Origin of the sequence: Gluconobacter sp. P5E10, assembly GCF_018812145.1 — a bacterium.
GTDB classification, from domain to species: domain Bacteria; phylum Pseudomonadota; class Alphaproteobacteria; order Acetobacterales; family Acetobacteraceae; genus Gluconobacter; species Gluconobacter cerinus.
Map to the genome: position 1 here is coordinate 1 of NZ_JACRVZ010000011.1, position 45,510 is coordinate 45,510.

36 protein-coding genes, 1 pseudogene and 1 other annotated feature are annotated in these 45,510 nt (G+C 56.0%); of the genes and pseudogenes, 18 read left to right on the top strand and 19 right to left on the bottom strand.

Annotation, left to right across the window (positions count from 1 at the left end):
• The 4 genes from KP707_RS15345 to KP707_RS15360 form a co-directional block, all read left to right on the top strand.
• The coding region (locus tag KP707_RS15345) for a hypothetical protein (protein WP_215769429.1) at window positions 1-280 on the top strand (280 nt) is incomplete at its 5' end.
• Window positions 281-745: 465 nt separating this feature from the next.
• The gene (locus KP707_RS15350; protein WP_215769430.1) at window positions 746-1,072 is read left to right on the top strand and encodes a hypothetical protein; all 327 of its coding nucleotides are present in this window, start codon (window positions 746-748) and stop codon (window positions 1,070-1,072) included.
• Between the two features lie 222 nt (window positions 1,073-1,294).
• Entirely contained in the window at window positions 1,295-3,952 is a 2,658-nt protein-coding gene (locus KP707_RS15355; RefSeq protein WP_215751787.1) for a type I restriction enzyme HsdR N-terminal domain-containing protein, read from the top strand.
• A gap of 321 nt (window positions 3,953-4,273) precedes the next feature.
• Window positions 4,274-4,831, top strand: a complete 558-nt coding sequence (locus tag KP707_RS15360; protein ID WP_215751786.1) for a GNAT family N-acetyltransferase — start codon at window positions 4,274-4,276, stop codon at window positions 4,829-4,831.
• A gap of 144 nt (window positions 4,832-4,975) precedes the next feature.
• Here KP707_RS15360 and KP707_RS15365 read toward each other — a convergent pair whose 3' ends face one another.
• On the bottom strand, window positions 4,976-5,473 hold the full coding sequence (locus KP707_RS15365) for a MarR family winged helix-turn-helix transcriptional regulator (protein ID WP_215751785.1): 498 nt from the start codon (window positions 5,471-5,473) through the stop codon (window positions 4,976-4,978).
• A gap of 94 nt (window positions 5,474-5,567) precedes the next feature.
• On the opposite strand from KP707_RS15365, the gene KP707_RS15370 reads away from it, so the two are divergent.
• On the top strand, window positions 5,568-6,734 hold the full coding sequence (locus tag KP707_RS15370) for an MFS transporter (protein ID WP_215751784.1): 1,167 nt from the start codon (window positions 5,568-5,570) through the stop codon (window positions 6,732-6,734).
• Window positions 6,735-6,749: 15 nt separating this feature from the next.
• Entirely contained in the window at window positions 6,750-7,550 is an 801-nt protein-coding gene (locus tag KP707_RS15375; protein ID WP_215751783.1) for an alpha/beta fold hydrolase, read from the top strand.
• 176 nt (window positions 7,551-7,726) lie between these two features.
• On the opposite strand, the gene KP707_RS15380 is transcribed toward KP707_RS15375, so the two are convergent.
• Window positions 7,727-8,104, bottom strand: coding sequence for a nuclear transport factor 2 family protein (locus KP707_RS15380; protein ID WP_215751782.1), 378 nt, complete (start codon window positions 8,102-8,104; stop codon window positions 7,727-7,729).
• Between the two features lie 337 nt (window positions 8,105-8,441).
• Here KP707_RS15380 and KP707_RS15385 point away from each other — a divergent pair, with 337 nt between their 5' ends.
• Window positions 8,442-9,545 (top strand): zinc ribbon domain-containing protein, encoded by a 1,104-nt coding sequence (locus KP707_RS15385; protein WP_215751781.1) that lies wholly within the window; start codon window positions 8,442-8,444, stop codon window positions 9,543-9,545.
• Between the two features lie 278 nt (window positions 9,546-9,823).
• Here the strand turns inward: KP707_RS15385 and KP707_RS15390 are convergent, their stop codons facing one another.
• Entirely contained in the window at window positions 9,824-11,335 is a 1,512-nt protein-coding gene (locus KP707_RS15390; RefSeq protein WP_215751780.1) for a hypothetical protein, read from the bottom strand.
• Window positions 11,336-11,683: 348 nt separating this feature from the next.
• Between KP707_RS15390 and KP707_RS16895 the strand changes: the two genes are divergently transcribed.
• Window positions 11,684-11,890, top strand: coding sequence for a hypothetical protein (locus KP707_RS16895; RefSeq protein ID WP_252348903.1), 207 nt, complete (start codon window positions 11,684-11,686; stop codon window positions 11,888-11,890).
• Window positions 11,891-11,896: 6 nt separating this feature from the next.
• Here the strand turns inward: KP707_RS16895 and KP707_RS16900 are convergent, their stop codons facing one another.
• Window positions 11,897-12,175, bottom strand: a complete 279-nt coding sequence (locus tag KP707_RS16900; protein ID WP_252348904.1) for a hypothetical protein — start codon at window positions 12,173-12,175, stop codon at window positions 11,897-11,899.
• 418 nt (window positions 12,176-12,593) lie between these two features.
• Between KP707_RS16900 and KP707_RS15400 the strand changes: the two genes are divergently transcribed.
• Window positions 12,594-13,595 carry a LysR family transcriptional regulator gene (locus tag KP707_RS15400; RefSeq protein WP_215751779.1) on the top strand — a complete coding sequence of 334 codons (1,002 nt, stop codon included), beginning with the start codon at window positions 12,594-12,596 and terminating at the stop codon, window positions 13,593-13,595.
• A gap of 34 nt (window positions 13,596-13,629) precedes the next feature.
• Here KP707_RS15400 and KP707_RS15405 read toward each other — a convergent pair whose 3' ends face one another.
• Window positions 13,630-14,052: a RidA family protein gene (locus tag KP707_RS15405; RefSeq protein ID WP_215751778.1), complete on the bottom strand. Its 423-nt coding sequence runs from the start codon at window positions 14,050-14,052 to the stop codon at window positions 13,630-13,632.
• A 156-nt stretch (window positions 14,053-14,208) separates the two neighbouring features.
• On the opposite strand from KP707_RS15405, the gene KP707_RS15410 reads away from it, so the two are divergent.
• Entirely contained in the window at window positions 14,209-15,027 is an 819-nt protein-coding gene (locus KP707_RS15410) for an aldo/keto reductase (protein ID WP_215751777.1), read from the top strand.
• 65 nt (window positions 15,028-15,092) lie between these two features.
• On the opposite strand, the gene KP707_RS15415 is transcribed toward KP707_RS15410, so the two are convergent.
• Complete coding sequence (locus KP707_RS15415) at window positions 15,093-17,153, bottom strand: hydantoinase/oxoprolinase family protein (protein ID WP_215751776.1); 2,061 nt, start codon at window positions 17,151-17,153, stop codon at window positions 15,093-15,095.
• Between the two features lie 173 nt (window positions 17,154-17,326).
• On the opposite strand from KP707_RS15415, the gene KP707_RS15420 reads away from it, so the two are divergent.
• Genes KP707_RS15420 through KP707_RS15430 form a run of 3 tightly spaced genes read left to right on the top strand, consistent with a single transcriptional unit; the run spans window position 17,327 to window position 20,963 of the window.
• Complete coding sequence (locus tag KP707_RS15420; protein WP_215751775.1) at window positions 17,327-18,622, top strand: FAD-binding oxidoreductase; 1,296 nt, start codon at window positions 17,327-17,329, stop codon at window positions 18,620-18,622.
• A 51-nt stretch (window positions 18,623-18,673) separates the two neighbouring features.
• Window positions 18,674-20,227, top strand: a complete 1,554-nt coding sequence (locus tag KP707_RS15425) for a hydantoinase B/oxoprolinase family protein (protein WP_215751774.1) — start codon at window positions 18,674-18,676, stop codon at window positions 20,225-20,227.
• Window positions 20,228-20,249: 22 nt separating this feature from the next.
• Complete coding sequence (locus KP707_RS15430; RefSeq protein ID WP_215751773.1) at window positions 20,250-20,963, top strand: SDR family NAD(P)-dependent oxidoreductase; 714 nt, start codon at window positions 20,250-20,252, stop codon at window positions 20,961-20,963.
• 32 nt (window positions 20,964-20,995) lie between these two features.
• On the opposite strand, the gene KP707_RS15435 is transcribed toward KP707_RS15430, so the two are convergent.
• Both KP707_RS15435 and KP707_RS15440 read right to left on the bottom strand, forming a co-directional pair.
• A complete protein-coding gene (locus tag KP707_RS15435; protein ID WP_215769431.1) occupies window positions 20,996-21,817 on the bottom strand; it encodes an IclR family transcriptional regulator C-terminal domain-containing protein in 822 nt (273 codons plus the stop codon).
• Between the two features lies 1 nt (window position 21,818).
• On the bottom strand, window positions 21,819-23,096 hold the full coding sequence (locus KP707_RS15440) for an MFS transporter (RefSeq protein ID WP_215751771.1): 1,278 nt from the start codon (window positions 23,094-23,096) through the stop codon (window positions 21,819-21,821).
• Between the two features lie 260 nt (window positions 23,097-23,356).
• Between KP707_RS15440 and KP707_RS15445 the strand changes: the two genes are divergently transcribed.
• Complete coding sequence (locus KP707_RS15445) at window positions 23,357-25,783, top strand: TonB-dependent receptor (protein WP_252348905.1); 2,427 nt, start codon at window positions 23,357-23,359, stop codon at window positions 25,781-25,783.
• A 227-nt stretch (window positions 25,784-26,010) separates the two neighbouring features.
• On the opposite strand, the gene KP707_RS15450 is transcribed toward KP707_RS15445, so the two are convergent.
• The 8 genes from KP707_RS15450 to KP707_RS15485 form a co-directional block, all read right to left on the bottom strand.
• Window positions 26,011-27,282 (bottom strand): MFS transporter, encoded by a 1,272-nt coding sequence (locus KP707_RS15450; RefSeq protein ID WP_215751770.1) that lies wholly within the window; start codon window positions 27,280-27,282, stop codon window positions 26,011-26,013.
• A gap of 40 nt (window positions 27,283-27,322) precedes the next feature.
• Window positions 27,323-29,785, bottom strand: coding sequence for a TonB-dependent receptor (locus tag KP707_RS15455; RefSeq protein WP_215751769.1), 2,463 nt, complete (start codon window positions 29,783-29,785; stop codon window positions 27,323-27,325).
• A gap of 74 nt (window positions 29,786-29,859) precedes the next feature.
• Complete coding sequence (locus tag KP707_RS15460) at window positions 29,860-31,572, bottom strand: hydantoinase B/oxoprolinase family protein (RefSeq protein ID WP_215751768.1); 1,713 nt, start codon at window positions 31,570-31,572, stop codon at window positions 29,860-29,862.
• 26 nt (window positions 31,573-31,598) lie between these two features.
• Window positions 31,599-33,641 (bottom strand): hydantoinase/oxoprolinase family protein, encoded by a 2,043-nt coding sequence (locus KP707_RS15465; RefSeq protein ID WP_215769432.1) that lies wholly within the window; start codon window positions 33,639-33,641, stop codon window positions 31,599-31,601.
• Between the two features lie 61 nt (window positions 33,642-33,702).
• Window positions 33,703-34,818 carry an FAD-binding oxidoreductase gene (locus KP707_RS15470; RefSeq protein WP_215751766.1) on the bottom strand — a complete coding sequence of 372 codons (1,116 nt, stop codon included), beginning with the start codon at window positions 34,816-34,818 and terminating at the stop codon, window positions 33,703-33,705.
• A complete protein-coding gene (locus tag KP707_RS15475) occupies window positions 34,815-36,209 on the bottom strand; it encodes an NAD(P)/FAD-dependent oxidoreductase (protein WP_215769433.1) in 1,395 nt (464 codons plus the stop codon). The genes KP707_RS15470 and KP707_RS15475 overlap by 4 nt, the downstream gene beginning before the upstream one ends.
• Window positions 36,203-36,514 carry a (2Fe-2S)-binding protein gene (locus tag KP707_RS15480; RefSeq protein WP_215751764.1) on the bottom strand — a complete coding sequence of 104 codons (312 nt, stop codon included), beginning with the start codon at window positions 36,512-36,514 and terminating at the stop codon, window positions 36,203-36,205. The genes KP707_RS15475 and KP707_RS15480 overlap by 7 nt, the downstream gene beginning before the upstream one ends.
• Window positions 36,498-37,604 (bottom strand): FAD-binding oxidoreductase, encoded by a 1,107-nt coding sequence (locus tag KP707_RS15485; RefSeq protein WP_215751763.1) that lies wholly within the window; start codon window positions 37,602-37,604, stop codon window positions 36,498-36,500. The genes KP707_RS15480 and KP707_RS15485 overlap by 17 nt, the downstream gene beginning before the upstream one ends.
• Window positions 37,605-37,701: 97 nt before the next feature.
• On the opposite strand from KP707_RS15485, the gene KP707_RS15490 reads away from it, so the two are divergent.
• Together KP707_RS15490 and KP707_RS16905 are read left to right on the top strand one after the other, a co-directional pair.
• Window positions 37,702-38,583, top strand: coding sequence for a LysR family transcriptional regulator (locus KP707_RS15490; RefSeq protein ID WP_215751762.1), 882 nt, complete (start codon window positions 37,702-37,704; stop codon window positions 38,581-38,583).
• A 66-nt stretch (window positions 38,584-38,649) separates the two neighbouring features.
• Window positions 38,650-39,583: pseudogene (locus tag KP707_RS16905) on the top strand (IS3 family transposase); the annotation flags it as partial.
• Window positions 38,841-38,957: a sequence feature (AL1L pseudoknot), on the top strand. Its footprint overlaps the pseudogene before it by 117 nt.
• 13 nt (window positions 39,584-39,596) lie before the next feature.
• Here the strand turns inward: KP707_RS16905 and KP707_RS15510 are convergent.
• Together KP707_RS15510 and KP707_RS15515 are read right to left on the bottom strand one after the other, a co-directional pair.
• Window positions 39,597-40,543 (bottom strand): IS630 family transposase gene (locus KP707_RS15510; protein WP_252348906.1). Its coding sequence is split into 2 segments (ribosomal slippage): window positions 39,597-40,198 and window positions 40,198-40,543, totalling 948 coding nucleotides; the frame shifts between segments, so codons are not numbered across the junction.
• A gap of 28 nt (window positions 40,544-40,571) precedes the next feature.
• Entirely contained in the window at window positions 40,572-41,507 is a 936-nt protein-coding gene (locus tag KP707_RS15515) for a TM0106 family RecB-like putative nuclease (RefSeq protein ID WP_215751758.1), read from the bottom strand.
• A gap of 366 nt (window positions 41,508-41,873) precedes the next feature.
• Here KP707_RS15515 and KP707_RS16910 point away from each other — a divergent pair, with 366 nt between their 5' ends.
• Window positions 41,874-42,224: a hypothetical protein gene (locus KP707_RS16910; protein WP_252348908.1), complete on the top strand. Its 351-nt coding sequence runs from the start codon at window positions 41,874-41,876 to the stop codon at window positions 42,222-42,224.
• 18 nt (window positions 42,225-42,242) lie between these two features.
• Window positions 42,243-42,854: a hypothetical protein gene (locus tag KP707_RS15525; RefSeq protein ID WP_215751757.1), complete on the top strand. Its 612-nt coding sequence runs from the start codon at window positions 42,243-42,245 to the stop codon at window positions 42,852-42,854.
• Between the two features lie 162 nt (window positions 42,855-43,016).
• Here KP707_RS15525 and KP707_RS15530 read toward each other — a convergent pair whose 3' ends face one another.
• Window positions 43,017-43,949 carry an IS5 family transposase gene (locus KP707_RS15530; RefSeq protein ID WP_070324350.1) on the bottom strand — a complete coding sequence of 311 codons (933 nt, stop codon included), beginning with the start codon at window positions 43,947-43,949 and terminating at the stop codon, window positions 43,017-43,019.
• Between the last annotated feature and the right edge of the window lie 1,561 nt (window positions 43,950-45,510).

Below are 45,510 nucleotides of genomic sequence, written 5' to 3' on the forward strand. Positions count from 1 at the left end.
CGGGAGCATGTCCGATGTCAAAGGGCGGCCAATCAAACTCGATGACCGCACCGTGTTCTACTGCTTTATTGTTGCCGATATCATCGGTAAACTCGATGAATGGACCTATAGCTGGCAAAGGACCGCGGATGGCCGGGGGCGTGTCTACCAGCCCCGGGATGGCTTTCGCGGTTCGATTGAATTGGTCGGCTGGGATGCTCTCCTAGCGGATGCGCGTGGTCGCAACCAAGCCTTCTTCGATAGAGCCGGGATCAGCGGAGAGAGTTACTTCAGCGCCTGAATTCACATACCTTCTCAACTACAGGCACATGCCGCCCCGTCTACGATAATTAATTACCATAAAGATCAATCATATAACGGGCATTTTTTCGGATTGGCTGCAAACGTCCGAGCCTGATCGTGTTGTCGACCGGGTGTCCTCTACATGCAGTCTTCCTTGCCTCGGAGCGATTTGGTTATCAATGGTTTAAGTTCATCTAGAATAGGTTCGGTGACGGCTCGGGTATGGAGGTGATTGTCGTAGTGACCGAACTCGTGACATCCGTTTATTTTAATATCAACACAGGAAATAACAGCAATGCAGAAATTTCTTGTTACTTTTGACATTCACGGCGGCGATCAAGGCTCTAANGGTTTAAGTTCATCTAGAATAGGTTCGGTGACGGCTCGGGTATGGAGGTGATTGTCGTAGTGACCGAACTCGTGACATCCGTTTATTTTAATATCAACACAGGAAATAACAGCAATGCAGAAATTTCTTGTTACTTTTGACATTCACGGCGGCGATCAAGGCTCTAATATATATGCAGAAATCTACAAGGATATTAGGCAAAAATATGGAAAAGAAGGATTTTGTAAGGACTTTGGACAGTTTTGCATTATCAAAACCACTCATGATGTAACTACGATCCGAAACTTCGTTCGAGATGCGGTCAAATCAAAGTCAAATAGATACCCTTATGACTCCGCTGATATAGTTGTATTTACTGTCGGAGATAAAATTGCCATTACACGCGGCATAGAAAATGGCAAATTAAATGATTTTGCACGTTTTTTTAGAAATGCCGATTGAGGCGCATTGCTATGCCAATTACCCATGCTTCCGCATCGGACCCAACCTACCCGACGGACTGCAGCCGCCTCATCTCGGTTGTTAGGAGAGCACCTCTAGTTTTCGGAAAGCGGACTGTCTGCAAGAAATTCTTATTCCTCCTGTAGACTCTGGGATCGCGCTCCGTTGTGCTGAGGAATAAGCCTGCTACAACTGCAAAACGAGACGAAAGGTTGGTCCTAGATGCAGTTTGCCAAGCCGGCGCTATCAGCGCTCAAAACGGAAAGCGACGTCGAACAGAAGTTTGTTTTCCCGTTGCTCGTATCGGATCTGCCGAGCGGCTTAGGTTACCAGCCTTCCGACATTCATACGAAAGCGAATGTGAAGGGGCTCGCTATCGACAAGGGCGAACGCCGCAAGATCTACTACCCAGACTACATTGTCACAGTAAGTGGTCTCCCTATGCTGATCATAGAAGCGAAAGTACCGGGGAGTGATCTTTCGGAGGCATTTCGGGAGGCGAGGCTGTATGCGGCGGAGTTGAACTCTTCCTACCCTACAAAGCTAAACCCTTGTTCACTCATCATTGCTGTGGATGGTAGGCGCCTCACGGCAGGGCATGCAGATCAAGCAAAGCCTACCCTTGAGATGGGTTACGATGACGTAGAGCCCACGAGCGAGTTAATGGGGCAGCTTTTGCAGGGCTATAGCGAGAGTGCTGTCAAGAACATGTACCACGCCATTGTTCCCCGATTTCGGCCACAACGTCTGTGGAAGCCAAGAAAACTGGTCGGTGGCTCAGCCATTCAGCGGGAAGAAGTCCCGATAAATAACTTTGGTGCGACGATATCTGCTGATTTCTCGCACATATTTAATCCAATAAACCACGAGGACCGTGTTGCTATAGCGAAGCACGGATACATTCCTTCAAAACGGAGGGAGCGATACATTGAGCCGATCGATAGGATCATTCGCGCCGCTACCCCGCCGTCGGTGTCTCAGTCCAAGACGCTGGAGAACACTGGAAAACCCTCGGAAATCGTCAAGACTTTCCGGTCAGGCAGGAAACTAGAGCAACAGATCCTCCTGCTGATAGGCAGCGCGGGGGCCGGCAAGACTACTTTCGTGGATTATCTGCAGGAAGTTGCGCTTCCTGCAGACGTGAAAGCGAAGACGGTCTGGATCCGCATAAACATGAATCCAGCACCGATCTCTCGAACGGAAATATACGATTGGCTGCGGCGCGAAATCATCGAAGGGCTGAAGATAGCTCATCCGAAAATTGATTTTGATGACATTAGTGTTCTGAAATCGGTGCACGCTCCTAGCGTCAATGCCTTCAGAAAGGGCGTTGGCCGACTCTTGGAGAAGGACAATACGGCCTGGAATGCGAAGCTCGCCGATATTCTGTCTTCCTTGTCGAATGACCTTCACAAGTCGGCGTTGGCGTTAGCTCGATATTTGACCACGGAATCTGGCAAGCTGTTTGTCATCGTGCTCGACAATTGCGACAAGAGGCTAAGAGACGAGCAACTCCTGATGTTTGAGACGGCGCAATGGTTACAGCGCGAATTTACTGGGCTCGTCGTGCTGCCTCTTCGCGAGGAGACTTATGACAACCATAGAAATGAACCCCCCCTCGACACGGCGCTGAAAGACATGGTGTTCCGAATCGAACCGCCGCTGTTCCAGGCTATTCTTCAAAGCCGCATCCAGATGGCGCTGAATTCAATTGCTGCCGAAGGTAATCGCACCCTTCGCTATGCTTTGCCTAACGGAATGCATGTGGACTATCCGGCATCCGAGCAGGCTTACTATCTATCATCGATCATGAGGTCGATTTTCGAACATGGCCTCCACGTCCGTCGACTAATCGTCGGCCTTTCGGGTCGAAACATGCGGAGAGCTCTTGAGATATTCCTTGAATTCTGCACTAGCGGCCATATCGGTGAAGAGGAATTTTTTAAAATAAGGCAATCAAAGGGGCAGTATGTACTTCCGCTTCGTTTAGTAACAACAGTTCTTCTTAGGTTAAATCAACGCTACTATAACAGCACTCACGCATATTTAAAAAATATGCTTAGCATTGATGAGCACGACGCTCGCACAAATTACTTTACTCGCCTAATGATTATTCGCTTTCTTCTCAAAAAGATGGATCAGTTCGGCCCGAAACGCCTCAAAGGCTATGAGCAGATCGGATCGATTAGAGAAAAGCTTTCTGGCTTCGGAGTTGAAGACAGCGTGTTCGACCGCGAGCTCGAAGCTCTCGTTCGTGGCCTCTGCGTGGTGACAGAAGATTTCCGAGTTGAAAATTTGTCAGACGAAGACCTTGTCGCTCTAGCTCCGGCCGGTCTGGTGCACAACCAGATGATGGGGGATGTAAATTATCTGGCTGCCATCGCGGAGGACAGTTGGTATTTCAACAAGGAGATTGCCGAAAAGATCGCATTAAGGATTCGCGACGAGGACACGCACTATTCCAACTTGACGACATTGCACAACGCGAGGGATTTTTTGGAAGTCATCACTGCTTCGAAAGATAGGGAGAGAGCCGCTGTATGTGCGTTTCGTTCACCCGAGCTTTTCGATGAGATGACCGACCTAACAAAGAGTTGGAACAGCATCGAAAGCTTTGAGCGGGCGACGGTGCCGCCCGTATGGCAAGACGTCTACAAGCAGTTTCCGGTTGGTAGCACGCATTCGGCAACTGCGAAGGCCGTGAAGGCCTTCGGCGTATTCGTTCAGATGGAGCCAGGTCTTGATGCGCTCATGCCCGCCAGCAAATTACCTTCCGATTACCAGCATGATCCGGCCTTCAACGAAGGAAAAGCTGTGACTGTAAAAGTAATTAGCGTTGATCCTTATCTACAAAGGATGGCGGTCATTCCTATTTCTTGATGATAGTATTTTCCTAGATGCCGGCTCGATAGTATGAATGGCCGCTTTTCTATTAACACCACATTAAAGCCGACATTCCGCTTCCCCCCCCCCCCCTGATCTGCCTGTCTGCTCAGGAGGGAAAGCAGAAGGTCCGGTTTTAGTCTGCAAATCGTAAGGGCAGACATCGTTTGCGGCGAAAACTTGCCGTCGAAACGAGCAGTTTCCACAACCTTAAACTATATGAAACTCAAGCGGTAATTTGGCACGAACAATGCAAAGACTTGTTGTCCAATATGATCGGTCTATATGCGTAAACATGCTCATGCAGGGTGTTAGACTATGAATTCACGTGCCGAGAAGCAATCCTTTCAGATCCGCGACGCCCGCCTGACGGAGGCAGAGCAGTTGCCTGCCATTGAGATTTCTGCAGCACAATCTTTCAGGTCTTTGCCGGCGCTGACGTGGATTGCGACCTCAGATGCAATGTCCGCGGACGCGCATCGAAGATCTGTACGGACAGGGACATGCTGGGTCGCTGTTGATGCAATGGATACGCCTGTCGGTTTTTTGACAGCTTCCGTAGAACACGATGATGTTCATATCCTCGAGATGTCAGTTGCGTTGCCCTGGCAGGGATATGGGATCGGAAAAGCTTTACTTCGGCATCTTGAGCAATGGGCTCTGCGCAAAAAACTGACGGGTATAACCTTAACCACTTTCCAAGAAGTTCCGTGGAATGCGCCATTCTACTCCAAAATGGGTTTTGTGATCCTCCCCAATAAAACTTTGGATCAGCGTCTGGCATCCGTCCTCGATAGTGAGCATAGCCATGGATTTCCAAAGGATTCTCGGTGTGCCATGCGGTTCGATCTGAGGCGCATCGCACACCAAAAATAGTGATCAAGTGGCCACTATTCGAGTAACGAGGGTTGGTCAACTGTGTCCGACATGTATGAGATAAATGACTATCTGATCCTGTATTGCTAAGTAAACAGACAGATTACAAATGTTTTCATAAGAAGAGTTCGAGGTTTAATGTTCTCAATCTATCGTTGTTTTTTGCGAAATAATCAATTTCCCTAAAAGCTGTGAGAGCTGGCTCTGTTCTTCTTCGTTCAGACCATTCACCGCACCATGCTGTGTTTTGACATGTACTTCAACAGCCTGATCGATCGTGGCAAGTCCTTTGGCCGTCAAACCCACGAGTGTGCCTCGTCCATCAATGGGGTTAGGGCGTCTTTCCACCAGTCCTGATTTTTCCAGTCGGTCAATCCGGTTTGTCATGCTGCCGGACGAAATCATCGCAGCTTCATAAAGAGCGGTTGGTGTCAGTGCGTAGGGTGCACCACTGCGCCTGAGTGTTGCCAGCACGTCAAACTCTCCAGGCTGGAGCCCGAAATTTGCAAAAACCGGATTGAGACGATCGCGGGTGATGATCAGCGCGGCTTCTCCCAGACGCCCCAGTAGAACCATGGGACCTGTTTCCAGATCAGGCAGTTCCTGAGCCCATTGTTCAGCAGCCTTCGTCGCGCGATCCATATTCACCCTATCTTGACGTCAAGATATATTATCTCTACGTCAAGATTTATTCCTTTTCCCATCATCCAGCAAGTGGCAGAGTAACGAGGGCACCATGACGCGATATTGGAACCAAGGATTTTTCCCGGCCGTGATCGTACTGGTTGCCATCAATCTTCGACCTGTTCTGGCGTCTCTCAGCCCTCTGCTGGATGTCATCCAGCATGACACAGGGTTGAGTGATACCGACGCGGGATTGCTGACAACACTTCCAGTGGCCTTGATGGGGTTGTGCCTTCTGTGTGGTTCCCGGCTTCGATCTCTGATTGGGGAACGCAATGGGATTACGGCGGGTCTTGGGCTGATCGGACTTGCTGGGCTGGGACGATGGGTGTGGCCACACGCCGCCGTCATGATGGCGACAGCCATTCTGGGGGGTGTCGGGATCGCGATTGTTCAGGCGTTCATGCCTTCGGTCATCAGACGCCAAGCCGGGGCCAGAACCGCAAATCTGATGGGGCTTTATTCCACTGGGATCATGGGAGGAGCGCTGATCTCCAGTGTAACCAGCCCCTGGATTGCCCAAGCGTTTGGTTGGCCGACAGCATTGGGTCTGTGGAGCTTCTTAGCCGTATTGGGCCTTGCTGCATGGGGTAAATGGCCCGTTTCAGTAAATGCGAGACGAGTTCCGCTCAGGGAACAAAGCCTTTATCGCGTGCCTCGGGCATGGCTTCTTTTGAGCTTCTTCGGTCTGGGAACGGGCGCTTATACCCTCGTCCTTGCATGGTTGCCGCCTTTCTATACTCATCTCGGCTGGTCGGCGCAGGCTGCCGGGATGTTACTCGGCGGTGTCACTTGTGCCGAAGTTTTTGCGGGCATCGTCGTTGCATTTTGGATCCATCATTGCCCCGATCGCCGCATAGCCCTGTTCGGGGCTATTGGCGCACTGCTGGCAGGTCTGCTGTGTTTGTGTCTCACCCCTCTGACGCTTGTCTGGCCAGCGGCGGTTTTGGCAGGGCTCGGGATCGGAGCTCTCTTCCCGCTTTCCCTGATTATCGCCATGGATCACGGCGAGCAGGCGGCGGATGCCGGAGCAATTGCGGAGTTCGTGCAGGGCGGCGGCTATGTCATCGCGGCCCTGCTGCCGCTGATGGCAGGAATTCTGCGGCAGACCCTCACCGATCTCACGCCAGCCTGGTGGCTGATGGCTGGCCTCTGTCTGGTCATGATGCTGATGGCTGTCCGTTTCCAGCCACAAGACTGGATCTCATTCCCCTCCTGAGAGAAGGAAATTCCCATGCCGTTTTATACCGTACAAGGTCGCAGTAATTATTACATGGAATTCGGAAAGGGGCGCCCGGTCCTTCTGTTGCATGGGATCAGTAATTCCGGTCGCGCCTGGGGACCGCAGATTCCAGCTCTGGTCGAAAAAGGCTTTCGGGTCATTGTGCCGGATCATGCGGGGCACGGTGCATCAGGATTTCTGAACGCGCCGTTCAGTGTGGACGATTTCGCCAATGATCTTGAGGCTTTGCTCACCCATCTTGGTGTCGGTAATCTGGACGTCGTCGGTCTCTCACTGGGCGGCATGATCGCGCTGGAACTGGCCTTGCGGTATCCGAACAGAGTCGAACGTCTGGTCGTGGCCAACAGCTTCGACAAGACAGCGACAGCCGCATTTCAGGATATGGCAGAAGGATGGGCCCAGGTCTTCGAACAACCGTATGGTCCTATTATTCGTCTGGAGCAGAACTGGCCTTCTCTTGTGTCCCCGGCTTTCCAGAAAAGCGCAGAGGGATTACGGACTTACCAGATCTGGCATGGGATCGCCGCTACGGTCGATGGCCCTTCTCTCGCGCATGTGGCGCGTGGGATCGGGACATTCGATGTTTCAAAGCGCCTTGGGAAGTTGACGATGCCAACCCTCTTTATTGCTGGTGGTCTCGACAGAATGTCCGTGCCTGAGACCAGTCGTTGCATGGCCAGCAGTGTTCCGAACGCGGATTTTGTATTGATTGAAGATGCCGCTCATATCTCCAATGTCGATACAGCCGAAGTGTTCACCACTCAGATGCTGGAATTTCTGCAGAAAGTGTAACCACGAATATGACTTTCACGCCAAGACGGCCCTTTCGAGAGGTGTGCTTTGACACGTCCCAAGATTAATTGGACCCATATCGGCCGATAACGAGGACTGTTGCAGACCGTCCGCTTTTCGGAAGCTTGAACGGCTCCGCTTATGACCGACATGAGGCGACTGCTGCCAACGTACCTTCAACCTGTTAACACAGGCGTGCCCTGCTTAAACCAAGCGCGTTTTATTTTGTTGCTTTCGAGCTCGTATATGCCAATGACATCCAGCGTACCGCGTCCTTCGGGGAAGTTCCGGGTCACGACTTCACGATCTATGACTAATCCGCCCACACCCACTCGACTGATCAATTTGGCAAACAGATCTGGCTCTTTAAAGCGTTCAACGTGTCGCGTTCTGATGGCCTCCGCGCCTGAAGCAAGCAAAGTATCTGGCCAAGCATAAACCTCTGCATCTGGTGCCCAGCATGCCATAAAGGCTTTGATGTCACGTGCATTATAGGCATCCAACTGCCGACGGATAATTTCAGCTTCGTCGCATGACTGCGTATCGATTTCCAATGTTATCAGCCCCCTACTTGCACAGATCGATTACCTTCATCGAAGTCTGCTTCCGGGATGAAGTTAACAGACTTGGAATGACCGTAAAGAGGGCGAGTGCCGCCTGTCTGCTTCATATTCCTTGAGCGGACAGGCAGTCCAGTGGGGGAACGGTAGGTCTGTTTTATAGAAAAAATTAAGAAAGCAGACGTCTCTTTTTATGAAAGACCATAAAGGGCCTATTGGCCTTGGAGATAAGATCATTGCTTCTCTGTATCAGGTCGGGCAAAATCTGACAGCTAGGGTTCCAATAAATTTACATCTAGCCACTATAATACAATTAATATTTGAGGCTTGAATGATCTGTCCCTCTTGCGCAGAAGAACTCCCTCAGGATGCTACATTTTGTCCGAACTGCGGGACCAAGGTCGCATCACTCACAACAAGTGCGGACATCGATGTTTATGTAAGAGGACGTGTCAGTCAGGAACTTGAGAAAAAGCTATCGGATCAAGAGGTCATTGTCAGCACCGTTGCCGACAAAGCAGAAGATTTATTTTGGAAACGGGTCAAGCGGGCGGTTATCGTCGCATTTCCGCTTGTTGTTACAATCATAGCTTTGCTCAGTTATCTTGGATTCAAGACTTATGGTGATACGGTAGGGAAAATAAAAACCATTTCCAATAAAGCCATCATACAAGTGCAAGATGCAAGCAAACTTGTGCAAGCGGAAAGAGATACGATCTCAAAAACGGCAGCTGCAGCTGATGCACTCAAGAAACGCACGGATAAGCTATCTAAAGACTTACAGTCGCAAGCAGATAGAATAACTTCACGAGGGGGAGAAATTTCTGCAAAAATCGTACAGTTTGATAAAAGTGAAGACGATGTACAAAAAAAGCTTCAAGCTGAACTCACAAGAGCTTCCGACTTATCTCGACGACTGGACGCAATAGAGAAATCCCTAACGGCATCTGCCGTTGAAGTGTCCCATCGGGCTGATGCTGTTGGTATTGAACAAGCATTTCCTGGACTTGGTGCGGCGCGTTATGTGACGTTCGGCGGAAATCGCTGGAGTACAGTAAATGCGAAAAAATCAAACGAAAAATGGATTTATTTTTCTATTCATCCTTGGGTAATTCCCAAGCTGACAAAAAATCAAGTCACCAATGCTGTAGAAGATATGAAAAAATTGGGAATAACTCCAATTTATAAATCATTCGGAACCGCAGGCCCTATGTATACGGCTCTTTTTTTTAGTAAGATTAAACAGGAAGATACTATCTATTATTTTCATCGGCAAGATACTGCGTTGGCCAATAATCTCTCTGTTTTACTGTCTAAATCACTAGGCCGGCCGATAAATGCGGAATTTTTTGATCCGACAACAGACAAAGATGATGCCCAAAAAATGATTCTTGAAACGACCGATTTGGACTTTTTTTATTCAATGGACCCATGAAAACATAATGCTAATGCTAGAATTTGATGTCTGCTTCCAGCTCTCCGGAAGGCATATTTTTACGACCGAAATGTAGGCGTAAGCAGACCAACTGCTTTCGGAAGAGAGAGCATTGTTAGAATTACAAAATTTCGCCTGACACGAATTTTTATGAGCCTCTCTGCTCTCACGGCCGAACAACGAAGTGCTGCTCGATCGCGATGATGATCGAGCAGCATTGCCAAGCCTCAGCTTTAGAAAACAGTAATACGCTGGAGGGTTTGAAAACCTTTTTTTGCTCAAATTGATCGAGTAGAACCTACCGGTGGACACCAAAAGCGTGCAGCGGCCGTTCGGCGCTGGACCCATCCAAGATCCTTAAGACGTCTCGCCAGATGCGCCTGTTCGGCAGGCTTAAGCGCTGCCTCATAATCCAGCACTTCAGCGGCGATCTTCGCCATGGTCACACCCCCTTGCATGTCGGCGCCCAGTTGTTCGCGCAGCACAGGACCCGTCAGTTCCTGAATGCGCGTCATCAAAGGTACTGTCTCTGACGTTGTGTCGAGAGATAGACCGGTTTCAACACCCCCGAAGAGCAGATCGGAGGCGACCTCCTCCACTGTCATCGTCGCCTTGCCCCCATACGGAAACGGCAGATTATAGAGGCTCTGTGTACCCATAGTTAGCAGACGCCGCATCTGACCATCATCCCGCCCAACTGTCAGAGCCTGCGGCAAATACGCTTTCCACGCCCCGCCAGCGGTGCGACACCATTTACCTTCCATGACGGAGTATATTTCAGCCCGAAGAGGACCTTCGGCATCGCAATATCGGCAATTCTGCCAAGCCCAAAGGATCACATCGTCATCTGTATAGTGTCGTATCGGCGGATATCTCCCTTCGTATGAAGGAGCCAGATCAGCAGCGTCCACGATCTCTTCCCAGAGATGGTCGTCGGAGACGCTCCCCTTCACCTGACTGGGACAGAGACCAGTGAGGGCCTCGCGCGTCACTACGGCCCATGCGTCGTGCAGAACATGCCAAATTTCCAGACAGTCTGTTTCCAAGTTGCGTCTCGTATAGTCACGCAGCCATGTCCGACGCTGGACATCGCTGTAAAATGAACCTGCCGTTCTCTGCTGAAGGGCACGCTTAACCACCGGATCCTCATCGCTGTGGGGTACGAGCGATTCAAGAACCTGAATGAACTCAAGCCCCACCCGCCTGTCAGACACATCCCCTCTCACATAGACAGGATAAACGTTCGTCAGTTCAGCGTCGCTTAACGGGAGCCAGAGGATCTGCTTGGCGTCCCACATCTCAATGACACTATGATCGGGTCTGCGTCTGATATTGCTCTTGAGCCACTCAAGGCGCTGAGCCTCTGTGTAATAGTTAGCTGGATCAATGAGTTGAACGATCTCCGCATTGATCTGATCGAAAGTGACCTTTCCTCTTATCACATCCGGGCACGGAGCTCTGTGGACAGAATCAAGGTCGACCCAAGCCTCCTTTTTGAGGTCCCATATCTCGACTTCGGATGTCAGCGAACGGCGTCGGACAAAATCTCGCAACCAAGCAAGCCGTCTTTTCTCAAGGTCAGCCGTACCCATGTCCCTTGCCTCGCGGGTTTTCGGGCCTGAGCGAGAGCGTTCATAGTACCTTAACCAGGCATCTAACTTGGCATCTAACTTGGCATCAGCTTCAAAATCGCGAGCGACTGCCGTTAATGCTGCTGCGTTTATCGGCGCTGCGGCCAGCTTGAGATACATCGCCGTCAGGCAGTCGATGCGCTCTATTTTATCGGCCATATTGGCCTCCTCTAGATGAAGTTTCGAAAAACGGGAAAGACTTCAGGTCTGGGAGGCGGCCCTGTGGGCCACGGCGTCATGAAGACACGCGCAATCGCCCGGCCCTCTTTCGAGGATCGGGACACAAATAAACGACTGATATGACGCGAGGACATCTGCGTCAGCAGTCGATTGTGATTGAGTTATGATGGAAGTGGTTGCGGGGGCCTGCAACCAAAGAAAGCCGCTGCTTGTCAGCGGGTTAGTTAACCGTCTAGAAGCATAGCTAGATGACTGAAAAACTGTAAGTTTTTTCTTCACCTTCGTTTGATTCTTCATCGCTCTTACTCCGAAAAAGCCGAAGGCCCCATGCCCTACGGCCACTCTCTTACTGTGACAGAGACGCTAGATCGCCTTTCCCGCGATCCGGAGGACACCAAAGCATTGGGGGCAAATCTCGGTTCACGCTTCAGAGAAAACCCGCCTGTAGCTGGTGCTTCTTCCTCCCACAGCTTCCCGAACCACAACATTGCGCGACACGAGATCACTGATATCACGCAGGGCCATGTCCGGTGATATCTTTCAAGCTTCGCCCATTTGGATTGAGGTCAGCTTGCCCCAGAACCGATCCAGCAAACGCTTCAGCAGGACGCGCTGCCGTTCATTGATCGATTGTCTGGCCAGATTGTCCCAGAATCGGGCCTTCTGGATGGCCTTTCCCAGAACCAGTTCAGCGCCATCAAAGGCGCGATCCAGCCCTAGAAACCAAAGCAGCCAAGGCGTAATGTCCATATCCCTCTTCTGCGTGGCCTCAAGGATGGCGTAGTAGTCCTTCCGTTCCTGACGGATCTGGCCTGACAAGCTATAGAATACTGGTCTCTCTCTCCCCTCGCCATCATGAAATCACCGATGCATCGCACCATACGCCTACTCCTGTCCCAAAACGGCCGGGAGGTTACAGGCAACAGATAGACGACGGCAGCTTTCAACATTAGATCCGACACTTGGCCGGCAGTTACAACACCAGTCCAGAAAGACCCGCCACCTTCCTCTACAGCCCATATTTTATGGCAAATAATAGAACTGGTTAGGCACTTAAAATTGCTATAATTGGAATATCTTTTTTTTCTGTTGTGGAAAACAGAATATGGTTTGACATTGATATCATATATTTGCCTCAATGTCGGTGCGGGGCTTCGGGCTCACCGCTTCCGATTGCGGTCGGTTCAGCATTTCCAAGTCGTCATCCGGCGTAAGGCCGTACGAGAAAGGTTGAGCGATGAATGTCAGGGATCTGGAATATTTCATTTCTGTAGCGGAATGTGGTTCATTCTCCCGCGCCTCTGTCCAGCTGGGTCGCCCTCAACCCGTGCTCAGCCGCCATATCCGTGAACTTGAGACAGAACTGCGGGTTCCGCTCCTTTATCGAAATGGCCGCGGCGTTGTCATGACACAGGCAGGTGAACGCCTGAAGCAGCTTGGTGCTACGATCATCCGCCAGATCCAGGAAGCACAGAACCAGATTCGCCTCCTTTCCCCGGACCATCTGGACTCTGCGGCCATCGGAATGCCTGCCAGCGTCAGCGCCATTCTGCTGCCACCGCTCGCCCGTGCCCTGCGCGACGCCCATGCAAATGCCGAACTCCGTTTCCTTGATGGCTGCAACGGCGATCTGCTGAACAGCCTGAATGCCGGTTCGCTGAATGTTGCACTGCTTTATGATGCACCCGGTATTGCTCATCCCAATCTGGAAGCCGTATTCTCGCAGCCCCTCTATCTCATCGAAGCCTGTATGGACGGCCTGGAAACACCAGAGACCGATGCGACAATCGAAGCCGCAGAACTTACCAGCATCCCGCTGGTTCTTCCAGGGAAACGCCATGGCCTGCGGCAGATCGTCGCCACATGGGCCAACCGGAACGCGCTTGATCTGACGGTGCAGTGCGAATGTGATTCCTATTCTTCCATGCTTCAGGTGGTCTCTTCCGGCATGGCAGCGACCCTTCTGCCGGCAGCATCCCTGAAACGCGAAATTCTCTCCGGCTATTTCCGCTGCCGATTGATCACGAAACCCGCACTCTACCGCACTATCGCACTCGCAGCGTCCCAAAGCCGCCCGGTTAACACCGGACTTGTCACCCAGATCAAGAAAATGATTGAAACTGTTCAGGATGATTTTCTCTGGCCTCAGATCCCTAGAAGCCCGAAGACAAACCTACGTGCACTCCCGGCGTCCCCGCTTAACGGCACTTTACAGGCAGCGGAAGAGATCGTTCTCTGAGGCCATTCAGGACGAATGGCCTACCTCACTGCTTTCAGACTGAAATCCTGAGGTATTCCTGCGGCTTCTGTGAAACACCGCGGATTGCAGTCACTTCGAACTCTACCTTCAGGTCATCGCGTGCCAGAGGCGTGCAGGCCATTGTCGCGGCCGGATCAATCCCCTTGAAAACCTCTCCCAGAACCAGAGCCACGGGAGCCATGTTCGCGCGATCCGGAACATGCGTGATGATTCGCACCACATCGGCGAGAGACGATCCCACCGCATTGAGCGCCCCCTCGATCGTCTGAAGCGCGCGCCGGGCCTGGACCGCGACGTCAGGCGAGATTTCCCGCGTTCTGTAATCAACACCTGCCGTATTGGCGACGAAAAGCATGTCACCGACTGCCACCAGTCGCGAATAGCTGTTGCGCTCTTCGTACATGCTTCCTGATTTGACCTTGATGATATCCGGCATCTGTCTTTCTCCGAAAAAGGAAGAGGTCTCATCAAAAAGTATTGCTCACCGCAGCATTTTTTTCCTTCCATAACAGCTATACATAAAACCGCCTTGGTCCCCTTCCAGCGTCATGGAACAACACGGACTGGACCTTTCAGCACAGGAATTCGCATCATGACTGAACAACCCATTATTTCCCTGGGCCGGGACGTCGCTATGCCTCAGTTGGGGCTGGGTGTCTGGCAGACTCCCGTCGATCAGACGGCGGATGTCGTGAAATGCGCGCTTGCTGCCGGTTATCGCGCCGTCGATACCGCCGCGATCTATGGCAACGAAGAAGGTGTCGGAACAGGCCTGGAAGGACACCCCGAAATTTTCCTCACAACCAAGCTCTGGAATACGGATCAGGGCTTCGACAAAACCCTCCGCGCCTTCGACGTAAGCAGCCGCAAGCTGGGCCGGGCGTCAGTCGATCTCTACCTCATACACTGGCCGGCACCGCGCCTCGATCTCTATGTCGAAAGCTGGAAGGCCATGATCCGCCTGCGGGACGAAGGCCGTGTTCGCGCGATTGGTGTCTCGAATTTCACGCAAACCCATCTTGAACGGATTATCGGGGAAACGGGTGTCACCCCGGCACTCAACCAGATTGAGCTCCATCCCGAATTCCAGCAGCACAGCCTGCGGGACTTTCACACCTCAAAAGGCATCCATACCCAGTCGTGGAGCCCGCTTGGACAGGGGCGCACACTGAACAGTCCGATCATCGGAAAAATTGCGGAGAAGCACGGCAAATCTCCGGCGCAGGTCATCATCCGCTGGCATCTCCAGAGCGGCCTGATCGTGATTCCGAAATCGGTCACGCCCTCCAGAATTGCTGAGAACATCGCCGTTTTCGATTTCACACTCGACGCGGATGATATGGCCCAGATCGCGACGATGGACCGTCCCGACGGCCGCATCGGTCCTGACCCTCTGACAGCAGATTTCTGAAGCCTTCAGGTCCTCTCCGGGAGCAAGCCCGGAGAGGACCTCTCAACCACGTGTTGAAGCAGGACTTAACGCCCCGTTTCAACAATGAGATTGAGATGTGGCTCGACGATGGCGCGCGTTCCCGGCGGCAATACTGTCGTCGCATCCATCTGTTCGATGATCGCTGGCCCGACGACCTCATTCCCACTCCTGAGCAGGCTGCGTTCATAGATCGGGCAGGACACAAAGCCTTCCGTCTCAGGAAACCACACGTCGCGCGCGCCCGTAATGGCGGACTGTGCATCAGGTCCGGCATCAGGATGTGTCGTGAATGCGGCTTTTTCCACCTTGCCGATCGCCTCGATACGGAAGGTCACGAACTGAACCGGATCAGTCTGTGAGGCAAAGCCGTATTGCGCTTCATGCGTCGCGATGAAGCTGCGGACCATATCGGTCACACTCTCATCACTCATGGAATCGATCGAAACCGGCATGTCCACCGCCAGCTCGTAATTCTGCCCGACATAGCGCATATCCGCGCTCATCCTGAGCCCGCGATCTTCCTCACGGACATTTTCCTGAGCAAACCAATGGTTGGCCTGTTTCAGCAGGTCCCGGAAGATCGACACGATATCGGTGTACATGCGCGGATGCGCGACCATGATCTGCGTGCTTGAAAAATCCGCCCGCAGGTCTGTCAGCAGCAGGCCAAGTGCGCACATCACCCCTGGTGTCAGGGGGATAATGACACGCTTCATGTCCAGTTCCTGTGCCAGACGTACGGCATGCAACGGCCCTGCTCCACCCAGCGCCATCAGGGCATAGTCACGGGGATCATGACCCTTCTGCACGCTGATGACACGCACGGCGCGTGCCATGTTGGCGGTCACGACCGAGATGATGCCCTGCGCCGTCGCCATCACGTCCATGCCAAGCTCCCCGGCCAGAAGACCAATGCGCTCCATGGTCAGATCCCGCCGGATCGCCATACGGCCGCCCAGCAGGAATTCCGGATTGAGAGTCTGCAATGCGACGTTGGCGTCGGTTGTGGAGGGTGTGAGGTTGCCCTGATCGTAGCAGACGGGTCCGGGGAAAGCGCCGCAGCTCTGGGGGCCAACCTTCAGCAGGCCGCCATTGTCGCGATAGGCCAGCGAGCCGCCCCCTGCACCGACCGTATGGATATCCAGCATGGGCGCCTTGACCGGATAACCATGCACTTCCGCTTCACCGGTCAGACGACAGGTGCCATCCTTCAGTAGCGCAACGTCCGTGCTGGTTCCCCCCATGTCAAAGGTGATGATGTTGGGGATGCCGATGACGCGTCCGATGGCCTGCGCCGCGACAACACCAGTGGACGGCCCCGAAAGAACCGTTCGCACCGGCAGGGCGCGCGCCAGATCGAAACTGATGACACCACCATTGGACTGCGTAATCCGGGGCGCAACCGAGAGACCCAGTTCCAGAAGACGCGCACCCAGGCGGGCAATATAGACTTCCATGACCGGGCCGAGATAAGCGTTCACCGCCGTCGTCGAAAAGCGCTCATATTCACGGAACTCAGGTGCGACCTGATAACTTGCGCAGGTAAAGGCCTCGGGAAACTCCTCCCGGACGATCTCATAGGCACGGCGCTCATGCTCCGGCTTTATGAATGCATACAGAAAGCCGATCGCCACCGCCTTGACGCCTGCTTTTTTCAGGGCCCGTGCCGCATCGCGCACGCTTTCCTCATCAAGCGCGACTTCCACCGTGCCATCATGCCGCACCCGTTCCGGCACCTCGAACCGCAGGGCCTGAGCCACCAGGGTTTCCGGCTTGTCTTCCTGCGTATCATAGAGGCTCGGACGCTGCTGGCGGCCAATCTCCAGAAGATCACGAAAGCCATCCGTGGTGATAAACCCTGTCAGCGCGCCCTTGTGCTGGATGAGCGCATTCGTGCCGACAGTCGTCCCATGGCCCAGAAAACTGATCTCCGAAGTTTCGGCCGAAACCGTTTTCAGTCCTTCGGTGATGCCGGTCAGAATTCCGCGTGACGGATCATCCGGCGTCGAAGAGACTTTCCAGATCGCAAACCTTTTCGATTCCGTATCATAAAGACAGATGTCACAGAACGTTCCACCAGAATCGACACCAAGTCTCCACGCCATTTTCCGCTCCGCTCATTGATTGCGTCGTGATCTGTTGAGGATACCCACCTCTTTCGGCGCGGAATAAGACCCGTTTTGAAATAACAGCTATGCCAAGACACGCCGCAAAGAGTCATGGCACGTCTTGTCATCGATAAAAAACGACCCTGTTTTCAGTTCGAGGACGAAAAAAGATGGCGCCGAAGGTCATTCCCGTAAAATCGGATGAAAACCTGCCCGAAGCGGTCGATGTCGTCGTAATCGGCGGCGGCATTATCGGCGTGACGACCGCCTTTTTCCTGGCGCGCGCAGGCGTTTCCGTTGCGCTCTGCGAAAAAGGCGTTATCGGGGGCGAACAGTCGAGCCGCAACTGGGGCTGGACCCGCGTCATGGGGCGCGACGAGCGTGAACTCCCTCTGGGAATGAGCAGTCTCAATCTCTGGCGTGAGATGAACAGACTGACCGGACGCGAAACCGGCTTCCGTCAGTGTGGCATCCTCTATGCCTGCGATAATGAAAAGCAGCTCGACGAATTCCGGAACTGGAAAGATATCGCCGACCGGTACCAAATCCAGACAACACTCATGGATGGTGCCCGGACGGCCGAGATGGCAGCGGGATCACAGCGCGCCTTCCAGGGGGGTCTCTTCTGCGCAACGGACGGCCGGGCTGAGCCGACAATGGCTGCATCGGCTGTCGCCGAAGCCGCGCGGGAACACGGCGCGGCCATTCTGACGCATTGCGCCGTCCGTGCCCTGGATCGGCAGGGCGGCCGGATCTCGGGCGTCGTGACCGAACGCGGACGCATCAGATGCAGCACCGTCGTTCTCGCCGGGGGGGCGTGGTCGCGGCTTCTCGGGGGGAATGAAGGCATCAATCTTCCCTCGCTCAATGTCCTCGGCAGCGTCATGCGCGTGGACAATGTGGAAGGCGCTCCAGAAGAAACAGTAGGCGGCAGCGACTTTGCCTTCCGGCGCAACATTCAGGGCGGCTACAATATCAGCCGCCGGAACGCGAGTGTTTCGGAAATCACCCCCGATTCCTTCCGTCAGCTGCGCCAGTTTGCCGGCTCCTATCTGAAGAACCACAAGGAACTGCGCCTGCGTCTGAGCCGCGCGTTCCTGGACGAATGGAGAATGGAGCGTCGCTGGACACCCGACAGTGTCACGCCTTTCGAAAAGATCCGCACACTGGACCCCGAGCCGTCGCACGGCCTGCTGGAAGAAGCCGCACGGATCATCAAACGCGATTTTCCGCCCTTCCGCACCATGCGTGAAGTGGAACGATGGGGTGGGATGATCGACGTCACGCCCGATGCCGTACCCATCATCGACCGTGCCGAAAAAATTCCGGGGCTGGTTCTGGGAGTTGGTTTCTCCGGTCATGGCTTCGGTATCGGACCAGGTGCCGGAAAGCTGTTGTCCGAGATTGTCCGGAACGTGACGACCTCTGTTGATCCGGCCCCCTTCAGTTTCACACGTTTTGGCTAACCTTTCCTGTCTTCTCTCACTATCCTGACGACGCATCGGAGATCCTGCATCATGACCTCTTTCCAGCGCATCGCCCTCGACCCTGTCACCGTCGAAATCATCGGAAGCGCGCTCGCTTCCGTTGTGGAAGAGATGGGCGAGGCTCTCGTCCGCACCAGTTATTCAACGAACATCAAGGAACGCCGCGACTGCTCCACCGCCCTGTTCGACCAGTTCGGTTACACGCTGTGTCAGGCCGAACACATCCCGATGCATCTGGGATCGTTCATCGAATTCATCCCCCTCGTCATGGACCGCTATCCCGCAGACCAGATCGAGCCGGGCGACGTGTTCATCGGCAATGATGCCTTCGTGGGCGGCGGTACGCATCTGCCCGACATCGTGCTGGCCGAACCGATTTTCATGGCCGGGGCGCTCGTGGCCTGGGCCATCAACACGGCACATCATTCGGATTTCGCTGATCGGGGTGATGCCCACATCTTCCAGGAAGGCATTCGCATCCCGCCGATCAAGCTCTACAAACAGGGTGTTCTGCAACAGGACGTGCAGGACCTGATCCTCCTGAACTGTCAGGTGCCGGACGAGCGCATCTCCGACCTTCGCGCCCAGATGGCTGCAAACCGGCTCGGTGTCAGCCGTTTCAAGAGCCTCTGCACGAAATACGGCGTTGACGTCATGATCAGCGCAGGTCTGACCCTTCAGGATTATGCCGAACGCAAGATGCGCGCGGGCATCGCAGCCATTCCGGATGGCACCTACACGGCCTCCGATCTGTTCGAGACCATCGACCATCCCGAGATCATGGAAATCGGCTGCCGGATCACGATTACGGGCGATGAAATGACCCTCGCCTTTCAGAGCCCGCCGCAGGTCCGCGCCAATCTCAACATGACGCGTTCGGCTCTGCTGGCCACCGTGTATTACGCCATAAAATCGATCGTCGATCCGACGATCCCGCCCAATGCCGGTCTGGCCCGCCCGCTGCATGTCGAGGCTGAATCCGGAACCCTGCTCTGCTGCGCCCTTCCCGCCGCCGTCATGGGACGGATTTCGACGTGCCAGCGTGTTGTTGATGTCATCATGGCAGCACTGGCCCCTGTCTGCCCCGAAAGCATCACCGCAGCGACCAATGGCTGCGTCGGCTCTGCAACCTTCAGCGGAACACGCAAGGGCAGCAACAAGTTCTGGATCTATCTCGAGACCATCGGCGGCGGGTCCGGTGCGCGCTACAACAAGGATGGTCTGGACGGCGTTCAGGCGCATCTGACCAACACCTCAAACCTGCCCATCGAAGCGCTGGAGACGGAATACCCGCTGACCCTGCTGCGATACGAACTGGTCGAAGGCTCAGGCGGAAACGGCAAATTTACCGGCGGCCGGGGCCTTCGTCGCGTTTACCGGGCAGAAGAGGAATGTTACGTTTCCACCAGCATGTCCCGCCTCTCGACGGCACCCTGGGGACTGAATGGCGGCGGTCCGGGCGGTATGGCACAGGTGAAATGCACGGCGCCGATGGTCCGTGGCAATGCCACACTCGCTCCCTCGGATATCGTGGAAATTGTAACCCCCGGCGCGGGCGGCTACGGAACACCGGACGCTCTCTGACCCCAAACGAGGAGATCACATTATGTCGGAACAGTGCTCTCCCCTTCCCTCCGGGCGCGTTGCCCTGATCTCGGGCGCGTCCCGAGGGATCGGCCGCGCCATTGCGGAACGTCTTGCAGATCAGGGCTGGCGCATCAGCGCCGGCATGCGGGACGTAGATGCAAGCTGGCTTCCAGCACCCCATCTGACCTGTCCGTATGATGCTGCGGATCCAGCTTCAGAAGAGGCCTGGGTGGCAGAAACGATACGTGTGTTCGGCCGGATCGATGCCGTGATCCTCTCAGCAGGCATCATGATCCCCGGGTCGATCCTTGAAACCGACGACACCGATCTGGAGCGTATGTTCCAGGTCAACGTCCGCTCTCCCACACGGCTGGTCCGAGCAGCATGGAGCGCCCTTGCGGCTGGCGGCCGGGGGCGCGTCGTGCTGCTGTCCTCCATGTCGGGAAAGCGCGTCAAATCCGCGCGATCGAGCACTTATGCCATCACGAAATTCGCCACGTCCGGCCTTGCCGCCGCAATCCGGCGCACGGGCTGGGACAGCGGAATCCGTTCCATCGTGGTCTGCCCCAGCTTCGTCGCCACAGATATGACGCGGGACATCGCAGGCTGGACACCGCAGGACATGACACAGCCTGCCGATATCGCTGTCATGGTCACAACAGCGCTCGACCTGCCCAACACGGCCAGCGTTTCCGAACTCTGCTTCACCTGTCAGGATGAAGACATGGCCTGATCGCAGGTCAGGGGACGATCAGAGCCCCGCCGTCAGGACAGGAACTCGATATAACTTCTAATTTTCTCGACGATCTGTCCGGTCTCGTGGTCAGACAGTTCATCCGTCGGTTTGGCAACGGTCACCGCCGCCCGGCATGTCCCGTCTCCTTCGAGGATGGGCAGGGAAATACCGGATATGCCCTGGATCACTGCGTTACGTCGGGAATCGTAGCCCGCCTCACGAACGTGATCCAGAAGATCCTGCAAGGCCTCAAGATCAACATTCAGTTCCTGATAGCGCGATGCGTTCGCCTGCAGGATCGCCAGCTGGTTGTCCGGGTCCTGATTCGCCAGAATGACCGTGCTTCCCATGCCATAACCCAGCGGCAGACGCCCCCCCAGCCCGTCATGACCCAGAACGGGCAGACGGCTGTCGGTGATGTACATGTCGGTAATGATCGCATCCAGACCCGTACGTTCAAGCAGAAACGCCGAGGCCCTGAACTCCCGCCCCAGCAAGGCGAGATAGGGCTTCCACTGCCGGATACGCTCCACGGGATTTGTCCTGAACCGTCCCAGCGCCAGAGCTGCCGGGCCGAGACGATAGCGGCCCCGCTGGGCCGCCTGCACAACCAGACCATGTCTTCGCAAGGCCTGCAGGGACCGGTGGACGGCCGATTTTTCTGCTGAAACAAGCTCGGCCAGTCGGCCCAGCGCCAGTCCCTGCGGCCCGTGTTCGTTCAGAATCATGAGAAGCTGCGCGGCGCGATCGGAGTTCTGGGAATACTGGACCTGTTTCGCAGCGGGGGCATCCTGTACCCGCGTCTTTCGCGTCGATGCTCTCTCCTGGACGAACGACACCGATGTCACCACGCTATGTTCCTTCAATGGGGCGTTCCGGATGCGTGCCCGAACAGCAGACCGCACCGATCATCCCCGCAATGAATGGCAGAAGAAGAGCCATGGACCAGCTTCCTGTCATCCTGACGATATACACCATGACGATTGGCGCAACACCACTGGCCGCATTTCCCCAGAACGTCGTCCATCCGGCCACGATCCCCGCCTGCCCGGACGTCAGGTCCTGAACGGAGGTCCAGATGGAAATCTGGCTGAGCCCGGAACAGCCCAGGGCAAGTCCGAAAATCACGATCATGCCCGTCACATTCTGTACATGATCGCCAACCAGAACCAGCGTACCGCAACAGAACGTCCCGATCATGCCCATAGGCGTCCGGGCCTTCCACACGGACCGCGTCCGCCTGAGCACAGCATCCGCAATCATGCCGCTCAGGAAAACGGACACGTAAAGGAAGGCCCATGGCAGGGAATACAGCCATCCCATCGACGTAAACTGAAGATGCCGGTGATCCATGAGATAGAACGGCATCAGCGTCAGGAAAAAGGACTGGATGGTCAGCAGACACATGTAATGAAGGCCGATGAACCAGAACTGCCGTGAGCGCAGAAACCGTTTCATGGGCACACGGTCTGCCGCCGGCTTCACGTCTTCGACCGTCGGCTCCTCCGTGGCCGGCCGATCACGCATGAAGATGCTCCACAGGCAGCTCCAGATCACGCCCCCCACGCCAAAGACGTAAAACCCCAGCTTCCAGGAGTAATGCGCCGTCATCTGCGTCAGCATCGGACCACCGATCACCGATCCCAGATAGAGAAAACCCAGAAGAACCGCGTTCGCCCGCGCCCGCCGCCGGGGCTGGAACCAGTTGTTGATGGTCACGATGCTCGAAGACCAGTCAGGAGACTGTCCGACCCCCATCGCAAGACGGATCAGCAGGAAGCTGGCAAACGAACTGCCCATGGGCGTCAGGATCGTTGCGACCGACCATGCGAGACAGCCGACAAACAGACATTTTCTGGGGCCGTAACGGTTCACCAGGGCGCCGGCCGGAATCTGAAGCAGCGCGTAGGTCCACAATACGCTGGCAATGATGATGGAAATCTGGACGAGGGAGAAACCGAATTCCGCCTGTATCCGGGGCGCTGAAAGCGTCATGGCCTGGCGGTCCAGCGACATGAGCAGATTGATCGGCGCCACCAGGGCAAAAAGGATGACCCAGCCACCGCCCCAGGACGTCCGGACAGGACGCATCCCGAATTCGTCGACAAGACCCGCGTCAATTTCGCTCAAACTGCCCTGCCTCCCCGGTCGTTCCCCTATCATGTTGGTTCCCTTCCGAAACGTTAAGGACAACAGTATGCAATTTCCTGATGTGCGACCAGTATATCAGTTATACACCCGCCCCGGCCGTCAGAACGATTTACCTGCAGTTTTTGAATAACAGCTATGTGTTGGATTCCGGCGCCCTTCAGAAGATGCTTTCAAAATCGTAACGACAGCAACCCCGCTCCACCGATCGCAAACCGCTGCGAGCCCTGAAACCGGAGATCATGTCAGTGGCATCTTTCACATTCTCCAGACGCCTGTCGGCAACCACACTCCTGTTTGCAGCCAGTGCGATGTCCCCCATCGGCGCCCAGGGGGCCACATCCTCCGCGAAGAGCATCCGGCCTCACAGCGGACATAGCGCTCCCCCTGCATCCCATCCGGCGCCTCACAGAGCGGCAGGTGTGGTCAAGGTGCAGTCCGATCCTGAACAGATCCATGTCTCCGCCGGACGGCGCATGGCGGGCGGATTCATGAAACGTCAGGTCGCCCCGGAGTCCACAAGCTCCATCACGGCGGCTGCCATTGCACGCAAATCCGCCATCGCCTCGCCGTTGCAGCTCGTCTCCACCCTGCCGGGCGTCAATTACGGCACGCAGGATGCGTTCGGCCTGAGTATCCGCAACACGATCAGCGTCCGCGGCTTCCAGCAGACACAGCTGGGTTATACAATCGAAGGTATTCCGGGCGTCGATCAGGCCTATTACAATCCCTATACCGAGAGCTATGCCGACAATGAGAATCTGTCTGACATCACGCTGATTCCCAGCACGTCCCGGATCAACGATCCCGTTCAGTCCTCCTCGGGCGGTGAACTGATCGAAACCGTGCGGGATCCTTCAGAAAAAGCCGGCGGAATGGTCTCCTACGCAGCGGGGTCTTACCGCTCACAACGCGTCTTTGGACGGCTCGACAGCGGCTATATCGGTCATTCCGGTATCCGTCTGTTCGGTTCCGCGTCCTATACCGCCGCGGACATCTTCGCGGGTTCCGGGCGCAGCAACAAAACACATGTCGACTTCAAGGCGCTCAAGGAGTGGGGCTCCATCGGGCGCAGCAGTCTGTTCGTTTCTTACGACGCCTGGAAGAATGCACGCAGCAACCCCTATACGCTCGCAGCCTACGAAACCGCTGCGAAGACGAACAATAATTTCTCCGTAGGAAACTATGCTTCCACTTATACCCCTGGAGTGACGACCAACTACTGGAAGAACTACCTTTATCACCGTAACAGCATTCTGATTTCATTCCAGAACGAATTCTCGCTCGCACATCACCTGAACCTGCATGTCACGCCCTATTTCCACTGGAATTTCTCCAACAGCCCCGGCCAGACTTCGCTCAACCCCGCCTCCCTTTACTCGGGAGACCAGCGCGTCACTCTGGATACGTCCAGCCTGACGCTCGTCAACGGACGCGTCAACGGTCTGGCGAACACGGCGCAGCGCGAATACGAGACAGGCGTCAACACCTATATCCAGTATGATCCGATCCACAGCAATCACCTGATTTTCGGCTACTGGTTCGATCACTGGAACATGGATGCAACATCCGGTGTGACGCCTCTGGATATTAACGGAAACGCACCCAGCTATATGGGCAAGGACCTGCTTTACGGAACGAATGGCAGTCTCATTGCGGGCGCAAAATATCAGATGTCCACGATGATCAACAACTTCTACGTTTCGGACACGCAAAGCTTCTTTGATGACAAGCTGAAGATTACTGCCGGCGTGAAGGAGATGATGTTTTACGTCTCCGGGACCAACCAACTTGCCGGGCCACAATACCATTTCTCTCAGGCCATCACGCAACCCATGCCGCGTGTCTCGGTTTCGTATAATATCAACAAGGAAATGCAGGTCTATATCAACGGAACAACCAACGCACGGCCTCCTGTTCCGCTGTCGACCTATCCCAACATCTACAGCACCGCAACGGGAGCCATCTCCCAGAGCGGCTCGAACAATGCCCGTATGGAATACACGATCAGCGAGGAACTGGGCTTCCGTTACTACGGCGCTTTCAATTTCGACGCGGCATTTTTCAACGCCAACCTGACGAACCACCAGGTCACGACCCAGGCCTTCATCAACGGGGCCTCAACCAACACCGCCATCGCGGCAGGCGGCCAGACCGTACGCGGCGTGACGGCAGAAGCATCCCTTCATCCGTTCTACGGCTTCGCGCCTTATGTGAACGGGCAATATCTCCATTCCACGATGGACAACAACTTCAACACGGCCTCGGGAACCCTGCGCACTGCCGGAAAAATCGCGGTTTTCAGCCCGAAATTCATGGCCAATGTCGGCGTGATGTACACAAAGGGACCGTTCTTCGCCAACGTAACGTTCAAATATGTTGATTCCCAGTACTCGACCTTCATGGACGATCAGTCGATGCCTGCCTACAAGACAGTCGATCTGGGGCTGGGTTACCATTTCCCGAAATGGTTTGTCCTGCATGAGCCAGTCCTTCGTCTGAACTTCATGAACCTGACGAACAAGGCCTATCTTGGCGGCATCAGTACTGTCACCACCAATGCACGCCCAACACGCGCCACGAACGGTCAGATCGTCGCAGGCTCGACACCCGCTTACTTCCTCGCAGCCCCCATGACCTTTGTCATCAACATCTCGTCTTCCTTCTGAGCGAAACCGGAACGCTTCACCCCGGGATCAGAACAATATTTTACGCCGCCCTGCGAGGAACCCTCGCAGGGCGGCATTTTATTTGCTTCCGCTGACAGATAACCGCGTCCCAAATCGCCGGACGCACCGCTTTACCAATCAATCAGGACCGAACCGTGAGGGCCTTTTGGCAATTACATGGCATCACGCCTGCAAGGAGACGTGATGCCATAACGATCCTTTCGCCTTCAGACCGTGTCTATACCTTTCTGGATGCTCATGCTGTCCAGCCGGCTGACCGCACCATCCTTCCGATGCGCCAACTGCCAGACGATGACGCCCATTCCGCCCAGAACACAGACAACAAGCGAAACAGTGCCCCATCCGCCAGAACGGGCGAATATCATCTCATATCCAACCGGGGCAGCCGAAGAGGCAAGATTTCCTGCCAGAGCTACAGCCCCGGCCGCAATGGCTGCTCCCCATTCAAAACGCTGCACCTGCGTCCAGGTCAAAACCTGACAAAGTCCGATGGACAGCATGCACACGGCAAACAGCCCCAGACACATCACGATATTGCTGCACAGGATACCGCCTCCTAGCCCGAGCGCGGCAATAACGATTGCGATGCATCCCATATATGTCTGCTGTCGCAGTCCGAATGACGGGTAAGCCTTCTTCAGACTTCTGATACCCGCGCCCCACCCGATCGCAGCCACATACAGAACCAGCCAGGGCAGCGAAAAGACATGACCTGCCGTCGTCGCACTCAGCGCGAAACGGTTCATGACGAAATGGGAAAAGGTCACGTGAAAGAAGCTCTGCATACAGCAGACGATGCCGTAAAACAGGGCAACGGGCATGACGCCCAGTAACCTGCGAATGTCAGGCCGTTTTCCGGAATTCACGTCTTCCCTGACCTGCCGGGGCGGCTCCAGCGATGCCCCCCCATACAGCACAAACACGAGGACACTCACGGCCATTCCCACCAGTCCGAAGATCTGGAAACTGCCTCGCCAGCCCGCAAACCCCATAAGCCAGGCAGTCAGCCATCCGCTGGCGGAATAACCAATGTACAGAGATCCAAGCAGAACCGAATTTGCGGCTTCACGGTCCTTTTCTGAAAAAAGAAGCTTCAGGGCGAGGATCGACGCCACCCAGTCCGGCGCCTGACCAATCCCAAGGGCAATCCGGGCGGCCGCGAACTGCCAGAGGGAATGTGGAAGCCCGGTTGCGAGCGTCGCGATTGACCACAGCAGACAGGCCCCGAAAAGCGCCCAGCGGACCCCGATCTTTTGAACAAACCAACCCGCTGGCAGCTGCAGAAAAGCATAGATGGCCGTTGCGGTCGTAATCAGCGCCGCCATCGCAACGGCACCAATCTGCAGATCCGCACGAACAAGAGGAGAGCATACGGTCAGGGCATTTCTGTCGACACCCAGCAGAAAGTTGAGTGGCGCAATAATCAGCAGGAGAATGGCCCATCGGTTCGCGAGAAGTCCTGACCGTAGCAAACTCATGAAGTCCCTCCAGAAAAATGGTCTGTTACATGCTCTGTTTTCAGAAATCCGTGGACAGGTTCATCATGACGCCAAGAGGAGCGGCCATGTAATACGCAGGCGTACCGGCTGCGATGGTCGTACCGTAAACGCCCCGCATGGATTTCGCTGTACCAACGACTGTTGCGACGGAGCTGAGATACCGGACATTGGTCAGATTGGTGAAGTTCAGACTCAGCGTCGCATTATGCAGTGGCCCGTAAGACGGGAAATGATAACCAAACCCCAGATCCACCGTCTTGTAAGCCGGCATGCTCTGGTTATTCATAAAGGTCGAATACTGGGAATCAACCCACTTGAAAGACAGATTGGCGTAATAGGGGCCATTCTGGTAATTCAAGCCGATATTTGCCATGAACTTGGGAGATTGCACCGCAATCTTGCCAGCCGTGGGCAGTGCATCATTTCCGACCTTGAAGTTATTGTCCATCGTGGCATGCAGGAACTGTCCGTTCACATAAGGAGCCAGCCCCCAGTATCTATGGCCGGCAATTTCAGCCGTTACACCCCGCGCCGTCTCACCACCCATGGAAATGGCCTGACTGACCTGCGCCCCATTGATGGAGACAAGCGTCGAAACCTGATGGTTCGTAATATTCATATTGAACAGGGCTAGTGAGAAATTGAGTACGCCATGATAGCGAAAACCCAGTTCCTCGCTGATCGCGTATTCAGGCTGCTGGGACTCATTCCCCACCTGGGACAGCTTACCCGTCGAGACCGAATACAGGTTAGGGTAAGTATTCGCCGGCATCGGCACACGCGTATTGGTCGTCGCATTCAGGTAAACCTGCATTTCCCGATTGGGCGCATAGGACACACTCAGCCGCGGCATCGGACGACTGAAACTGGCGGCATAATGATACTGTGACCCCGGCGCCTGATTGGTGCCCGAAAGGTTGAAAAGCATTTCCTTGAAACCACCAGCCACCTTCAGCTTGTGATTCAGAAAATCCTGTGAATCAGTCACATACAGGGAATGAAGGTTGTAGGATTCCTGATAGTGCGACCCGGCGACGACGTCGCCATCAGTCGTCTTCAGAACATATTTTCCAAAGTCGTTTTCTGTCTCGCCATACTGGTTCATGGGCGCCAGTCCACCAAGCGTCGAGATATTCCAGTGTTCATACCAGTACCCGACAGTCAGACGGTTCGTATTCGAAACGTCATAATCACCGTACAGATTCATACCCGTCGTGTAAATATTCTGAAGCGTATTGGTCATGGCCGAAAACCGGGTTTTCCCGGCATCGGTAAAATAAACTCCGTCCGTATTGACCGAAACCTTCTGGTTCCCATTGTAGATGCTGCTCGTTGACAGGGTTGTCTGCCCCGCAGCATCGCTCTTTTCCCATCGCATGTATGGCGTCAGGTGCAGACGGAGCCGGTCCGTAACCTGCCACCAGTTCTGAAAGGATGCCATGACATCCTGATATTTGTAGATATTCGGCTTCCAGTAATCCGTCGTCTGCCCGGGAGTATAGGTTCCCGAATAATTCAGCGCAGAAAAACCGTCGGCACGGTCATTGGCACTTTCCCATCCCGACAGGGTTACAGGCTTGGAGCGTGCGATGTACCAGTCATCAAAAGAGAAAAACAGTGAACTGCGCGCCTTGTCTTTCCACTCCTTGACAGCCTTGTAATCAATATGGGTGCGATGACTGCGGCCACTTCCCGAAAAATTGTCAGAGCCGACATAGGAATAGGAACCGAACATCTTCAGTCCCGTATTGCCAATATAGCCGGAATCCGCACGGACAAAGACCCGCTGCGCCCGATAGGAACCGGCCGCATAACCGATATGACCGCCCATCTTGTCGGATGGGTCGCGGATGGTTTCGATCAGTTCACCACCTGTCGCCGTGGCAACCGGATCGTACAGGCGCGACGTTCCCTGAAGCACCGTCAGATCGGATACGTTCTCATTATCGGCCCAGGTCTCGATATAGGGCTGGTAGTAAACCATATCGATGCCGGGCATGCCTTCGACAACCCAGCCGATTTCCGTCTGGTTCAGACCGCGGATATTGAAGTTCTGCCGGTTCGACAGCCCGAAAGTATCGGACGTACCATAATTGACGCCCGGAAGATTCTGGATGATCTGTAACGGGCTGGCCGCTGCGGCCTGCTGCGCAATATAGGCGGCCCCCACTGAACTGCGGGATTCCGGCGCAACCTGTTTTTTGAACCGCCCACCGGCAAACCGCGCCACAGCATGGACCTCGACAGCCTCGGCATCTCCCGAGGCGTTGATGCCAGCAGAAGACGAAGGTTTTTTCTCCGGCTTCTGTGCCGCAGGTTGCGACGCCGCCTGCCCGGATCTGGACTGGCTGCTTTTCCCGGGCGCTTTCTGCGTCTCCCCTTCGGCAGCCAGAACATCTGACAGCGGACTGAGTATCGAGCAGCCAAGCAACGCAAATGACAGACAAAGACGAGAACGAGACACTTCATTTGGTCGAAACATCGGTCTTTACTCCTGGATCATTTGATTTTGTTGTTATTTCGTAACATTTAAGCCGCAATAAACCGCCGCTCCACTCAGAACTCAGCGCGTTCTGCAGCCTGCAGGATATCTCCATAATCCCGGAGAGCCTGCTCGCGCGTCAGCACTCCGTTTTTCAGGTCCCGCACAAGCGCCGAAACAGGCCGCATTTTTGCAGAGCCGAAGCCACCCCCGCCGGGCGTCGTGAAACGCACGGTGGTCCCGGCATCCAGCACCAGTCCATCGACCTTGGACGACATTTCCTGCACAGAGCCGTCCCGTTGCAAAACCAGCGCACCGACCTGCCCCGTCCCGCCGCCATGCACCCCGTCAGCCCCGAATTTATGCGAGTCGGAACGGACCGAAAGCACGGTCTCGTCAGCCAGAACCCGCAACTGCCGCACAATCCCCAATCCGCCGCGATAATGCCCGTTCCCGCCGGAGTCGATCGCCAGGCCATACTCCTCGACCAGTAGCGGAAATTCGATTTCCAGAACTTCACTCGGCATGTTCAGACTGTTGGTGACGTGCACCTGAACGGCGTCCATGCCGTCATGACCGGCGGTTGCGCCTGCCCCGCCCCCGATCGCTTCTGCATATACATAATACGCCCCGCTGCCGGGATGTCTGCCGGAAAGCGAGATCACGGGAAGCACATCATGGCTTGAGGCGATGACCTGCCCGGTCGGAAGCAGACCGCGAAAGGCTCCGAAAACCGCCCGGGCGACTTTCTGGCAGGTGATGCTCCGCGCTCCACAGGCCGCAGGGTAATCCGGGGAGACGATGCTGCCGGGCGGCGCCAATATCGTTACGGCGTCAAACAGGCCGCTATTAGGCATCAGCTCCGGATCGAGCAGCGCTTTCACGCAGTAATAGACCGAAGCCTTCAGAGCATTCCGACTGACATTCATCGCACCGACGACCTGCCTGTCAGTGCCGGTAAAATCGACATGAAGCTTTCCGGCCTCGTGCCAGACAGTCACCACGATCCTTACGGGACTGCCTTTTCCCGTCCCGTCATCGTCCAGCCGGCTTTCAAACGTACAGCGCTTTTCAGGCAACGCAGCAACATGCCGGATCAGGCGATGCGACGTATAGGACAGCAGGTCCCGTACCGCAGAGCGAACATTCGCGATGCCCATCCGCTCGAACAGGGCGCGCGTCTGCTCCGAACCCAGCCGGTTGACCGTCACCTGGACGCGCAGATCGAGCGCCCGCTCATCCGGAAGGCGGGAATTGGCAGCGATCACGGCCAGCAGGTTCCCGTCCACCTCCCAGTCGCGGGCGATCCGAACGACCGGGATGCGAATTCCCTCTTCAAAAATGCTTTTTGCTCCGGCCGCGATCGAGCCGGGAACAATGCCCCCCACATCCGTGTGATGCCCGATATTGGCGACGAATGCGACGACAGCCCCCTCAAGGAAGACGGGCGTAACAATGGCGATATCCGGCAGATGCGTCCCGCCAGCCAGATAGGGATCATTACAGATATAACTGTCGCCATCGCGCATGTCGGCAATGGCGACACAGGCCAGTGTCGTCTCCAGAGCCCCCAGAAGAGACCCCAGATGCAGCGGGATATGCGTTCCCTGCGCCAGAAGACGCCCCTCCGCATCGAAGATGCCGACCGAAAAATCGCGTCTTTCCTTGATCTGTGCCGAAAAGGACGACTTCATCATGTGAATCGCCATGACTTCGGTAATGGACAGCAGCCGGTTGCTGAACACTTCCATTTCCACGCTGTCAGCGGGTCTCGAAACCTCGTTCATCGTGTCTTTCTCCCCTGATGGCTGCATCAGAATTCATCGTCGATGATGATGTTTCCGTAGCGGTCGATGCGCCCGGTCTGACCGGAGAGCAGAACCGTGGTCGAACTCATTTCCTCAAGGATGGCCGGGCCGATGATCACCTCGCCAGCCGCCAGGACATCACGGCGGTAGACGTTCAGCGCCTGCCATCCAGCCGGCCCCAGATAGACCTCGCGTCGTTCCTTGAACGCCTCGGCCAGCGTCTTGCCGCTCGTCAGAAGAGCCGGACTTTCCTTGGCAATCGTCCCGACAGCCTGAACGGCCACGCTCACGATCACGACCTGACGGTTCGGGAAGCACGTTCCATACGCCGCCCTGTGCGCGTGATGGAACGCCTCGCGGAACGCCTCCACTGAAGGGATCGGCGACAGATCCACGCTGACCGGAATTTCATGGTTCTGCCCGACGTAATACGCATTGACCGTCGCATTGAAGAGCCGTGCGGAAGCCGCAATTCCCTCGGTCTGCAGCCATACATCGCCCCTGCGGACGAGGGTTTCGAGGGTCTCGATCGTGACCGACCAGCCATCTTCATCCGCACGTTCCAGAAGCGTCCGGGTGAAGTCGAGGCTGATGTCCGACATCAACGTGCCACGGGCACACATCGTGCCGGGTTCGCGTGGAATGATGATCCGCCGGATCTCGGCCTCGCGCGCAACCTCAGTCGCATGAAGAGGGCCGCCGCCGCCAAAGGCGAAGAGCGCAAGCTTGCGGATATCATGCCCCTGCTCGACCGTAACGGCGCGAATGGCACGCGCCATGTTCGCTGCGGCAATCCGGATGATCCCATAGGCGGCTTCATCCAGCGGAATCCCAAGCCTGTCCGCGACATTCCGCTCGACAGTCCGGCAGGCGGCGTCCCGATCCACCGGCAGCCGCCCATCCAGAAGGGACACGGGATTGAGGCGGTTGAGCACGATATTGGCGTCAGTGAGCGTCGGGTTTTCGCCCCCCTTGCCATAGGCGGCCGGACCGGGAACGGCACCCGCGCTTCGGGGCCCGACCTTGAGCCCCCCGCTGGCATCCACATGGGCGATGCTGCCGCCGCCCGCACCGATCACCGTAATGTCCACCATCGGCAGCCGGACAGGGTGCCCGGCAACGTCGCGGCTTCGCGTAAAGCGTGGCTGACCGCCGGAGACCAGCGAAACATCCGTGCTCGTCCCACCCACATCGAACGTGACGATATCGGGAATCCCCGCCAGGGACGAAACGATCGCCGCACCGATCACTCCCGCTGCCGGACCAGAGAGGCATGTCGCAACAGGAAAGCGCCGGGCGGCCGCCACTGGCAGCAGGCCACCATTGGAGTGGATCGTCATCGGCTCGACACCAATGCCCAGTTCACGCGTATCGGCGCAGAGATGGTCAAGATAATGCGCCATCTTCGGCCCGACACAGGCATTCAGGACCGCGGTCGATGTGCGTTCGAACTCACGGAACTCAGGCAGCACGGCCGAAGATCGCGTGACGTAGAGGTCGGGCCAGCGTTCGCGGATATAATGTTCCGCTTCCTTTTCATGCTCCGGCGCGCGGTAACTGTGCAAAAACGAGATGGCTATGGCCTGCACCCCATCGGCCAGCAGGCTTTCAACCCCCCGCCCCAGTTCCTCCAGATCCAGCGGTTGCAGCACGTCTCCTGAAGCCGTCACACGCTCGCTCACCTCAAGACGATGACAGCGCTCCACCGCCGGCTCGGGCTTTTCCTTATGGAAATCATAAAGATAAGGCCGCGTCTGCCGACCGATCGCCAGGACATCGCGGAAGCCCCGTGTCGTGATCAGACCCGTGGTAACGCCCTTGCCCTCAATGATCATATTGGTGGCAACAGTGGTTCCATGCCCGAGATACGCGACCTTCCCGGCCGCAATCCCCCGTGTCTCAAGGATCGTTCTGATCCCCGTCAGAATGGCTTCGGACGGATCATGCGGGGTGGAGGGTGTCTTGAAATAGGACAGCTCCCCACCCTCAGCCTCCGAGACCGTAAAATCGGTAAACGTTCCGCCGACATCTATTCCTATCCGGACCATGGGAGCCTCCGTTGACAGACTGTTTTCAGTATTCGGGTTCTTTCCAGACATCATGCGAACCTCAGGCCAGAAGACGGGCGACATCGAAGGCGCCGATATCGTAACGGGACCGACCGTGCATGATGCAGTCGGCGATGATCTCCCCGACCAGGGGAACAAGCTCGAACCCGTGGCCGGAAAATCCGAATGTATGGAAGACGCCGGGAACACATGCGGACGGCCCGATGACCGGCAGAAGGTCTGGCGTCTTTCCTTCCAGCCCCGTCCAGGCCCGCACGATCTGGACGTTCCGGATGGCCGGAAACAGCGCCTGCGCCGCTGCTGCCCCCCGAGACAGGGCACGAAAATCAACCTGCGTTGACCCCTTTTCCAGATCGGCCCAGCCCTGGATCCCGCCGCCGACAACCAGCGTTCCCTGCGACGACTGCTTGAAACTCAGGGGCCGCCCGACCGTACTGAAAACCGGTCCGAACGCCTGCTGCACCCGCTCGGTGACAAACACCATGGACGCCTTGTACCCAAACCGGATGGCCTCACCGACCATCCGGCAGACCTGACCGCCCCAGGCACCTGCCGCATTGACAACATGGCGCACAGCCCAGTTTCCCGCATCCGTCACCACGCGCCACCCCCCGGCCTCGGGTTCAAGCGCCATGACGGAGACCCCCTCGCGAATGACGGCCCCATGCCCTTCGACAGCCCGGCGGAATGCGGCAATCGTCCGATGGGGATCAGCCGCCCCATCGCGGCGGGCGATGAGCCCCCCGACACAGTGCTCACTGATCATGGGGGCCAGCCGACGCAGTTCCCGGGCGTCGATCAGTTCTTCATGATGGAACCCGAGGTCGCGCGTCCGGGCGGCCCGGGCCGCCAGTGCCTCCATCTCGGCATGACTTTCGGCAACCTTGATCTGACCGCCCGCCCGGAAGCCGCAGTCATCCCCGACAAGCGCATCCATCCGGTACCACCGGTCCAGTGCCTCAAGGGAAAGGGCAATTTCCGCCGGATCGCGCCACAGGGTCCGGACACCCGCCGCCGTCGCGCCCGACGCCCGCCGCCCGATCCATGACCGTTCGAACAACACGACGTCCTGACCCCGCTGCACCAGCGCCAGCGCACAGGCCAGACCATGCAGCCCTCCGCCGATCACGGCCGTCGTGGCCTGCCCGGCCTTCATGACGAAAGACCTTCATCTGCCAGACCCGCCAGATCGCAGAGCCGGACCGGTTTCAGGGGCGGCCGCACCCGGAAGGGCTGGACGTCGCTCATCTGACGCCCCTCGGCAGCGGCAATCAGGGCCGCCACGGTCAGGCCGCACTGTCGCCCCTGACAGGGCCCCATTCCCGCCCGGGTAAAGGCCTTGAGCTGGTTCGGCCCCACGCTCCCCGCAAGCGCCGTACTCAGATCGCGAACCCGCAGTTCCTCGCAGCGACAGACGATCGTGTCGTCATCCGGCGCAAAGATCTCCCCGCGCGGCCGGAAAACCCGATCCAGAAAAGGACGCAGCGCCAAGGCACGCGCGAGAGCCGCCCGACAGGTCTCCTCGGTCATCCCGGGTTCAGCCGGAACTTTCCCCAGCCGTTGCAGGATGCGCAGAGCCGACAGCCTGCCCCGATGGACCGCAGCTTCGGCGCCACCAATACCGGCCGCATCTCCCGCGATCAGGATATCGGGATGGCTGCACTCGCCCCATTCATTCAGAACGGGCCTGTATGCGGCCTGCCCGGCATCCCATTGGATTTCACATCCGAGACTGCGCGCCGTATGCAGCTCGGGCAGCACCCCCTCATGAATCAGCAGAAGAGACGTCCTGATCTCTTCCACCCGTCCGGATGCCGTCCGGTAGCGTACGCCCTCAAGCCGATCCGTTCCCAGAGCCTGAAGATCAACAACACCCGGAACATAGCGTCCGGCACGATGGCGCAGCCCCGCATACCAGGACGCGCCCTTGGCAAGCTCGCCGCTGCTCCGCAGGACGGCCCTGCCTGCAAGCCGCAACGACTCATGCAGAGGAGTGGAAGGCCGGGTATCGAGAAAACCCGCCACCGCTCCCCCCATTCTGATCAACTGATGCGCATAAAGCAGCGCCAGCGGGCCACATCCCGCAATCCAGACAGGCTCCGAAGGAACGCTTCCGGGGTTCTTGAGCAGGATCTGCGCCGCTCCAACCGTCATGACCCCGGGCAACGTCCACCCCCGGAACGGAGCCGGACGCTCCTGCGCTCCTGTCGCGATCAGAACCAGACGCGGGGTAATCACACGTGTCCCCCCAGGACCCGTGACATATGTTCCCAGAGTGGGCTCGATCTGCCAGACGCGCGTGGACGGCCAGTAAACTGCCCCACATTCACGAAACGCCCGGACTGTCGCCAGACCGGAGCAGTACTGCGCCCCCAGCGCCCTGCCGCGGGACGTCCCCGCATTTGCTTCGACCCCACGCCAGATCTGGCCGCCAGGGGTCGGCTGCTCGTCAACGACGACAACCTTCAGCCCCGCGCGCGCCGCAACAATCGCAGCGCTCATTCCAGCCGGGCCGGCTCCCACGATCAGAAGATCCGGCTTCAGCATGACGGCCCCACCTTCCGTGGACCCGTCTGCCGCTGTACCTTCAGACCGGCACGAACAGGCGTCTGGCACGCGCGGACCAGCCCTTCTCCCTCGACCAGCATCAGACAGTCGAAACACACACCCATCATGCAGTACGGAGCCCGCCGGGCACCGGAGACCGGTGTCGTGCGGCTCCAGGAAGCGCCCTCACGCAACAGCGCGGACGCCACCGTTTCTCCGATCCGCGCGATGACCGGATATCCGTCGATCTCGATCGTCACCGTGCTCTCCATCCTGCCCCGGTCATCTTCAAGCAGCCTGAACATTGAACCTCCTGGCACTGAACTGCTGGACGTCATCCCAGCTCCCATATCCGGCGATGCGCTTCGCGAGCCCACGGGCGTGATAGGCCGCCAGCGTCACTCCCGAATGGCAGATGCAGGCATACGCCCCCGGAAACCTGGAACTGTGCTCGTAAATGGGCGCGATATCCGGCGTGATCACGCGTCGGCCGCTCCACTGACGGACGGCTGAAACACGCGCCAGATCGGGAAATACCCTGATGGCGCGGGCCGCCAGACTGGCTGCCGCACCGGCCGTCGTCCCTGTATCGCGGCCAACATTCTCCTTGGTGCCGCCAATCATGATCGTGCCCCCGGCAGTCTGCCGGATGCGGTCGGACGGATAGGGCAACACAGGCCCCACACGCTCCGTCACGAGGATCTGCCCGCGCTGCAAGGTGAACGGCAGCGTCATGCCAAGCGGCTCAGCAAGAACCCGGCTTGCTTCCCCCGCCGCGATCACCACCCGGGCCGCGTGCACGACACCTGTTTTCAGATGCAGCCTGAACTGCCCGCCGCAGACCTCGATCCCATCAACACGTCTGCCGCGATGAACCGTCCCGCCAGCATTCACAAATCCCTGCTGAAGCGCCATCAGCAGACGCAGCGGATTGACATGACCGTCCAGAGCGGAAAAGGCACCCCCGGTAACGTCTTTTCCAAGGCGGATCCCGGGATACAGGCGCTCCAGCTCGCGGCGGGAGAGCATCCCGATTTCGGTCTTCTCCATCTGGCCCGCAAGTCTGGACAGGATCGTCTGCCGGGCTTCGAGTTCCTGATCGCCCAGACAGAACGTCAGACCGCCCTGCCCTGCGAACTCGATCGGAATTCCGCCTGCTTCCTCGATTTCCCTGGAAAAACTGCGCCACTCTTCGACCGCCAGCCGGGACAGACGCTGATAGGCGGGCATGCCCACACCCTTGCTCTGATACCAGACCAGCCCGAAATTCGCCTGGGCAGCGCGCGGATCGCTGTCTCTTCCATCGATCATCAGAACAGAATCCAGATGCGAGGCCAGACCATAGGCAATGGCCGAACCGACAACCCCACCCCCGATGACCACGCAATCAAACATCACATCCCGTCCTTTCGGTACAAGAACGTTGCAGATTCGATTATGAATTGTCTAAGACCGTTTTTGACCCATCCCATTCCGGAAGGTTATGGCCGCGATGAAGCCCCTGAATTTCCGGCAGATCGAACTCTTCACGACCCTGATGGAACAGAAAACCGTCAGCGCGGCAGCCGTAGAACTGAACATCTCCCAGCCAGCGGCCAGCAAACTGCTCCGGCACCTGGAAATTGATACCGGTCTGGAGCTGTTCGAACGCGCAAAAGGGCGCCTGTGGCCCACTGCCGAAGCCAGAACGCTGTATGAAGAAGTGTCCTGCCTTTATCACAGCCTCAACAAGATCGAAGACGTCGTCCAGGCCATCCGGCGCCGCAAGAACAGGGAGCTGGTTATTGGCGTCCTGCCCGCTCTCTCAACAGGTTTTATTTCCCGGGCGGCCGCGCTTTATCTTGAAAAGAACGAGAACGTCTTTCTCAATATCGTTTCCCTGCCCTCAATCGACATCCTGCGTGGCCTTACCAGCAAGACGATTGATGTCGGTGTGATCGGCAGCCAGCAACTGACAGACGGCATCACCTGCGTTTCGCTCATGGAGCGCCCGATGGTCTGCATCATGCCTCGTGGCCACCCGCTTGCAGCACAAACCGTCATCACACCGCATCACCTGACGAACGTCCCGTTCATCTCATTCAGCGTGGAATCGCTGACAGCCCGTCTGGTCCGGGACATTTTCCAGCAGGAAAACGCAACGCTGGACATCGCCCATGTCGTCAACACGGCACCGCTCCTGCTCTCCCTCGTCTCGGCGGGGCTGGGCGTCTCGATCGTGCATCCCTTCTATATCCCCTCGGATGACACGAACATCATTGTCCGGGAGTTCGCACCCGCCGTGCAATTCAGGTTCCGTGTGTGCTACCTGGTCGAGAAGAAATCGGACAGTCTGACCCGCCGCTTCTCGGATATCGTCCGCCTGCTGGATTAAGCCTGAACCTGATGGCCGAACCGCTCCGGGATTGGCGAAGACCTATTCTTCTGAGAAGAAGGTCTAATGAGCAATCCTGTGAAGAAGGTTTCCCCTGAGGTCCACGCCCGTGCGATGCGGTTGGTTCTGGAGCATGAGGGCGAGGTTGATACAGGCAAGCGGGCTGGCGTTCCGCCTGAGACTGCTCACCGGCTCAAGGCACTGGAGCACGAGAACCAGAAACTGCACCAGATGAATGAGATCCTGCCCAAGGCATCAGCGTATTTTGCCCAGGCGGAACTCGACCGCCCATTCAGGAAATGACAGCGTTTGTTGACGAGCTCCGTCAGGGCTACAGGGACAAGCCGATTTGCAGGATGCTGCAGATCGCCCCGTCGGCTTACTATGAGCGGCTCCGAAAACGTCCGAGCCAGAACGGCGATCGGCTCAAAGCAAGCGTGACAAGGTCCTTAAGCCCGAGATTTTGCGGGTTTTCTCGGAGTACTCTGGTGTCTACGGCGTACGGAAGGTTTGTCGTAAGCTGTGCGGGGAAAACGTCACGGCTGCCCGCTGCACTGTGGCCAGACTGATGCACGACCTTGGCCTGTAAGGCGTGATGCGGGGCAAAGCGAAGCGGACAACAATCAGTGACAAGGGCGCTCCCTGTCCGCTCGACCGCGTCAACAGGTAGTTCAAGGCATCGGCGCCGAACCGGCTACGGGTGTCGGACTTCACCTACGTCACGACCTGGGCCGGGTTCGTCTACATCGCATTCGTCACCGACGTGTTTGCCCGATATATCGTCGTTTGGCGCGTCAGCCGGACAGCGCATGCGGGCTTCGTGCTCGATGCCCTGGAGCAGGCGATCCACGCACGCTGCCCGTCAGGCAGTTCCGGACTGGTGCATCATCCGGATCGCAGCTCTCAATACGTCGCCATCCGCTACACCGAGCGTCTGGCGGAAGCGGGGGTCGGAACCGTGTCCGTCGGCAGCGTCGGAGAGAGTTACGACAATGCGCTAGAGCGGTTCCACTTTAATCTGGTTCATATCCAGCGGCTGTAAAGAAACTGGCGCATTGACTGTATGTGAAAGCCGGGAGCAGCGCCCCGACGGTGTCCCACAGAGCACCGACAGTCCGTTCGGCTCTGGCGCGTAGCAAGGCTTTGAGTTTTGAGAAGGCCATTTCGATGGGATTGAAGTCCGGGCTGTAGGGCGGAAGGAACATCAGTTCCGCGCCTGCCTGCTCAATGGCCTTCTGTGCCGCCGGAAGTTTATGCGCCGGAAGGTTGTCCATCACGACGATATCGCCCGGCTTCAGTGTCGGGACGAGAACCCGTTCGACATAGACCTGAAAGATCGTGCCGTTCATGGGACCATCATGCACGAAGGGCGCGGTCAGGCCTGTCAGACGCAGTCCACCGGTGAAGGTCGTGGTTTTCCAGTGGCCGTGCGGCACACCGGCGCGGCAGCGTTCCCCGCGCAAGGCACGCCCGCGCAGACGGGCCATCTTCGTGGAGAGGCTGGTTTCGTCAATGAATACCAGCCGCTGCGGATCGAGATCAGGCTGCAGGGCAAACCAGTCCTGACGTTGTTTCAGGACGTCCTCGCGCTCCTGCTCCAGTGCATGGGCGGTCTTTTTTTGAATGTCCATCCGTGCTGCCGCAGCCAGCGGCTGAGCATGCTACGGCCAATCTCGATGCCACATTCGCTTTGCAGGCGCGCCAGCATCTCGTTGAGCGTAATGTCTTTCTGCATTTCGATCATGCCAGCAATGAACGCTTCATGCCCGTCCAGCCGTGACCCGCGCGGCTTGCCCTGACGACGAGGCGTCCGCTCGCCGCTTTCGCGTTCCCGACGCAGCCAGCGGATCGCTGTCGAAATCCCAACTCCGAACCGTGCCGCAATCGAGCGGGCCGATGCTCCCGCAACTCCAGCTTCCAGAACCCGCTCCCGAAGATCATCACTCAATGCTCGTGCCATCACCGTCTCCATCAACAAAAACGGTGAATCACATTCCCCCTTCAGTGTCACCTCTCGATTCAGAGTTCAGTGGAACTGCTCTAGCTTTAGATTCGATCTGAATCCTTGCCTGGTCGCGGACGCGAGTCAGCGATTCTTTCGAGCCACGCTCTGGCTTCCATTGCAGGGGCAGCGGCAGTTCCGCCAGCGCCGTTGCTGTCGTGATGCCGTGATCCTTGAGCTCTGCGATCTGCATCGAGGAGATGCCCGCCACGAGGCAAAGGTGATCGTCATCTCGGCGTTGCTTGTCGCAGCGTGCGCTCCAATTGCAGATATCGCAGTTTGACGTCGGCTCCGGGTAGGTCTGTCCAAGCTTGTCGGTTCCAATCACTCCAAGCAATCGCTGTTTCACCTGACGATGATAAGCAGCGAAATCGGCAAGCCGATACCGCTCTGGTTCAAAGTCAGTCCAAGGCGGGATGACACTGGCAAAGACCGGCATGGTACCTTGCGCTTCGCCAATGAGCTCGGAGTAGAGGCACAGTTGAAGAACGGTTCCGCCTTTCGTTTCACGGGCGAGCTTGGTGTCAGCGGCTTCATAGGACCAATCTCCGAGGTCGCTTGGCGTATCGACGCGCTGCAGAATGTCAGCACGGCCAGCCCAAGTTCCACCTCGTAGCGCGCCCTGGACGATCACGTCAGCGCCCGCACGCATGGCGGCGATGGTTTGAGCAACGGCTTCTTCGCTGACGTCCACGCCCTCAATCGTAATGCATGAAAGGCCTTGGGCGCGCAAATGGCCCACATAACCCAGTTCGTGCTGCTTGCCGCGGTCCCAGAGCGCTTCGAGAGCTGGATCGAAGAACTTTCGACGCGGAAGTTCACCACGCGCTGCCGCGTAATCCAATTGGGTCAAATGCCGACAGTTGAGATACCCCACCAGATCGGTAGCGCTCAGGCGGAGCGATCCTTTTTCAATTTGCACGTTATACACCTAGGATAAACAGCATACTTCTATTATAAATAAACCCAAGTGTTAGCTGCTTCAATTACTGCATACGGATCAATCGGAATTGATCACCTAAGCCCAATTGCGATCGATTGAGCTCATAGCTGGATATGCACGGATGGTAGCTTCCAATGGATAGATCTGATGGTGTGAACGGCAGCTAAGAGGCGACTGCTGCCTGTCTGCTCCTGCATCACGGAGCAGATAGGCAGATCAGGGGGGAAATGCGACTGTCTCTTTGTAAGGCAATAATATTAATAAGCAGACGTTTGTACCAGCCTTTCGGTGGTCCGTTTTTCTACTCTGTCGGCTATAGGCACCTTTTTCCCGTGGAGTAATCACATGGAGAAAATCTCGAGGACGCATATTGGTCGCGGTATTCGGCAGGGAACCGAGAGGCGCTTTGCGCATTACCATCAGTGTCATTCAGATGCGTTGGCGAAATGCCTGTCAGGCATGACGAACCACGTGACTTTTGCGGCGGCGGAGTTTAAGGTCATGCTCATGAGCACCCGTGCACGTCAAGACGTTCTTCTTGCCATTAAGAAAAAGACGGCAAAGAACACGAAGAGCAAGAAAACTGCCACTGCGACACTGCGCCGTTTGGGGATCACCGATAAAAAGGGAAAGATCACTAACGAGTATTCTTGTAATCCGCATGTCAAAGCTGCGATTGGCGTTAATATAGGTTAAATTGTCGCAGCTTACCTCATGACAGCACTTCATACTTCGTTCCTTTTAGCTTATCATGGCTGCTCTGAAGATATCGGTCGCCGTCTTCTAAACGGAGAAGCGCAGCCTATACGCTCTGAGAAAGATTATGATTGGCTCGGTCCTGGCTTCTATGTTTGGGAATCCGATCGAGATCGCGCTCAAGAATGGGCGGATCAAAAGACGGCTCGTGACTCGCAATTTAAACCGTTCGTTCTCGGGGTTATCCTTGATCTAGGAAATTGTCTCGACTTAACGAACCGTCAAGACCTACCTATTCTTCAAGAAGCATACGATGGGTTGAAAAAAACTCTCAATAAAAAAGGCATACCTATGCCGACAAACCAAGATTTAAAATTAGATAAAAATAAAGACAAATTGCTTAGAAACCTTGATTGTGCGGTTATTAGGTACCTGCACGACTCTCTCGACTCAAAAAAGCCTCAGAAATTCTTTTATGATACTGTTCGCGGACTCTTCCAAGAGGGCGGAGAATTGTATCCAGGCAGCGCGTTCAGGGAGAAGACACACTCTCAGATTGCCATTAGGAATTTTGATTGTATCAAAGGCTTCTTCTTGCCTTTGGATGAAGAAGCCGATGCAGGTGTTTAGCACAAGTCCTCTCTCGCAGAGTTAATGCTATCACCCAAATTCTTTTTGGCGAAAACAAAGGTCCACTTACGTGTCCGCCTTCCGTTCATGGAAACCATCACAGTAGGGCTTTGTTGCAGAATTCGGCATGCGGTCGTGATGAGTCCTTTGATGTTCTGTTCTTTACCGGACGGCCTGCGTGAGGGGGATTCCGAGCGCTGTGAAGCGATTGAGTATGGCGATACGGACGTGAACTTCCGTGACCTGACGGTCGAAGTCCCGTGCCGTCAGGCGCTGACCGAGAAGTTTGATGCAATGCATTTTCGTCTCGACACGGCTTCTTCGATGATAACCGCTCCATCGTTTCCAGATGGCCCGACCGAGATGCCCACAGGCCCGCAGAGCTTCATTGCGGGCGATGGCCCCCGGTGATGTGGGGCTCCATGGTTTTGCGTTCTTCCGAGGCGGAATGATAGCCTGGGCGCCACGGTCGGCGATGGTTTCATGGGATTGCCTGGTATCATACGCGCCATCGGCGATGACGCTCGCGATGGTCTCGTCATCAGGGATCTGGGCCAGAAGTCCCGGCAGAACCGGGGCATCACCGACCTCGTTGCCCGTGATCTCGACGGCCCGGATTTCCAGTGATCCTTCGTCAATCCCGATGTGGAGTTTACGCCAGATCCTACGTTTCGAGCCGCCATGCTTACGCCTGTGCCATTCGCCTTCTCCCTCGACCTTGATCCCGGTGCTGTCGATCAGGAGATGAAGCGGTCCGCCCGAGCCACCATAGGGAATATCGACTGTCAGGGATTTCTGCCGCCGGCTCAGCGTGCTGAAATCCGGTACATGCCACGCCAGTCCAGCCAGGCGAAGCAGGCTTTCGACGAAACCGGTCGCCTGCCTCAGGGCCATGCCGAAGAGAACCTTCAGCGTCAGACAGGTCTGGATCGCGGCATCGCTGTAACTCCGTCGCCGTCCCCGCCGCCCCGTTGACAGGCCTCCCCAGGTCATCGCCGGATCAAACCACACCATTAGAGACCCACGCTTCTTCAGCGCCGCGTTATAGGAAGGCCAGTTCGTCGTTCGATAGGTCACAGGCTGCGGCTTGCTCATGCCTTCCCGTTACCAGATAGGATTCACTCGGTGAATCCTGCCACCATAAATTCTGCAACAAAGCCATGACGACCAGAAAGCCGTATTAAGCGGAAGATACCAAGCCGCAAAGCTACAACTCTCTCGGCGGGTTGGAGGCTCAAAATGGCTGTTTTCCAAAGAAGTTTTTGAACGCATTGAGCGTCTTCTCAAGGAGGTCCAAATGCCAGGTATCCGAGATTGGTACGAAGTCCTTGAAGGTGGTCAATATCTGACTTCTCAATGCATTGAGGATATTGAGAGGCTCGCACGAGCTGAAATTAATCAGAACGGTTTCCGTTATTTCCTGAATAGAGTAAGAAATATATTCGATAAGGTATTTTCTAAAAATAAAAATTGAAGGGTAATAGAAATATTTTGGAAATTATTTACTTTTTCATTCATGGGCGTAGCAGTGTCATCTGCGTTTAATAATATTCTTGTATTCTCACAAACATGATTCATAGCGTAGAGATGGATCTTCCGTTCAGCCGAAAATAGCCTATCTGCTCGATGTACGTGAAGCAGACAGGCCGTAGTCGCCTCATCCCAGACATACGAGCCGCATTGATTGATGCTTGAAAGCGGCCATCGATGTGATTTCGGGCAGCATGCAGCTATACTGTGATAAATGTATGGATTGGCAATTTCTCTTGCAAAAGATAAGCTCGTTGCATGACCTCGCTGCGCCCAAACCTTATCAAGCGAATTGATCGTCTGCCCAAGCCGACTTCAGCTGCTGCCGCTCTGCAGCCATTGTTTGAAGCTGTAAGTAACGCAATTCACTCAACGCAAACGCGCTTCCGTGACACCGTCCAAAAGCAAGGTCGCGTTGTGGTCACAATTTCGACCAACCGAAAAAAAGAGGGGGTCTGGGCGACTGTCGNGCGAATTGATCGTCTGCCCAAGCCGACTTCAGCTGCTGCCGCTCTGCAGCCATTGTTTGAAGCTGTAAGTAACGCAATTCACTCAACGCAAACGCGCTTCCGTGACACCGTCCAAAAGCAAGGTCGCGTTGTGGTCACAATTTCGACCAACCGAAAAAAAGAGGGGGTCTGGGCGACTGTCGAGGACAATGGACTGGGTCTCGATACGTGCAACTGGGACGCCTTTACCACAACTGATACCGACAACAAACTCAGTATTGGCGGCAAAGGCGTTGGCCGCCTTCTTTGGCTTGACTGCTTTGAGCATATACAGATCACAACAGTGTATCGCGAGGGCGAGAAGCTTTCTCGCCGCAAGTTCACGTTCCGTCTCGCCAATGATGATCAGATAACCGATTATCAGAGTGAGGCTGTTCCACCAACTTCCGACACTTCGTTCCATGTCCGGTTCAGCAGATTACGAGATAACGGCTACCGGGCCAAGTTCCCTGGACGAGATAGTTTTATCTTCCAACACATCACGTCGCACTTCCTACCAACTTTCATAGGGAATCATTGTCCAATAATCGACGTCCATATTGGTGATGAGACCCAGCACTACCCGGCCGATATCGACAAAATCGTTTATCGCAAAGAAATGCCCGTTGAGTTGAATA

Coding starts and splice junctions, on each gene's coding strand:
- KP707_RS15485 (WP_215751763.1), bottom strand. CDS start 37,604: ATGTTTGATTGCGTGGTCATCGGGGGTGGGGTTGTCGGTTCGGCCATT.
- KP707_RS16910 (WP_252348908.1), top strand. CDS start 41,874: ATGGAGAAAATCTCGAGGACGCATATTGGTCGCGGTATTCGGCAGGGA.
- KP707_RS16895 (WP_252348903.1), top strand. CDS start 11,684: ATGCCCTACGGCCACTCTCTTACTGTGACAGAGACGCTAGATCGCCTT.
- KP707_RS15450 (WP_215751770.1), bottom strand. CDS start 27,282: ATGAGTTTGCTACGGTCAGGACTTCTCGCGAACCGATGGGCCATTCTC.
- KP707_RS15445 (WP_252348905.1), top strand. CDS start 23,357: ATGTCAGTGGCATCTTTCACATTCTCCAGACGCCTGTCGGCAACCACA.
- KP707_RS15480 (WP_215751764.1), bottom strand. CDS start 36,514: ATGTTCAGGCTGCTTGAAGATGACCGGGGCAGGATGGAGAGCACGGTG.
- KP707_RS15375 (WP_215751783.1), top strand. CDS start 6,750: ATGCCGTTTTATACCGTACAAGGTCGCAGTAATTATTACATGGAATTC.
- KP707_RS15350 (WP_215769430.1), top strand. CDS start 746: ATGCAGAAATTTCTTGTTACTTTTGACATTCACGGCGGCGATCAAGGC.
- KP707_RS15355 (WP_215751787.1), top strand. CDS start 1,295: ATGCAGTTTGCCAAGCCGGCGCTATCAGCGCTCAAAACGGAAAGCGAC.
- KP707_RS15360 (WP_215751786.1), top strand. CDS start 4,274: ATGAATTCACGTGCCGAGAAGCAATCCTTTCAGATCCGCGACGCCCGC.
- KP707_RS15455 (WP_215751769.1), bottom strand. CDS start 29,785: ATGTTTCGACCAAATGAAGTGTCTCGTTCTCGTCTTTGTCTGTCATTT.
- KP707_RS15430 (WP_215751773.1), top strand. CDS start 20,250: ATGTCGGAACAGTGCTCTCCCCTTCCCTCCGGGCGCGTTGCCCTGATC.
- KP707_RS15365 (WP_215751785.1), bottom strand. CDS start 5,473: ATGGATCGCGCGACGAAGGCTGCTGAACAATGGGCTCAGGAACTGCCT.
- KP707_RS15370 (WP_215751784.1), top strand. CDS start 5,568: ATGACGCGATATTGGAACCAAGGATTTTTCCCGGCCGTGATCGTACTG.
- KP707_RS15420 (WP_215751775.1), top strand. CDS start 17,327: ATGGCGCCGAAGGTCATTCCCGTAAAATCGGATGAAAACCTGCCCGAA.
- KP707_RS15385 (WP_215751781.1), top strand. CDS start 8,442: ATGATCTGTCCCTCTTGCGCAGAAGAACTCCCTCAGGATGCTACATTT.
- KP707_RS15425 (WP_215751774.1), top strand. CDS start 18,674: ATGACCTCTTTCCAGCGCATCGCCCTCGACCCTGTCACCGTCGAAATC.
- KP707_RS15400 (WP_215751779.1), top strand. CDS start 12,594: ATGAATGTCAGGGATCTGGAATATTTCATTTCTGTAGCGGAATGTGGT.
- KP707_RS15465 (WP_215769432.1), bottom strand. CDS start 33,641: ATGGTCCGGATAGGAATAGATGTCGGCGGAACGTTTACCGATTTTACG.
- KP707_RS15525 (WP_215751757.1), top strand. CDS start 42,243: ATGACAGCACTTCATACTTCGTTCCTTTTAGCTTATCATGGCTGCTCT.
- KP707_RS15530 (WP_070324350.1), bottom strand. CDS start 43,949: ATGAGCAAGCCGCAGCCTGTGACCTATCGAACGACGAACTGGCCTTCC.
- KP707_RS15390 (WP_215751780.1), bottom strand. CDS start 11,335: ATGGCCGATAAAATAGAGCGCATCGACTGCCTGACGGCGATGTATCTC.
- KP707_RS15470 (WP_215751766.1), bottom strand. CDS start 34,818: ATGAAGGCCGGGCAGGCCACGACGGCCGTGATCGGCGGAGGGCTGCAT.
- KP707_RS15405 (WP_215751778.1), bottom strand. CDS start 14,052: ATGCCGGATATCATCAAGGTCAAATCAGGAAGCATGTACGAAGAGCGC.
- KP707_RS15415 (WP_215751776.1), bottom strand. CDS start 17,153: ATGGCGTGGAGACTTGGTGTCGATTCTGGTGGAACGTTCTGTGACATC.
- KP707_RS15460 (WP_215751768.1), bottom strand. CDS start 31,572: ATGAACGAGGTTTCGAGACCCGCTGACAGCGTGGAAATGGAAGTGTTC.
- KP707_RS15475 (WP_215769433.1), bottom strand. CDS start 36,209: ATGCTGAAGCCGGATCTTCTGATCGTGGGAGCCGGCCCGGCTGGAATG.
- KP707_RS15410 (WP_215751777.1), top strand. CDS start 14,209: ATGACTGAACAACCCATTATTTCCCTGGGCCGGGACGTCGCTATGCCT.
- KP707_RS15490 (WP_215751762.1), top strand. CDS start 37,702: ATGAAGCCCCTGAATTTCCGGCAGATCGAACTCTTCACGACCCTGATG.